Consider the following 57,671-nt stretch of genomic DNA (forward strand, 5'->3'; position numbering starts at 1 on the left):
ACGATCCGGACCGCTCCCTCACGGAACTCCGCATCGAACTTCCTTCGCTTCTCAGGCACAACTCATGATCCTCTAAGTCCATGCCTCCACGGTTTTTTTTGGGGGGGGGGAACCTCACTAGCTTGGCCTTGCCACGAAGGAAGTACGCACCCCACCCTTCTGGCACCCACCTGAAGCTGTTATAGCCGGTCGCCCTCGACAACCGCTCTTTGGTTTCCCGCGCACGCCAGAGACCATCCCGCTTGCGAATCCACGCCGACGCATACCTTGGCGAGCTCAAAGGTGCATATCCGGCCCACCTCGCGACCACGGCCTCTACCACCCAGCCGAACTATTCGCCCTCACTGACCGGGTTCACGCCGCGCCAAGCCAACCACTCTTCAAACGATTCCTTCAGACTGTCGCTAACCGCATTGGCAGGACCCGCAGCCAATCCAGCCAAAAGAGTTTCCACTGATCCACGATCTAGATGCAGGGTCAGGAAGATAGCCGGGTCGACAAGTAATGGATCAGAAGCCAACCCTACACCCTTGATGGCCGAAACCACCTGCGATGCCTCACCAGCAGTCAGATCAGGTAAGTCGATACTCCAGCAGAACGGCTGCTCGACAACATGGCGATCTTCCACCTTCAACATCCAATTAGGTACGGGCGACATCACCATCGGCCGCTTTCGCGCCTGCCAAGTAAATCGTTGCGACAACCCGCTATTCGATCCGCTCCACACCAATTGTTCGGAGAACATCGGACAGCCAGACCAGACCGTAGCCAACTACTTTGGAGTCATCTTCGAGCATTTCGACGAGGTTCGCCCAAGACTCTGAGACTTGACCGACAGTGAGCTCACTCGGTTGCTCGTACACGTTGTTCAACTCATCGGGAGGAACCGACCAAAAGTAGTCATGCCCCACATTGAGAGCACTGCCCGCCTGATCGCCCACATGGCGGAGCAGCAGGTCAAAAACCTTTCGGAGCTCGTCGATGGACACCCGGAGCGGGTCTTCAAACATCAGCAGTGACCTCCGATACCGGGAACGGAACCCTTGATTCTAGCAATCTGACCATCGAATGCTTTAATTTCTTTTTCAAGGTAGGAAATGCGGCCGTCAATGATTCACTGGCGAATCTCTGACGTAGGCGCATTCTTCAGGATTCCCTTGTTGTCGAAAGCGTCAGGATTAGCGCGGCAGGCGTCTAGCTTCGCTTGATGCTCTGCACTCCTAGCTTGAAGCGAACGAATCGACTTCTCTTGTTCAGGCGTTAGCCCTCCACCACCCTCGTTGTGAACGAGGACCGGAGTGTCTCCGGCGAGTACATGGTACGTGTGGTCGGTGTTGATGGTGAGGTTGTGGACACGAGCGGGCGCGTCCCAGAGCCGGGTGGCGGTGACCTGCACCGAGGTGCCGGTGCTGGTCTGCAGCCTTGAACCCGACACAAGCTCCTTCGCCCGGCACCCATTTGCGCTGCTCGGGGAGCCAGAAGGGGTGACCGTCGGTGGCCACGATCGGCTCACCACCGGTGACACTGATCTCGACCAGGCGTTTCTGACCCTGCCCGATGATCGTCGCCACAACCTTCCGGGCTGTGGTCTTACCCGTCTCCGGATCCGTCGCCTGCACCTGATCATCGAGCTTCAACTGCTCGATCGGACGACGGCTGCCATCCGCCATCACCACCAGCGTACCCGGCACGAAACTGTTACACCCGGTCGTCTTCGACAACCGCTCCTCAGCCTCGTGCACCCGCCGCAGATCCGCCTGCGCCTTATCCCGCTTCCGAATCCACGCCAGCAGAGGCATCAAATTGCATATTTGGATCAGCTGGCGGGTTCACGCAGGACGAGAATCACTCGATCAACCCAATCGCTGTCGTTGACGAACACCTCGACCCGCCGGGATCTTCCGGTTAGCTGCACGCGCAAACATGCGATGTCGTCAGAGTCATGCGCCTTGACTTCCATTGATGGCACATTCAGGACCCCTTCAAACTTCCGCACCAGCTCAGAAGCGGCGAATTCGGGGATATAGTCATGATAAATATCCACGCGAACCGGACCGTCGACATCAGCCTGCACTGCCACATAGAGCGAATCATCATCTAGGTGAAACGGCTCATTGGCGGCATCCCAGGAATCATGACCAGCTCGACTGGACACGTCCTCGAATACCAGCAACCCATGCTGGAAGAACGTGATGAACCCACCTCCATAGATCTCGGCGTCCAGGTTGTCGAGTTCAGTTTCCTCAGAAGTCATAACGATCGTCTCCCAACTGACGTACGATCCCGCCCTGCTGTCTCATGCAGGTCACGCACTGAGGATAGGCCGTGTGCTGCGTCCCCTTCGGCACGGCCTGCGTGGGCGGTTGGTGATCACGTACCCAGTTACCCTTCTTTGTGCCCGGCGTACTCGCGCCACAAGTGTGACATCCGTTTCGGTTGCCGGCCTCATTGACCAGGTTTTGCACACCGGGTCCGTTGATATTGCCGTTCTCCAGAGCCACGCCCTCCTTGGCGTAGGGACCGGGCCCCATAGTCAGACGGCACACGTCGGCTTCATTGGCGTTGTGGACGAACAGCGCAGCGCCCCCTGCTGCGACGTAGTACGTGTGGTCGGTGTTGATGGTGAGGTTGTGGACCCGTGCGGGCGCGTCCCAGACCCGGGTGGCGGTGACCTGCACCGAGGTGCCGGTGCTGGTCTGCAGCTGCGAACCCGACACAAGCTCCTTCGCCGGTACCCATCGGCGCTGCTCGGGGAGCCAGAAGGGGTGTTCGTCGGTGGCCACGATCGGCGCGCCACCGGCGACACTGATCTCGACCAGGCGTTTCTGGCCCTGCCCGATGATCGTCGCAACAACCTTCCGGGCCGTGGTTTTACCGGTCTCGGGATCGGTCGCCAAGACTTGATCGTCGAGTTTCAGCTGCTCGATCGGGCGACGACTGCCGTCCGCCATCACGACCAGAGTGCCCGGCACGAAGCTGTTGCACGTCGTCTTGGACAACCGCTCCTCGGCCTCTTGCACCCGCCGCAGATCAGCCTGGGCCTTGTCTCGCTTCCGGATCCACGCCAAGGTGTCCTGGAACGCGTTGACGATCTTGTCGACGATCTTCCCGCCTTTGAGGATCTTTCCCCACGGCAGCGCGGTCAGAACTTCCAGGCCGCACTGCAACAGACTGAAATCCTTGATGCAGTGGTCGACGATCCCCTTGACACCCACGATCTCCTGCAGGATGTCGCCACCCGCCTGGATCGCGATATCCATCCAGCCCCGCTTGTCCGCGGCGGCCTTCTTCGCCTCCTCGTACTCCGCCTGACTCAACCCGGCGTCTTTGACCGCTTGTTCCTTCTGGCTTCCGCCGCCGCCACCGCTGTTGAGCATCATCGACCAAGGCGAGTCGATCCAGACCCGGTAGACGAAGGTCTGCACCACCCAGTAGACGAATGAGACCAGCATCAACATGGGGAAGAAAAGGCCGAGGAAGAACATCTTCCAGGCGAATCCGATATGCGCGGTCTGTTTGGCGACCTTGACGGTCTTCCAGTAGAGGCCGCTCGGGTCGGAGTTGGTCGCCGGTGCGTTGTTGGCGTAGGCGTAGCCGTTCATCTGCTGCGGGTCGTCGGTGTCGAGCACCGGGTCCGGGGAGATGAACCGGCCGGTCTCGGGGTCGTACTGGCGTGCGCCGAGGTTGGTGAGCCCGGATTCGTCCTTCGTCCCGCCGACGAAGCCCTTGTCGTCCGGCCAGGTCTTCGGTTCCTCACCACGCGGATTGCCGAAGGCGTCTTGCCGCCGCTGACTGACCGCGAGAGTGCTCGCATTGACGCTCATGGCCGCGGTGCCCTGATGGTCCCCGAGCAGCCAGGACAACCCGCCGCCCGCACCGGAGGTCCTGACCGCGACGGCGGAGCCGCCGTGGTCGTAGTACCGGCGACCGGTCAACTCCTGGGTGGCGGGTTTGAGCACCAGCTCCATCCCGTCGAGATAGAGCGTGGTGCTTCCTGGCTCGCGTTTGATCAACCGCCCGCCGTCGGCGTCGTAAAGGTAGGTCGACGTACGGCCGTCCGCCTCGGTGACCTTCTCGGTGCGGCCGAGCGGGTCCCAGTCCAGTTTCTGTGTCGACCCGGAGATGTTCCGGGTCGTCATGTTGCCGGTCGTGTCGTAGCCGAACTCGTCCTTCGACGTCCCCTGAGGGCCGGTTTGCGTCACCGATCGCAGGGTGTGGGGCTGAGTTCCGTTCTGGCCGCCGTAGGCATACGTGCGGGTGACGTCGCCATCGAGCCGGTGGTCGACGTCGGAAGTCCGGTTACCCGCCTTGTCGTAGACATACTCGTGCCAGTACGGCGCGGCACCCCCCATGGCGGCGAGCGATGGCTGGACCGCGCAGTCCCCGCTCTTCGGAGTGAAGGCACTGGTCATGCGCTTGAGATAGTCGTAGGCGAAACACTGGGTATCGCCCACGGCCCCGGGCGGGGTGTCGGCGATCTTGGTGACGTTGCCCGAAGGGTCGTAGCCGTAGCTCCGCTTGGCGAGGTAGGTGCCGCCTTCGAGGTTGCGCTGGACGTCGACACCGGCGAGCCGCCGGGTGCCCTCCTCGTAGAACATCGAGGTGTAGACCGTCTTGGCGCCGGAGCCCATGGTGAGCCGCAGCGTCTCGCCGTACTTGGAGTAGAGGTGCTCCGGCACATAGGTGTCGATACCGAAGGTCTCGGTCGGAAGCCCCAGTTCGTTGTACCGGTGGTTGATGATCTCCGCGTCGAGTCCGCCTGCCGCGGGCTGGGTCTGAGTCGCGACCCGTCCGGTGTTCGGCTCGTAGGAAGTCCTGAAGGTATAGGTACCGGTGAGTTTTCCTTCGCCTTCCGGGATGACGACCTTGGTCATCGTCGGCCGGTTCGCCGAGTCGTACGCGCCGACCTGCTTGGTGTAGGCCTTGCCGTCGATCCACCTGGTCGACGAGTCGACGAGCCCCTTCTTCAGGCCGTCGTAGCTCCATGTCGCCGTCTTGACCTCTGCTTGGCCCGGTGCCCGTGTCTCATAGCTCGCGACCTTGCGGCCGAGCAGGTCGTACTCGGAGCGGGTCACCGCACCGCGTGAATCGGTGACGGTTTCCAGCTGGTCGAGTGCGGTGTAGGTGTAGCGGGTCGTCCCGCGGTCCGGATCGTGGTCGGCGACCCGACGGCCGAGCTGGTCGTGCTCGTAGCTCCACTGAGCGCCGTCCGGGCCGGTGACCGACGTCGTCAGGCCACGAACGTCATGGACGTACTTGGTGGAGTCGTAATCGCTGGTCGCCTGCCGCCCGTGATGCTGGCGCTTTTCGACCGCGCGGCCGTGCACGTCGCGGATCACCGTCGTCGTGGTACCGCCCTCGGGCGGAATGACCGTGACTCGATCGGCTTCGTACGACGACGAGGTCTGCCACTGCTTGACACCGAGTTTGTGGTAGGCCACCTCGGTTTCGCGCTGGAGCGCGTCGAACACGGTGCGCGTCTGGTTCGGCACCGCGTTGTCGAGTACGCCGAGGAGAGCTTTCTCGGGCTCCTTCTCGTTGTAGTAGGCGCCATTGACCTTGTGCTTGAGACCGCGGGAATCGTAGAACCAGTCAGTCAGGACGCGGCCGCCGGCGACAGCCGACAACTGGGCTTGCCGCTCGCGCAGCAGTCCGTCGTAGAGCGTGTACGAGGTCGTGTACTTGCCATCCTCCCGAAGAACTCGAGTGGTGACGACGGTCGGCCCGTCGGTCCGGTATTCGTAGTCGAACTCGCTGCTCGGCGTTCGTCCGTCCACCTTGGACCGTCCCGGGGCCCAGGTCCGGACGACACGACCGAGCGGGTCGTAGTCGATGTCGGCCCGCTCACCGCTGATGCCGACGTCGGTCGTGGTGAGAGCCCACGCAGGGTCCATGGTGGTGACCGAGGTGAAGCCGAGCGGATCCTTTTTGGTCACTGTCCGGACCCCGAATTCGGGACCGGGGCTGTAGGTCGTGGTGACCTTGTGGCCCTGAGCGTTCACCACCTCGACCGGGCGGCCCAGCGCGTCGTAGGTGGTGCCCTGCGTCAGCTGCCAGCCCGTGCCGGTCCACCTTTCGGTGGCGGTCAGGTTGCCCTTTGCCGGAATCGCCTCGAACGCCTGGCCGTCATAACTCGAGCGGACGTGGGCGACGACGTCCTTGGGCGCGCCCTCTCCTGCCGCGCAGGGCAGGGCGACGGTGCGAACGGTCGAGGGCCTGGTCAGGATCCAGGCATCCTTGTTGGCGACATAGGTCGTTCGAGAGCAGGTTTCATCGCCGGTGACGCCGGTGTCTCCGGCGTCCTCGACCTGGATGACGTTCCCGTGGTCGTCGAAAGAGTTGGTCACCTTGGTGCGCCGCCACGAACCATCACCGAGCAACGTCCGCCCCCGGACGGTGGCGATGTTGGTCATGAACGCCTTGTCCTCGCCCGCGGTCGCGGTCGGGCCGCGGAGCCATGGTTCCTTGACGGATGCCGACACGATCTTGTCGCCGTCGTAGGAGAGGCTTTCCAGGCTGAACCCGGCGAGTGCTTCGGAGTCGGTTACCTTGCCTCCCTCCGAGTCGGCGACCTCGACCGTGCGCTTCTTGCCATCCGGCAGGCGATCGCCGTCCATGCCGCGCAGGAATCGCTCGGCCGTGACGGTTTGCGTCTTTCCCGGCTCCCCGGCGATGGTGCGGACTTCACCGAAGCCACGCCATTGGGACCAGGTGCGGTGCTTCATCTCGGTGAATTCGGCATCGTCGAAGTGCCAGGCGGCGCCGCCCTGGTACTGGTACTCGGTCTTCTTCAGTTCCGAGCCGCCGGTCCGGTCGTCTTCCGTCACCGCGGTGACGACGTACTTGTGGAACCAGCCGAGTACGGCTTCATAGCCGAATTCGGGGAGCCACCAGCTGGGGAAGCACCGCATGGTGTTCGTTTCCGGGTTGGCGGGCATCGCCGAACCGGTCACACATTCGCGGTCGGAGTACTTGACCTCCGTGATGCCACCGGCTTCGTTCTGGACTCGTTCGATGCGGTAACGGGTGATCGGCGGCAGCCCGTCGTTGGCTTCCACCCGGTTCGGCATCGATCGGCCGTGGAACACCATCTCCGGCAACACGGCCGTGCCTCCGGCCAGACCGGTGTGCGTGATCCCCGCCAGCCACAACGCCGGAGACAGCCCGTCACCGGTGTCGGGGAACTGGTGCCGCAACGTCCACGCGTCCACGTCACGCCACTGCGCCGGGCCAGTGACGTCGTCGCGGCGGATCTGGGTCAGCACCTTCACCAGCCGCTTACGGCTGAAGAACGCGGGCGAGGTGCGCCCGTCGCATTTCTCGCCCGGCTTGCAGATCCGGTCGAAAGGCACATCAGGCCAGGACTTCGCGGTGTCCTTGGTCAGCTGATCGGGGTTGCACGCGAACGTGCTGGTCGGCAGACACCGTTCCGCGGTGTCGAACCACACCCGCGACGGTGCCGGGGCGAACAGCGCACCCGCCCGCAGACCGTATTCGATACGGCGGACGAAACCGGCCGCGACATAGGAGGTCTGCTTGTCCGCGGACTGGTCCCGGCCGTAGAAGTTCGTTTCACGGTCGTAGTAGTAGGTGGTCGCGTTGCCGTTGGGATCGACGACGTAGTCGAGGTTCCACCGGTACGCCTGCTGGCACCAGGAGTCACCGAAGGCGGCTTTCGCGCAGGGTTCACCCGCGTTGTTGCCGAAGACCGGAACCGTGAACGCCGAGCCGGTCTCGGGTTTGCCCTCTGTCCAGCCGGGAAGCCGGTTGAGGCCGAGGAAGTACTGGGTGCCGTTGCTGCTGGTGACCTTCCAGTGTTCACCATCGTCGTCCCCGTTGGTCGCACCGGTCAATCGTTCGATCCGCGATCCGTCATCGTTCTTGGGCCGCCACGCACCGGTCTTCTCGTCCTTGACAAGCTCGGCCGACACGCCGTTGAGATGCATGATCGCGTTGTCCGTGGCCCAGCACAGGTCACCGGTCTTCCGATCCCCCTGAATGCCACCGAGATCATCAGCGCAAGCCTTGTAACGCCGCTCGATGAACCCGCCGGCGGAAAGCTCCCACCCATCACCCGGGGCGGCGGCCTGGTTGTTGGTGGCGCTCGTCCGGCCGTCGATCGTGCCCGAGGAATACCCGAGTCCGAGCTTCGGCGCGACACCCGCGGTCGGCGGCGGGACCCGGAGCGGGACAGAGTAGGTGAAGTCACCGCTGGAGCCACCGGCCGACCATTGCCCGGCAGGCGACAACCCGGTCGCCTCGAACGACCCACCGGCACCGGAGGGGGCGGCGGTCGCGGCAAGGACCATCCTCGATGCCCCGGCCTGGTCTTTCTCCTTGCTGGGCAGGGTGATCTTCCCGGTGAGGGTGCGCGCCTTGGTGTTGTTGTCCGTCTTCAACGGCTGCCCGGAACGGCATTCCGGTTTGTCCGGTGTGGTGATGGCGCATTCAGGCAAGACGGCGAGCTTGAGGCGGGAGCCGTAGTCACCGCCGAAAGCGTTGGCGAAATCGCGATAGTCGACCTGCACCGACATCGCCTTGCCCGCGGCGCCGCCGGCATCGTCCACGGCCACGACCAAACCCGTGACCCCGGCCTTCCCGGCCAGGGCCTGGTCATAGGTCTGAACCTTGACCTTCACCGGCGCGGCTGCAGCACCTCTGGCTTCGACGGCCGGCGCCTCGACGGCGACCGACACCGGCAGCGTCCCGGCGCGCTGGAAAGCGGCGGACGGTTTCGCCGACCGTGCCGTCGCTCCATTCGAGAGTTCGACATCCGCGGATGCCGCTCCGGGCCACCTCGGCTCGGCTGGTGTCTTCGCCGCCGCGTCGACCTCGTTCGCCGGTATCGGCCGGGCCGGAACCGGCTTGCCGGGCACGGACTTCTCCTGTTGCAGCGAGGGCAACTGGACGAAGCTCGGATCAGCGGCGGCCGCAGGCAGCGCCTGCGTCGTGGTGGCGACCATGACCACTGACAACACGAAGGCGATCGCGACCGCAAAACGTCCTCTGGACAAACCTGGCTCCCGGAAAGATCAGGAAAGAAGGAATGAGTTCTGGGGGTTGCCGTTATCCCTGTGCCGGGAGCTGGCTGATCTCGCGGTCGCTCAACGCGCCGGAGTACACACGCACGTCACGGACAGCGCCGCGGAACGGGTCGACGTCCCGACCGACCCACACGCCGCCGCCGATCATCAGCTCACCGGTGCCGTTCCACCCGGTCACACCACCGAGCCGGCCGGCGAACCGGCCGTTGAGGTAAATCCGGGCTTCCTTCGTCGCGAGGTCATAAACCCCGGTCAGATGCACCCACTGCTGCGCCGACACTTCGTCCTCAGCGGGAATCCACCAGCCACCCTCACGGTCGGCCCCCAGGGAGACCAGGAAGTTCCACTTCTTGATCTCCGACCGGTACTGCAACATGAACGGTGAGAACTTGGTGTCGCGCAGGCTGACCGCGGTACGTGGAGCGCCATCAGCTTCGTCCAGGCGCACCCAAGCCGACACGGTGTACGACCGGTCGGTCCGCAAGGTGGGCCTCGGCCCGGTGACCGCGCCGGACTCGGTGCCGTAGCCCCCGGTGAACCGTGCGGCCGGATAGCCGTCGGCCTCGGTCCAGCTCGCCGTCCCGCTGAACTTCGCTTCCTGGCCGCTCAACGCTTCCTTGGTGACGGCCCCGGTTCCTTCGGCCAGGGGGTAGTGCGCACGAAGGACGGCCTGGTTCGCCAACGCCGCGGCCTCGCTCGACACCAGAACACGTTGATAGAGACGAACGTCGTCCACGGCTCCGGGGAAGTAGTCGACCGTCGCGCCGTTCCACAACGCTGCGCCGATCTCGAGATCACCGGTCCCAGCCCACGTGCTGGTGTAGGCGATCTCTCCACTCAGCGCACCGTTGACATAGATCCGCAGCTTGCCCGCGCCCTGGTCGTACACTCCGGTCAGGTGCGTCCACACGCCTGTCTGCACCGCTGTCGACGACAACGCGCGTGCGTGCGTCGCACCGCCACCATCCACATCGGAACTGAACATGGCCAGCGACCACTTGCCGTCCGGCGACGCCTGTAGCTGGAACGCGCTGGTTCGCTTCCCGTCTTCGGAGACCGCCGCGGGCCAGCCACCGACCTGGTCCAGCCGGACCCACGCCGACACCGAGAAACTCTTCGAGGTGTCGACCACAGGACCGGCGTGATGCAGGCGTTTGCCCGAACCGAGAACAGCGGACTTGCCGAGATAGCCATCCGCCGTGGTGTCGACGCCGCCCACGTCCGCCAGCGTCCGCCCGTTGCCGCTGGCGTCAGCGAGGTCGCCGTCCAGCTTCCAGTGTCCGTTCAGGTTTCCCGTGAGTGGGTCGCCGGCACGGACATAGACCGGGTACTTAATGATTGGCGAGAGGTTTCCCGCACGGTCGACCGACCGGGCGAACACCGTCTGCGGCCCGTCGGTTGTGGGAGTCCAGCGAAAGACTCCGGATCCACCCAGTTTGTCCGCAGTGACCGGGGTTTTCGGGTCGTCGTTCTCTTGATCGGTGACCGACCACAGGAAGCGCTGCACGTCGGCTGTGCCGTTGGCGGAGATCGTGAAGGCTCCGGTCTGGCCGATCCCACCTGCCTGGGTGCTACCGCCTCCGGGATAGTCCTCCGACGTGACCACCGGCACCCCAGGTGGGGTCTTGTCGACCGCGAACTCACAGTTCCCCACCCACACGGACGAACTGCCACCATCACTAGCGTACATCGACCAGTTGTAGACGCCCTCGTCAGTGATCTTCCCTGCTGGAACTGTCACTTCCGCGAACGAGCCGGACGGGACGTTCCCGATCGTGGTCCACCAGATCTCACTGCTGGCCCCGAGCTTTCCCTTGTGCAACGAGAAACGCGCGGTGAGCATGCCACCGTCCGGATCGGCTACCCGCCCGCGCAGTCGCGGCGTCGGCGTGAACACGAACGGCCGCGCGTCACCGGAAGCGCACGGGATCTGGCCGCCTTCCATGCCAAGTTCCCCCGGCTTGCCCGGAATCGAGTTGTAGACCACCTCGAGCACCGGATCCAACGCGAACCGGCGCCAGTCATTTTCCGCACCCTCGTTCGCCGCTTTGAGCAGGAAGACCATGTTGGTCCAGCCGCCGTTCGCGGCATCCCGCATTGTGCTGTCGATCGCGACCTCGGCAGCACCGTCAGTCGGGCAGTACCTGGCGTTGTTGGACTTGGTGATGCCGCCAAGGCTGGCGCCGAAGCTCGGCTGATTCGCCCAGGTCGTGCCCCAATCCAAGCCACTGGCCAGGCGCAGCTCCGTCGCCCCGCCATTACAGGACCACGAGTGGACCACTCGAGGACGGACCTTCGCACGATGGATCACCTTGCCACGCATCGCCGAAACGTCGAAATTGAAGTACGACCGCGAGACGTAACCGCTCTGATAGCCCGCCTTCAGGTCACCGAGATCGCCGTCAGTGCGGTTGAAGTTGTGCTCGTTCGGCCAGGCGCTCTGCACCACAGCGTGATTCTGCTTCCCACCGGCCCACCAGTACTCCGGATCGATGACGACCGGATACACCCTCGCCGGATCACTCAGAAACTCGGCATCAGGCCGGATGATCGTCGCGTCCCTCGTGACCTCGACATCCATAGTCGCCACCGCGGACTTACCCGGAACCGGACTCACGGCCGCGCTCGACCGAGCCGTGACCGCCGCTCCCCCGCCACTGGAGTCCCACATCTTCGACGCATCCCCACCGAACACCGTCCGCCCGGCGCTGTCGACCGCCTCGATCCCACCGGTGCTCGTCTTCCGCGGCGTCACCCCGCGCGCGTGATTACGGAAAGAAATCGCCTTCAACCGCGGGTTCGCCGCCGCTTCGGGCGTTTTCACCACCAACAGCTGGCTAAAGCCCTTCGCCGTCGCAGTCACGGTCAAATCGACCCCGGGCAACACCTCGGCGTACGTGGCGACAGAGCCGTTCAGCTTCGGAGCGGGCAGGGGTCCTTCCCATCCGATACCGATCTCGCTGCCGTTCTTGGCCGCGGTGGCCAGTAGCTCGCCCTCGCCGCCATCGGCGACGCGCACATCGACGACCGCCGCCTTCGGGCCGATGGTGCCGTCAGGGCGCGCGACCAGCGTAAGGTCGACCGGAACCCACGCGTCACCGCGCCGCACCCGTTGAGGATCGAAGCTCTCCCGGCGGGTCACCGTGCCATCCGGATTGGCGAAAACCTCGGCGTACTCGGTGGTTTCCTCAGGCACCACCACGGATTTGCCGGAATTCTCCGCCGCGGCCAACGCCGCGACCACCGCAGGCGCCTCACCCGACACCGCGCCGGGCTCCGCAGCCACCGACACCCCGGAAGCGCCAACGACGAACGTCAGCGCCAAAGCCACCGCACCCAAGGCACGCCGAGCAGAGCGCACGACTTCCTCCCCAAAGTCCCACACCGAAGCAAGAAGAACGTCCCGCTCTCAACCGGCAGGTAGGCACTCCCTCGCAATGATCGGATGAATAAGTATCAACACCGATTAGTCCAGTCAAAACAAGGTAGGAAGCGCTCTCGTAAATCATCAACATGGATCCAGGTCTGACACTGATCCAAATGGACGCTTTCATCCGCCCACGTGCACGTTCACGCCATGACAAAGACGGTCGAAATGGACATTCGGACGCGTTAGCAGACCTCGCTGTGAGTAAGACAACAATCACGCGCCATCGGATCAATGCTCCATTTGGCCTCCAACACGTCGCGTCAGACCCCCTAGCAAGGCCGGCGACCGGGTAAGAATGCGGGCATGGGGTACCACCTGCAAGCCGTCGTCGCCACCCATCCTCTGCTGAGCAAACTTGTCTGCGCCGTCGACGAAGCGCATATCGTGCAGCTCGGGCAACACCTGTCACTGCTCCCCGTGACCGATGCGTTCTTCGACGCGGTCACCATCACCGACGCACCCCGGCCCAGCGAGTTCTGGAAGATGCCCGCAGGATTCGACCGCAAGCTGGCAGGTTGTTCGAAGAACGGCCCTGTTGCCTACATCGAGGCCGAGTACTTCGGAGGGGCAGGCTCGCAGAACGCACAAGTATGGGACGGCGGGCACGTTGCCCTCGGCCCGCTCCACCTCGCCGAGAACCAGCCGGCCCCACCAGACGGCAGCCCGATCTCCCAAGCGCTCCGACGCCTCGGAGTCGACAAAGGCAACCATCACGACGAGTTCGACGCAGTCGGGCTCAACCGACATCGCGACACCGACGACTGGCTCGACCACTGCGGCTGATCACGACCACCGACCGATCACCAGCATCAGGCTCACCGCCGACCGCCCGACCACGGTGCCCTGCTCTTACCACTCCGAAAAGAGGCATCGACCAAACGACAGAACTCGGCATCCGCGAGCCCGAGACGCGCCCGAGAGTTCTGAAACAGTCCGACACCAGGCTCTTAACCAGCGGGTTCGGGGTTCGAGTCCCTGATGGCGCACAGTTCCGAATCGAAGCCCACCTGCAGGAATTCTCCGTAAAGAGGATCTTGCCGGTGGGCTTCGATCTTGGATGGGACCGGCGTGAGGCCGAATGAGGCCGTACCCGCCACCCCCTTTATTTCTTGGCCTTCTTGCCTCGGCTCCGGCTTCCTTTCCGTCGCCGGGGAAGTTTCTTGCCTGCCTGGCCTCGCAGTGAGGTCGCAGCTTTACGGGCCGCTTCCAGTACCAGCTCCGCCGTTGCTTCCGCGGCGCTATGAGCCAGGCAGGGCAGGACGCTGGTGTAGGTGTCGGCGGTGAGCACGATGCTGGAGTGCCCGAGCATGGCCTGCACGACCTTGAGGTCGTCGTTGCCCGCGGCCAGCGACAGGCTGGCCGCGCCGTGCCGCAGGTCGTGCAACCGGATCAGCGGCAATCCCGCCTCGGCGACCAGCCGGGTGAAGGTGTGGGTCACATAGCCAGGACTGAGCGGCCCGCCGCGCCGATTGGCGAACAGGAACCCGATCAGTTCGCGTTGTGGCGGTACTACGAGCGCCTCGGCTGCGACACGATCGCCGACCGGCTGAACGCGGACCTGGACAGGTACCCGCCTCCCGAGCCTCCGGGCAAGCGACGTGCACGCGGTGTTTGGGGCAGATCGAGCGTGTACGACATCCTGCGAAACCCCAAGTACACCGGCTACCAGGTCTTCAACCGTCGCGCCACGCGATCACGCCGGGGCAAGCACAACGACCCCACCAAGTGAGTCTGGTCGCCAGCGCCTGTCCATGAGCCGCTGATCCCGAAGTGGATGTACGACGCGATCAACGCGGGATGGAAGTCCAACCAGGGCTCGCGAGACGGCACCGAACCCACGAACAAGCACCCGGCCACAGCCAGGACATACCTGTTCCGCGGACGGATGTTCCACGAATGCGGAAGACGGATGTTCGGAGATCCGCGCCATGGCCGGGCGTACTACCTCTGCAGGCCGAACAACAACAACCGAGGTCGACCGGACAGGTTCGCAGACCATGAGAAGGCCCTCTACCTTCGCGAGGACTCTGTACTGGACGCGGTGGCCAAGTTCTTCGCCGACCGAGTATTCGGCCCTGACCGCCGGGCGATCCTGGAAGCCGACCTCGAAGGCGTCGACGATCACGCGGCTACGGAACGCGAGGCCGAACGGGACCGTATTCAGCGAAAGCTGGCTGAGATCACCAAACAGCAGGCATCGATCCTGAAACAGGCGCAGCAAGGCGACCCAGACGACCCCTTCACCACCGCCCTGCGAGGTAGCTACAACAACCTGGCAGGCGAAGAGAAGCGGCTCCAGGCCAAGATCACCGAACTGGACGAAGCGGACCTTGCCGCGACACCGAAGGGGATGACGGCAGAGGACCTGCCCCTGATCGACGCACTGCCCTACCTCGCGATGAACATCGCGTTGGCGCCGGGACCGTACCTTCAAGCACTGTTCGAAGCCGTCCAGCTCGCCATCATGGTCCACGACGACGGCGAACATGCGACAATCACGATCAAGCTCCCGGCAGACCAGCTGCCGGAGATCACTCACGTAGCGGAAAGGATCATCGACGTGACGCCCTCCCACGAACTCCAGCGCGAAGCCGCGCCTGAGCTTGTGGGGATGTTGTCTGTGCCCCCGGAGGCATTCTCACGCCCACGACAGCTGGCTCCGACACCGAGGTTCCGTCTGTTTCGGTGACCGGATAGGCATGTGGCGACGGCAGTGAGCATCACCGAAATGGTTCAGGTCCCACAGCAGGTTGCTCTGATCGACCAATAGACCAGGTAGGTTCATTGGCCGATCGCCCGTTGTCGGTGATCGGGAGGACCCGATCACCGACAACGATCAGCTGCCGCCCGGCAGAAGATTCACGAACTGGTCGAATCCCAGATAGCCGACGCTGAAGCCGATGACCAGACCACCCCAGAAGTCCTCGATCGAGACCAACGGCTGGGCCGCACTCTTTCTGGCGAACGCGACCACGACCGCGATCGCCGCCATGAGGGATACCGCCAGTGCGGAAAAGCTTCCCCAGGCCGTGATCGTCTCCGGTGCCGAACCGAGCGTCTTCACCAGCGTGCCCAGCGTTGCGCCGGTGACGCTTCCCCAGGCGATGGAGCCGATGGCCGCTTGAATGCTGAGCTGGAACGGGATCGTGCCGGTGTGGTCGACGCCGTCGACGGAGTAGTTGACCTGGATCTGGAAGGTATGACTCAGTGGCCGGAAGAACAAGCGGGATCTGGTGCGCAGGACGAATTGCCGTACCACTGAGTCACCGGGCTGCAGTTTCACCGGTATCTCGCCCCGGTTGTACGCGACAATCCGCCGCATGACTGCGTCGAGCTGATCGCTCGAGGCGTCCTGCGGCATCACCAGGCTCATGGCTGAGAAGGACGCGGTGCTGTTGGTGAGGTTCAGGTCGCGTTGGACGGCGACGGTACTGCGGAACAGGTCCTTGGCGACTTCGGGATCGAACTCGGTGCCGACAGCGATGGCGACGCCCGGATGTTCCGCCGGATCCGCCTCCGCTGCCGGAAGTTGTCCCAGACTTGTGAGACGGCGCCGGACGGGGGAGCCGACGCGGCGAGTTTGGCGTTCTTCGCCCGGAGGCGGTTCACGTCCAGAAGATCGACGGGCACATGGGTCTGCACCTGGTGGATGGCGATCGGTACGTCGAACGGGTTCTGTACCAGCACGAAGATGGAGAAGTCCGAGCCTGCCGTGGTCTGCTCACTGGCCGTGGACACGGTCAGACCGAGAAAACCCCGCACCGGCCCCGGCGCCGCCTCCAGCGGTTCGGGATCGGCGACTGGTGATTCGTGCTCCGAGGAGTTGACCAGCTTCGCGAGGCTGCCGGCGAAATTCTTGTCCACGATCATGACATCGAGCAGTTCCTGCTCCAGGCGTTGCCGAACTTCGGAATCGTCAGGGTTGGCCTCGGCTTCGGACAGGACCGATGCCCTCGCGGGGTCCGTGGCGAACTTCCGGCGCACCAATTCCACGAGTTCGGCCGTGGCACCTCGCGCGACCTCACGGGCGACCGTTTCGAGCATGAGCGGTTCCACATCGCACTCCGGAACAGAGATCGCCGGGAGCGATCCGCGCGTAACAGCGCGTAACAGCGCAGACCACGCGTGGCCCAGGGGTACGCCTCCCGCGGATTCGAATCGTGGCGTTCCGCCGGACGAACCGAGCTTGCCGGACGGCTGGAGGCGCGACGATGAGAGCGCCATAAATCATCCGCGGAGCGGATTGTCGTGGACAAGGTACCGGCCCGAAGATCGAGAATTCGACCGATGCCGTCGTGCGCGCGATGTCTGCCGGCATCTGTCCAACCGGCTGTGCTGAATGGACACCAGCACGTTACGCAACGCGTCGCAGATCGAGCTGAACGGCCCGACTTCGGCATCGCCACCTTGCAGATCACGCTTGTCCGAGTAGCACAAATGGTGCAATGACCTGAGTCCATGTCTCGACGAGAGCATCTTCTGCCAGGAAGACATGTGTGGCATGGTGCACCCGTGGCTGGCGCACTCTCTCCCCCTCAGTGCGCCAGCACCTGCACTGATCGGCCAGGCAGAACCTCCAGGCCAAACTCGACCTGGAGGCCACAACCCGACCCCGCATAAAGACTTAGCGCCACAAGACAATGGCGTTTCAGCGCGCCGAGTCCGGACTCCTCAGGCAGCGGCCGGGTCGAGGCCACACGGCCCTGTGAAGCAACCGAAGATGGACGTCCGGGTGCGATTGGACCAGTCTTCGTAGTGCTGGATATCGACATCCACGTCACAGCTCGCGGTCGAGAGGTCGAGCCCTCGAGCGGTGGCCAACGCGCAGATCCTGGTCTCGGTGAGAGTGCCGTTCACGAGTAGCCCCAGGCCATTCGGTGTGATGACCGGAGAAGCATCGCCGAGAAACACCGATGCCAACCAGTGCCAGGAATCACTGCCCGGTCATGGTTTTCGCCTGGGCCGCACAGACCAAGCTCCAGATCACCGCAAAGGACACTCAACTCCACGACGACGAGCAACTCGGCGGTGTAGTGGCAGGCAGATAGGTGGACTGCACGTCACAGTCACCGAACGTAGCGGCAGTGCGAGAACGGGTGAATTTCTGGCGAACTGCGACGTCCAGCCGTCCACAACGACCTATTCGAAGATCATCCCTGCTACGGTTCGGTAACTGTGAGGGGCAACTCGGCTACGTCGCGTCGCAGGACGACGTCGATGATGTGGGTGTTCGCCCTCCTGCTCTGCTTCTTGTCGTTGCACCTGGGTCCGTGCTTTTCCCATACGCACAACGGCCAACACCACGAGCAGGCCGCCGTCACCCACGATGCCGCCTCCTCGTCGCCGATCGATGACCACTGCGACCCGGCACATCATGACCACACCCCGCATCAGTCGGCGGACCCTTATTGCCGCGCGCTTCGTGTGACGACCGACGACGCCTGGACGGCGGTCCCGATCGCCGCGGCGCTGCCATCAGGAGCCGACGGCGGCCCGTCGGTCCACACTCACGGTCACGGCAACGCCGGACGTGATCCCTGCAGACCAGGCCGTGGCCTTCTCATCGAGCTCTGCGTCGCACGGACGTGATCAGCATCTGTCTCCGCTGACCACTTCCGTTGCTTTGTCGCGCCTCGCGACGACTCAGGAAAGAGACCTCGATGAGGACATCCATGTCCGCTACTGGCTCGATGCTGCCCGAAAACGCCCTGCCGGAACAACAAAGGCACGGCTCGCACGGCCGGAGCCCGGCCGGCGCGGTCGGCGGGACCCCCGTGCTCTGGATCGACGCACCGAATGCGTCGCCCGGCCGCGGTTTCTGGGCCAAACTCGAAGGATTCAACCCCGGCGGGATGAAGGACCGCCCCGCGTTGCACATGGTCGCCCGGGCCCGGGCCCGGGAGCGTGGCGACCTGGCGCCGGGCGCTCGGATCGTGGAGTCGACCAGCGGCACGCTGGGGTTCGGCCTCGCGCTCGCTGGCATCACGTACGGACATCCGGTGACCGTCGTGACCGATCCGGGCCTCGAGCCGATCATGCACCGGATGCTCGCCGCCTACGGCGCGCGGGTCGAGCTCGTCACCACTCCGCATCCGAGCGGTGGCTGGCAGCAGGCACGCCGGGACCGCGTCCGGCAGCTTCTCGCCGAAGACCCTGACGCGTATTGCCCCGACCAGTACAACAATCCCGACAACGTCGCCGCCTACGAACCGCTCGCCCTGGAGCTCGTCACCCAGCTCGACCGGGTGGACGTCCTGGTCTGTTCGGTCGGGACCGGCGGGCATTCCGCAGGGGTCTCGCGGGTGCTGCGGAGGCGCTTTCCGAAGCTGAAAGTGGTCGGCGTCGACACCATCGGTTCGACGATCTTCGGGCAACCGTCGCGGCCACGGCTGATGCGCGGACTCGGGTCGAGCATCTATCCCCGCAATGTGGACTATGGCGGCTTCGACGAGGTGCATTGGGTCGCTCCCGCCGAGGCGGTGTGGAGCTGCCGCCGTCTCGCGGCGTCGCACCACGCGACCGGCGGCTGGAGCGTCGGCGCCACCGCGCTGGTCGCCGGCTGGCTGGCCCGGACCGAACACGCTGACACGCGGATCGCGGCGATCTTCCCCGATGGACCGCATCGCTACTTCGACACCGTCTACAACGACGACTACTGCGCTCGGCACGGGCTGCTCGACCACGTCCCGGCACAGGAACCGGACGTCATCGACCGGCCCACCGACCGCGTCGTGGAGCGCTGGACACGATGCGCCCACATCGTCGCCCCGTCCGGAGTGCGGGCATGAAAGAACTGGCTTCGAAGTTCAGGTCATTCGACCGGCCTTCCCGATTGTTGATGCTCAACCAGTTCACCATCAACCTCGGCTTCTACATGCTGATGCCCTACCTGGCCGACCACCTGTCGGCCGAACTGGCGCTCGCGGGCTGGGCCGTCGGCCTCATCCTCGGCGTACGGAACTTCTCCCAGCAGGGCATGTTCCTGATCGGCGGCACGCTCGCCGACCGGCTCGGCTACAAGCCGCTCATCGTGGCCGGATGCGCGCTGCGCACCGGCGGATTCGCGGTGCTCGGCGTGGTCGACACCGTTCCCGCGCTGATCATCGCCTCGGCGGCGACCGGGTTCGCCGGCGCCCTGTTCAACCCCGCCGTACGCGCCTATCTCGCCGAAGACGCCGGTGAGGAACGCCGAGTCGAGGCGTTCGCGCTGTTCAACGTCTTCTATCAGGCCGGCATCCTGCTCGGCCCGGTGGTGGGACTCGCCCTCACCACCTTCTCCTTCCAGATCACCTGTCTCACCGCCGCCGCGGTGTTCGCGGTCCTGACGATTCTGCAGATCAGGTCGCTGCCCGCCCGGTCGAAGGCGGCCGACAGGCAAGCCTCGCGGACGTCGATCCGGCAGGACTGGAGTATCGCCTTCGGCAACCGGTCGTTCCTGCTGTTCTCGCTCGCGATGATCGGCTCGTACGTCCTGTCGTTCCAGATCTATCTCGCACTCCCCCTGGAGGCACGGCGGATCGGCGGTCCCGGTTTCGAGGGAACAGCGCTGGTCACCTTGCTGTTCGCGGTATCCGGCGGGCTGGCCATCGCGGGCCAGCTGCGGATCACGACGTGGTGCCGACGGCGGTGGGGGCACGGGCGCTGTCTCGCCATCGGCCTCCTGCTGATGGGGGCGGCCTTCGTGCCGCCCATGGCCACCTCGGGTAACACGCCGGCAGTGCTCGGCTGGATTTCGCTGCTGACGTCCGCCGCGTTGCTGGCGATCGGGACGATCGTGGTGTTCCCGTTCGAGATGGACACGATCGTCGCTCTGTCCGGCGGCAAGCTGGTCGCGACCCACTATGGGCTCTACAACACCGTGGTCGGTGTCGGCATCCTGCTCGGCAATCTCGGCACCGGTTCAGCGCTCGACGTCGCCAGGAATATCGGCGTCCCTGCGGCGCCGTGGGGCGTGCTGGCCTTGATCGGACTGGGTTGCGCGTGGTGTCTCCATGCGCTCGATCGGTCCGAACACTTGACGCCGACGGTGGCGGCGAAGGTTTAGGGTTCGCACCCCACGCCGGACTCCCGTGGCCCGCCGTGCCGTGTCCCGTTACGTCTATTCCCCTAGACGTCCGGGATCGGCGACGGCGGACCGCGGGCTGTTCTTATTCCCTGTCCTGCCCGGCCACTTGCCCGCCCGGCCCGCCGATTGTACGTGCCGATACGACGTTTTCCGTGGTGGCCGAGGTGATTAATACTTTCGTCTGATCAATATTCATAACCGTCCGCGGGCGCTGAAATAGAACGGGCGTCGACGACCTTCATGGTGGGCGTGTATCTGTTCGCCTTGGTCGCGGTCGACGGAATCATCGTGCCGGTCACGGTCAACCATTGATCGTCGCGCCACGGCGGCAATCGATCTCCGGCGAGCATCGTGTGCACCGGGAACGTGTCGGCCGCGCAACATCCCATGACGATCCGGGCCAGGTACGGCCTTCCCTTTCTGTCATGGACGATGAAGCCGGTCAGCTCGACGACCCGGCCGTTGAGGGTCCCAGCGCTGTCCCAGCCCGCGCGGGTGACCAAGTCCGAGAATCGCATTCGAACCGGGTCACCAGGCGGCAGCGGCGCGAAAGGCACCTTCCCCGTGTCATCGGCGATCGGTGCGGTCACGGTTCGGGAACCGGCTCGGTTGACCGAATCCGAACCCAGCGCCGGCGGAACGATCAGGAAGATCGCGAGGACCGGCAGAAGCATCAGCCAGGTACTGCGGGTGCGGTGTTCGTGCTCGTGTCCGGCGCCCGCCGACGCCTTGGCTCCGCGGATGTCTCTCACGATCGCGACGACGGCGAGCGCCACGGCGGTGAAGCCGGCTCCGACCAGCCAAGGCGCCATGCCCGGCTTCACGTAGCGAAGGTAGGTGCCGTCGAACGTGATCTTGATCAGCGCTCCCCCGATCAGGAGGAGCCACCCCGCCGGTGCGTTCACGCCCGCCGCCGGACGAGCCAGATCGCCACGCCGACGGCCACGAGCAGCGCCGCGCCGCCGCCGAGGACCCAGCCGAGTGCCGACGAACCCTCGGACTCCGGGGCTTGTTCGGCCGCGGTCACCGAGGAGGTGGCGGTGACCGGTGGAGTGGTCGACGATGCCACTGTGGTGGTCGTGGTCGGCGCCGGAGCGGCGACGGCGAACTTCACTGCTCCGCTCACCCGATGCCCGTCGATCGACCGCAACTTGTAGTTCAACACGAAGGAACCGTTGGACAGCGCGGGCAATGGCTGTGTCACCACTCGCTCAGCCGTCGTGGGAGCGGGCAGTGTCAGCGGCTGCGAGTCCGGCCCGGTCAGGGTGATCGCCGCCGACGAGAGATCCACTGGTTCGCTGAAGGTGAGCGTGGCCGCAGCCGGTGCCACGGTCAACGACGATCCCTCGGCCGGATCGCTGCTCTCCAGCCTCGCGGTCGCGTTCGCCGGAGCGGTCCCGAGCAGCCCGAGCGCCAACGCGGTGGCCACCACGGCAATCAGACGGCTGATCACGACTTCTCCTTGGCCGCCCGGCGGCCAGGAATTGCCCGGGAGCGACGGCGAGTTCGACGTCGTGCTCTCCAGCCTGATGCTGCATCACCTGCCGGACGGCGGCCAGGCCGCGGCGCTGCGGGAGATGCGGCGGGTGCTGCGCGCCGGCGGACGGCTCGCCCTCGCCGATTTCCGGCCGCCCCGGTCGTCACTCGGCAGGCATCTGGTCGGTTTGGCATCCGGGCCGCGGATGCTGGACGACCCCGACGGGCGTCTCCCCGGACTCGTCCGGGAAGCCGGATTCACCGTTGAGGCGCAAGGAGAACTCGGCTGTCTGGCCTACGTCACGGCGGTCCGCTGACCGTCAGCGGACCGCACTTGGCGGAACCGGCCGGTCCGCGCGGCACGTAAGCTGCGAATGTGGCACGGGACAGCGCAGGCCTTCCGGTGGCGGTGAACGCTGCCCGCAGCATCGTGCTGGCCGGCGCGGCGGCGGCGCTCGGGCTCGCCGCCCACGTTCTCGGCGGGGGCGTCGTTCCCAACATCGGGATGGCGCTGGCCATCGGTGGCGTGATCGGGTGGGCGGGCACCGCCATCGCCGACCGCAGCCGAGGACCGGTCGCCGCGATCGGGGCGCTGGCGGCCACGCAGGGCGTCCTGCACGCCGTTCTCCTGCTCCCCTCGCACCTGACCCACCGCCACATCGCCCCGGTCCTGACTGAGATCGATCCGGTCCAGCTTTTCGGCGCGCACGCGCTCGCCGTCGTGCTGCTCGGCCTCCTGCTCACCCGCGCCGATACCGCGGCGATCGCGCTGCGTGGCCTGGTGTGGCGGGCGCTCGGCTGGATTCCGGCGCCGGTCGCCACCTCCCATCCCCCGTTGCGAGCACTGGTTCTCCGTGCGGCGGAACCGAACATCATGACGGCAGTCCTGCTGCGACGCGCTCGTCCGCGGCGTGGGCCCCCTGTCTTTCGCTGAGGTTTCTTACCCACCCGTTGCTCCTGAGACGTGCGACGGCCTCACCGCACGGATGTCCCCGAACCGTTTCGGCGCGGGCATCCGTGACCTTCAGCGAAAGGCTTCACCCATGGCAGAAAGACCGAACGCCCTCGCCCGCGGCAAGCGGCTCGCCAGCACCGCGGAGGACCTCCTGCAGCGCGCTCTGGTGACCGCGGGCCTCCGGCAACCCGATTCGGCGATCGCCGCCGACGCGCAGGACTACTGGCGACGACCGGCGGGCTCCCGCTGGGCGGCCGACTCCCACTGGCGCGACGCCCCGGTCTTCCGGGACAACGACCTGTGGCACCGGATCGGCGCGGATCACCTCGCCCTGTTCGAAGCCGGCGCCCGCATGGCCGAGTTCGCCCGGCCTTGGAACCGGATCGTCGAATGGGGCTGCGGCGGCGGGGCCAACGCGGTCCACTTCGCCCCGGGTGCCAAGGAGTTCATCGGAGTCGACATCTCTCGCGATTCCCTTGCCGAATGCGGTAAGCAGGTCGCGAAAGTCTGCGAGACCCCCTTCCATCCGGTGGCCATCGAGGTCGCCGACCCGGAAGCCGCGCTCGGACAGATCGACGGCCTCTGCGACGTGTTTCTGTCCTTCTACGTCTTCGAGCTGATCCCGTCGCCGGAGTACGGCGAGCGGCTCCTGCGCATCGCCCACGGCCTTCTCGCGCCCGGTGGCCTGGCCCTGATCCAGATCAAGTACGACACCGGCAGCTGGCTCACCAAACCACGACGCCGCGCCTACCGCCGCGGACTGGCGAACATGACGACCTACCCGATCAACGAGTTCTGGGAACTCTCCGAACGCTGCGGCTTCACTCCCCAGACGGTCCGGCTGGTACCACGCAACGACCTCGACGAACGCTACGCGTACTTCTTCCTGGCCAAGGAGCCCACCGTCGTCTGAGCGCGTCCGTGGTCCGGCGTCACCGCGCCGGACCACGGGAACCGCCGACGCTCTCTTCTCCGCAGGCACCGCAGACACCGACGACGTCGACCATGTGACTGACATAGCGATATCCGTGCTCCGCAGCCACATCACCGGCCCACGTCGAGATGGAGTTCTCCGCGACTTCGACGGTGTACCCGCACGAACGGCACACCACGTGGTAGTGCGGTTCGTCCGAGCAGTACCGATACAGGGTCTCACCACCGATCCTGAGCACGTCGGCCTTGCCTGCTTCGACCATGGACTGCAAATTTCGGTAGACCGTCGACAGCCCGATCGTCTCCCCGCGCGTACGCAGCTGCGCGTAGAAGGCCTGTGCGGATCGAAAACGGCTCTCGGACTTCAGCAATGACGCCACCACAGCCTTCTGCCGCGTCGAACGCTCCTTCACCACCGACAACTGCAATCCACCTCGTTCCGGACCACACTCACGCACCACCGTGGCGACGGGCAAGACGTCAGATTCGAGTGATCGTGTACAGCTCGTGGTCCGGGTTGGTGACCGTGAGCCGGAGGCCGTACTTGGCGACTTCGTCCGCCAGCGCCGACGCGGTGATCACATGCCAAAGATCGGATGCGGTCAGCTCGGTGACGACGTTTCCTCGCTGATCGACCCGGTAGGTCATATTCCAGGTGACGGCGTCCGGACCGGCGGGTTCGGCGGCGGCGACGCCGAGGTACTCCCGGCCACCGATGCGCACCTGCGCCATGGGGGTCGCGGGGATGGCGACAGCTGTCGTAGGTGGCTGCAAGTTGAGGATCGCCCGTCCGCCGGGAGTGAGACGGTTGGCGAGCATGCCCCACAAGGCTTGGCGTTCCCTGGGATCGAAGTGGCCGAGCACGTTCATCGCGAGGACAACGGAGAGCCGGTCCGGCAGTGGCGCGACGAGCGCGTCGGCGCCGAGGACGGTGACGCGGCGGGCGAGGTCGTCGTCCTCGACGCACCGGGTGAGCAGCGCCGTCCGCAGGGCCGGATTCGGCTCGATGGCGATGATGTCGGCACCGGGCAGCGCGGCCGCGAGGACAGCGGTGCCGAGCCCGGTCCCGGCGCCGACGTCGACGACCGGCCCACCGCTGGTGTCCACACCGGACAGTGCGTCGGTGAGCACCGGGCCCAGGCCGGTCCATGCCTGCCGGAGCAGCACGGCGACGTACTCCGCGGTCCGGTGGTAGAAATCCTCGGTCATGCGGTTCCTTCCGCGAGCGGGCCGACGGCCGTGACGACCGCGGCGATCGTGGCCGCGGGGTGGTCGAAGACGTGGAAGTGGTCACCGGGCACGAACACCGCCCGGAACTCGGCGCGGGTGTATCCCGCCCAGGCGTGCACGTGCGCGGACGTCAGTTCGCCGTCGTCGACGCCGGTCAGTGCTGTGATGGGACACGCCAGCCGTTCCCTGCCCATGACCGGCCGGTAGGTCTCGTTGACGGCGTAATCGGCGCGCAGGATGGGCAGCAGGTAGTCGCCGCCGAGCGCGGCCATCGACGTCGGCCGCTCGCCTCGCAGTCGCGCGATCTCGGCGGCCAGTTCGGCGTCCGGCGCGGTGTGGAAGCTGTCGCGCCGATGCTGGTGCGGCGTCTCCTTGCCCGATACGACCAGATGCCCCGCGTTCCCCAGCGCGCACGCGGCTTCGTAGGCGATGGTCGCGCCGAGGCTGTGCCCGAAGAGGACAGTCGGCCGATCGGCCAACGCGGTCAGCCCGGGCAGGAGATCCGCGACGACACCGGACATCGTCGTCTGCGCCGGTTCGCTCCAGCGGTCCTCGCGGCCGGGGAGCTGGGCGGCGTGCAGTTCGATCCACGGCGGCAGCAGTTCCGTCCACGGCCGGAACGCGCTCGCCGCTGCGCCCGCGTGGGCGAAGCACAGTAGCCGCATCCGGGCATCGGGGTTCGGCGCGGGGCATCGCCACGCCCTGACCGCCGGCTCGGCGCGATTCATGCGTCCCCCTTCATTCGACACACAGAGTGTTCGTCCACACGGAGCAATACTGCTCCATCAGATGAAAATGATAGCCGTTTTCGTGTATGAAGGACAGCGCGTGACGGTTTCCGCCGTTTCGTTCCCACGACCGTGAAGGAGATCTGGGTGAGCGCGGTCCCGGCAGAGGCAGCAATCCCCCTCGACGACGTGATCGAGGCGGTGGCCGAAACACTCGACATCGCGTCCGCGACGGTCGGCGCGGACATCCCGCTGATGGCGTTGGGCTTGGAGTCGTTCACCGCGGTGCGGTTGCGGCGGCTGCTGCTGGACACCACCGGGGTCACCCTCGCGCTGACCGACTTCCTCGACCAGGCCACGGCCCGGTCCGTCGCCACCGCCCTCGGTGACCGGGCACGGCAGGACGATCCGGAACCGCGCGACGAGACCTTTCCGCTCACGCCCATCCAGACCGCGTACTGGGTGGGACGCGATCCGGCGTTTCCGCTCGGCGGCGTGGCCACCTTCTACTACCGGGAGTTCGAGCGCGACACACCGCCCGGCGAGGACGAGGCCGCTCTGCTGGGTGCCGCGTGGAACACCCTGGTGGAGCGTCATTCCGCGCTGCGCATGGTCGTCGACGCGGACGCCACCGGCCGGGTGCTCGCCAAGGTGCCGCCCTACCGGATCCCGGTGACGGACCTGAGGACACTGCCTGATCCCGACGCGGCGCGGGTCGCCGACGAGCTACGCGACGAGTGGTCCCACCAGACCCGGCCCACCGGCTGCTGGCCGTTGTTCGACCTCCATGTCGTACTACTGCCCGGGCAGCGCACCCGGGTGTGTGTCGGCGTGGACGTACTGGCGCTCGACCTCGCGGGCTGGATGCAGATCATGACGGAATGGGGTGCGCTGGTGGCCGACCCCGCCGCCGCGCTGCCCGAACCCGGCACCACGTTCGCCGAGTTGGCGCGCCGGCGGGCCGCGCGCCCGCCGGGCCCGGAGACCGAACGTGCCGGCCGCTACTGGGCCGACCGCACCCTGCCGCCGGGTCCCGCGCTGCCCACGGTCACGGACGTCGCCACGATCGGCGCGCACCGGTTCAGCAGGCGGGCCACCGAGCTGGACGCCGATCACTGGGCGGCGGTCAAGAAGACGGCCTCGTCGCACGGGGTCAGCCCGACGGCGTTGCTGCTGGCCGCGTACGGACTCACTCTCACTCGATGGGGTGCCATCGCGGCTTTCTGTCTCAACACCACCCTGTTCGACCGCCCGGATGATCCCGAGCTGGCGCATGTGGTCGGCGACTTCACCTCCACGGTGCTCGTGCAGATGCCCGTATGGGAACCGAAAACCGGCTTCGGCGCCTACGTGCGCGCAGTCAACGAGCAGTTCTGGTCCGATATGGACAATCGCGAGGTGGACGGCATGCAGGCCGCCCGCCGGAGTCCGGCCTCGCTCGGCGCGCCGGAGCATCCTGTGGTGTTCACCAGCGGGCTCGGCCTTTCACCCGGCGGCGACAACCCGGCCAGCTGGCTCGGCACCGAGGTGTTCGGCATCTCGCAGACGCCTCAGGTCCTGCTCGACCACATCGTCTACGAGGAGGGCGGCCGCCTTCGCGTGTGCTGGGACAGCGTCGACGGCGCCTATCCCGCGGGCCTCGTCGACGGCATGGCCGACGCGCATCTGCGTCTGCTGAGCACGCTGGCCGATCACCCGGATCGGTGGTCGGACCCGACGCTGGGCTGGATCCCCGCTTTCGCGCCGCACGCCACGTTGGACGCCGCGCCGTTCGGCGAGGCGGGCCCGCTGCTGGACGACCCTCTGCGCGCCGCCGCACGGGACATTCCGGAGGCGCCGGCGCTCTTGGCCGCCGAATCCGCGTTCAGCCACGGCGAACTCCTCCGCGCGGCCGAGGTGATCGGGCACGGGCTCACCACGGCCGGCGTCGGCCCGGGAGACCTCGTCGCGGTCTCGGCGCCCAAGGGCCCGGCCCAGATCGTGGCGATGCTCGGGGTGTCCGCGAGCGGTGCGGGCTACGTCCCGGTCGAACCGGCCTGGCCGGCCGAGCGCGTCGCCTCGGTGTGCGCGCAGGCCGGGATCGGCCACGCGCTCGTCACCGACGACGTCGAGCTGAGCTGGCCCGGCACCGTCGAGGTCCACCCCGTCGTCCTGGACGCCGCGGCCGGCACCGCCGGTCAGGCGAACCGTCCCGCGCCGGACGACCTCGCGTACGTGATCTTCACTTCCGGTTCCACGGGAAAGCCGAAGGGTGTGGCGATCGAGCACCGCGCGGCCCGCACCACGATCGACGACCTCGTCGACCGGTTCCCCCTCACCCGCGACGACCGGATGCTCGCTCTCTCGGCGTTCAGCTTCGACCTGTCCGTGCACGACGTGTTCGGCGTGCTCGGCGCCGGCGGGGCACTCGTCCTGCCGAGCGCCGACCGCCAGCGCGACCCCGGGCACTGGCTCGAGCTCATGGCCCAGCACCGCGTGACGTTGTGGAACACCGCCCCCGCGCTGCTGGAAATGCTCGTCGAATACGCCGAGATCGATCCCGGCCTCGCAGACCGCGCGCTGCGGTCGCTGCGGCTGGTCTTCCTTTCCGCCGACTGGATTCCCGTGACGCTGCCCGATCGGTTGCGCGCCCTCGCCCCGCACGTCGAGATCGTCAGCCTCGGCGGCGCGACCGAGGCGTCGATCTGGTCGATCTGCTACCCGATCGGCGACGTCGATCCGGACTGGCGCAGCATTCCCTACGGCCGCGCGCTACGCGGGCAGAGCTTCGACATCCTCGACCCGGCGGGCCTTCCGGTGCCGGTCGGTGTGCCGGGCGAACTGCACATCGGCGGCGACGGCCTGGCCCGTGGCTACATCGGCGACCCGGAGCAGACCGCGCAACGGTTCGTGCGGCATCCGGTACTGGACCGCAGGCTCTACCGGACCGGGGATCTCGGGCGGTGGCGTCACGACGGGACGATCGAATTCCTCGGCCGCGTCGACCGGCAGGTCAAGATCCGCGGCCACCGCATCGAACTCGGCGAGATCGAGTCCGTGCTCGACCGTGCGGACGGCGTCCGCAAATCCGTGGCACTGTCCGTACCCGGCCCCGACGACCGGCCGCGGCTGGTCGCCTTCCTCGTCCCGGCGGACACCGGGCGAATCCCGGACACCGCGGAACTCGCGGCACACCTGCGGACCAGGGTCCCCGAGTACATGGTGCCATCGCGGTTCACCGTGCTCGACCGGTTCCCGGTGACGGCGAACGGCAAGATCGATTACGCCGCCCTGCCCAACCCCTACCGTCGCACCGAACCCACCACCGCCACCAAACCGTCCACAGTGGACCAAGAGGAACCCGGCACCCCGCGGACCTGGCTTACCGAGGCCCTGACGCGCGCAGCAGGCCTGGGGCTCGAGGTGTCCCTGACCGTCTCCCCCGGCACACTCACCCCGGCCGACGCACTGGCCTCGGCCGCGGAATGGAGCCGCCGTACCAGGGCGGCGTCCGCGGCCCACGGCATCGACCTCGAGGAACGGCTCAGCGCGGACGGCCTCTTGAACCTCGCCCTTCCCTCGTCCACAAAGGACGCCGCGCCTACCCCGAACACCGCGGCGGCACCACCCGAACCCGAGCGACGAGAAGCAGCACCGGTGGCCGCCAGCCCCGAGCTGGAGGAAACCGTGTTGGGGGTGTTCCGGTCCCTGCTCGGCTCCGGTGTCGACGCCACGACCGCGTTCTTCGAGCTCGGTGCCACTTCCCTGACACTGGTGCTGGCGCACCGGCAGCTCGTCGCGCACGGATTCGACACGCTGACCGTGGTCGACCTGTTCGGCCACCCCTCCGTCCGCGCGCTCGCGGCGTTCCTGGCACCGCGCCAGAGCCCGTCGCCCGTCGAAGCGTCGGCACCTCCGGCACCGCGTGGACGCCGCGCCGCCCGGCAGCAGGCCGAGCAGGTCGCCCGATGATCGCGATCACCGGACTCGCCTGCCGTTTCCCCGGCGCGGTGGACGCCGCCGCGTTCTGGGACCTGCTGCTGGCAGGCCGCAGCGGCCTCACCCGGTTCGGCCCGGACGAACTGCGCGCGGCCGGAGTGCCCGAGGACCTGGCCACCGTGCCCGGGTACGTCCCGGTCGGTGGGCTCATCGACGGCCAGGACATGTTCGATCCCGAACCGTTCGGGCTCACCGACGCCGAAGCCGCGCTGATGGACCCGCAGCAACGGCTGTTCCTTCAAATGTCCTGGCAGGCCCTGGAGCAGGCGGGCCATGGCGGCGGCATCGGCGCGGGCACCGTCGGCGTCTACGCGGGCGCGTCGCAAAGCGCCTACCTGGCCAGCAATCTCGGCAGGCGCTGGGATCCGACCGGCGGCGGAGCCGATCCGGTCGGAAGTCTGCGCACGGCGATGGCCACGCACGGCGACTACCTGCCTTTGCAGGTCGCGTACCGGCTGAACCTGACCGGGCCCGCGATGTCGATCACCAGCACCTGTTCGAGCTCGCTGGTCGCGGTGCACATGGCGGCCCAGGCACTGCTGGCCGAGGAATGCGACACCGCGCTCGCGGGCGGGGCCTCGCTCATCGTGCCGCAAGGGCACGGCTATCTCCACGTGCCGGACGGGATCTACGCCGAAGACGGCGTCGTCCGGCCCTACAGCGCGGACGGCACCGGAATCGTCTACACCCAGGGCGTCGGCGCGGTCGTGCTGCGGCGGCTGGCCGACGCGCTGGCCGACGGGGACCCCGTGCTCGCGGTCCTGCACGGCTCGGCGGTCAACAACGACGGGGCGGTCAAGGCGGGATTCACCGCGCCGTCACCGCGGGGCCAGGCCAGGGTCATCGCGGAAGCGCAGACGGTCGCGGGCGTCGCGCCACGCCAGGTCGGTTACGTCGAGGGCCACGGCACCGCGACGGCGCTCGGCGACCCCATCGAAGTCTCGGCCCTGCGCACCGTGTTCGGGCCGAGCGACCAGCCGTGGTGCGGGCTTGGCTCGGTCAAGGCGAACATCGGGCACGCCAACACCGCCGCCGGGATCGCGTCGTTGATCAAGACCGTGCTCGCGCGGTCCCACGGTGTGCTGCCCCCGGCACCGCATTCGGAGCCGGTCAACCCGCGGCTCGGACTGGCGGGTTCCGCCTTCGCGCTCTCCGGTGATGCCCGGCCGTGGCCCGCGGACGCGGAGTTCGCGGGCATCAGCTCCTTCGGTATCGGCGGCACCAACTGCCACGTCGTCCTCGGCCCCGCACCGGCGCGGCCACCGTCCACACCGGACGAACGGCCGCAGATCCTAGTCGTGTCCGGGCAGACCGATGCCGCCACCCGCCAGGCGGCCCGCGATCTGAGTGAGCATCTCCCAAGCCTCAAGGACTCCGCCGACCTCGCGGACCTGGCACACACCCTGGACGAGGGCCGGACCCGGCACAGCAGGCGCATCGCCGTCGTCTGCGCGCCCGCCCGGATCGACGCCGCCGCGGCCGCACTGCGTGAAGCGCGGCCTGTACCGGCTTCCCGCCCCCGGGTGATCTTCGCGTTCCCAGGAGCGGGAAGCCAGTACCCGGGCATGGGATCGGCGCTCTACGCGAGCGAACCGGTGTTCGCCAGGACGGTCGACACCTGCGCCGAGCTGCTGCTTCCCCTGACCGGCCACGACATCCGGCACGTACTCGACGGCCGTGAACACCAGGTCCGGGACGCGGCGATCGGGCTGCCCGCGTTGTTCGCGGTCTCGCTGGCCACCGCGCGGTTGCTGGAGTCGTGGGAGGTCCGGCCGGACGTCGTGCTGGGGCACAGCCTCGGCGAGTACACCGCCGCCGTGGTGTCGGGAGGGCTCGCCCTGCCGGACGCCGCCCGGCTGGTGGCGGTGCGCTGCACCGAGGTGTCGCGTGCCGCCGGCGGCGGGGCGATGCTGTCGCTGGACCTCGCCGACGTCTCCGGCCTGCTGGCGGCACATCCGGATGTCGACCTCGCCGCGCTGAACGGGCCCGCCGGATCCGTGGTGTCCGGTCCGGCAGGCGCCATCACGGCGCTGGAAGCCGAAGCGACCGCCGCGGGAACCCGGTGCCGACGGCTGCACGTCGACACGGCACTGCATTCCCGGCTCGTCGACCCCGCGATCCCCGCCGTCCGTGCCGCGGCGGCGAAGCTCGCCGCCACCGCCCCGGAAATCCCGATGGTCAGCACGCTCACCGGTACCACGGTCACCGATGAACTCGCGACGGCCGAACACTGGGCGCGACAGCTGCGGGACCCCGTCCTGTTCTCCCCAGCCCTGCGGGTCGCGCTCGATCCGGCGCCGGCCGTGCTGGTCCAGGTCGGTCCCGGCAGCAGCCTGGTGACGCTGGCCCGCGCACACGGCGACCCGGCGCTACTCGATTCGGCCATCACGCTCGACCACGACCGCGCAGACCTCGAAGCCGAATCCGCTCGCGCCGCCGTCGCCCGCTTGTGGGCGTATGGCGGGAAAGTCAGCCTCGGCGCGCAACGTCGCGGTCAGCGTGCACGTGTCGCCGCGCCCGGGTACGCCTTCCAGCCCCGGCGGCTCTGGATCGACCCACCTGCCGGACCGGTGACGCCTGCCCGTGCTCCCGGGCTCCTCCGGCTGCCCCGGTGGCGTCAGCTTCCCCCGCTCTCCGGCACGACGCCGACGGGCCGCTTCCTGCTGGCCGCCGATTCCGCGTCACCGGTGGCCAACGCACTCGCTATGTCCACAGTGGAGGATCACGAACCCGGAACACCTATCGACGGCGTCGTCGTGCTGACCGCACCCGGGCAGGACGTGAGCGATGTCGTCCTCGCACACGCCGAGCTCGCGAGGAAGCTCAGCGGGATGACCGTGCCGAAGCTGCTGGCGGTCACTTTCGGCGCGGACCGGGTCGAAAGCCTCGACGCGGTGGCGGCCGGCGCCGCCGCGGCCCGTGCGCTCAGCCGGATCCTGGCGCAGGAACATCGCGGGATCCGCTGGCGCACGGTCGATCTTCAGCCGGACACCGACCCGGACCTCGCGGCGAAAGCGATACTGGACGAACTCGCGGATCTCGTCCGGTCGCCGGACGAACGGGGCGGGCAAATCGCCTGGCGATCCGGAGTCCGCTGGCAGCGGGACATCGAGCCCTGGCCGCTCACCCCGCCGTCCACGATCGTCCAGGGACCGCGGCGAGCCGTCGTGTCCGGTGGTCTCGGTGACGTCGGACTCGTCGTCGCTGAACGCCTCGCCCGGCGTGGCGCCGCGGTCGTGATCACCTCGCGGCGCCCGGTCGCCGACGTGCCCGACGCGGCCCGGACCCTCGACGCGCTGAAAGCCGACGGCCTCGACATCCGGACCAGGACGCTCGACGCGTCCGATGTGGACGGTTGGCGCGGCCTGCTCGCCGAACACGAGCCCGACGTGATCGTGCACGCCGCCGGAGCGGCCGCCACCACCCGCGCCGTTCCGCTTCGCGACATCACGCCGGACCAGGTCACCGCGCAGCTGCGGGGCAAGGTCGGTGGTGCACGGGCACTCCAGGCGGCCATCGACGCGCTGCCCGAGGCGTCCAGGCCCGACCTGGTGGTACTGATGTCCTCGGCCGCCACACTGGTCGGCGGGATCGGCACCGGCCCGTACGCGGCGGCCAACGCCGCGCTCGACGCGCTCGCGACCGCCAACACCGGCTGGACGAGCGTCGTCTGGGACGGCTGGAGCGTCGGGCCCGGCGGCGCGGACCGGGAAGTGGCCCTTCGCGACGCGCTCGACGCCGCGACCGGCGGCCGGGCCTTCGACCTGGTACTCGACCGGCATCTCGCCGGATCCGTGCCGCCGGTCGTCGCGGTGTCCCGCACTGATCTCACCGAACGCATGGCCGCCGCGGCGTACACCGCACCGGGTGAGCCGGGTGAGGCCGGTGTGTTCGCCGACCCACTGCAGGAGCGGATCGCACGGCTGTGGAGCGACCTCTTCGGCGTCGCGATCACCTCGCCGGAAGCGGATTTCTTCGCGCTGGGCGGCCATTCCCTGCTCGCGACCGGCATGCTCGCCGCCCTCACCCAGGACCACGGTGTCCGGCTGCGGCTGGCCGATCTGCTCGCCGCCCCGACCGTGGCCGGGCTGGCGAGCCTGCTGCGAGCGCGCGACGTCACTCCCCCATCGCCCCGGACTCCGGCTCCGGCGGCCCACGCCGAGCCCGATTCCTTTCCGCTGACCCGGGTCCAGCACGCGTACTGGATCGGCCGCGACGGCGGCTACCGCTGGGGGGACGTGCCGTGTCACTTCTTTCTCGAGTACGACTGTGCCGAGCTGGACCTGGCGCGTTACGAGGACGCGTGGAACAAGGTGATCGCCCGGCACCCGATGCTGCGTTCCATCGTGGACTCGCAGGGCCAGGCGCGGGTGCTGCGCGACCTGCCGCGGTACCGGATCCGCACCCACGATCTGCGTTCACTGTCCGAAGTGGACCGCAACCGTCGCCTTTCGGCCATCCGCGATCGCGTCAGTCTCAAACCCGGCCCCGCCGACCGCTGGCCGCTGTTCACGGTCCAAGCGGCCCTGCTGCCCGACGGCCGGACCCGCTTGTTCCTCGGCGTGGACGTGCTCATCTGCGACGCCGCGAGCTGGTGGATCGTCGATCGCGACCTGCACGCCTGCTACACCGATCCCACCCGCGTGCTCGAGCCGGTCGGGATCCACCCCGCCGACTGCGTCCAGGCGCTCGAAGCACGACGTGACGGAGCGGACGGTGCCCGCGCCGCCGAGTACTGGCGTGCCCGGCTGACGGCGATCCCCGAGGCACCGTCCATCCCCGTCGACGAGGACGCCACCGCGGGCCGCTTCGTCCGGCACGCCGCGACACTCGACACCGCGAGCTGGGAACGCTTACGGCGGCTCGCCGCCGAGCACCGCGTCACCCCCACGGCCGTCCTGCTCACCGTGTACACCGACGTGCTCGCGGCCTGGTCGGGCCGGGACGCGTTCAGTGTGATGCTCACGCTGTTCGACCGGCCGGACATCCACCCGGACGTCCCGAACGTCGTCGGCGACTTCACCTCCCTGGTCCTGCACGCGACCGAGGAGGCTGACATCGGCACCTTCGCCGAACGGGCCCGTCGCACCCAGCGGCGGCTGTTCGACGACCTCGACCACCGCGAGTTCTCGGCGCTGGACGTGCTCGCGGAGAAGTCCAGCGCCCAGGGCGAGGTCGCCGCCGTGCCCGTCGTGTTCACCAGCGCGCTCGGGCTGACCGAGGTCATCGGCGCCGGCCACGACCCGCGCTGGATCGGCCGGAAGGTCGCCGCGCTGAGCCAGACCCCGCAGACCCTGCTCGACCACCAGGTGCTCGAAGAGGGCGAGGAACTGTTGCTGCAATGGGATGTCCTCGACCCCGTGGTGCCGCCCGGGCAGGTCGCCACCGCGATCGCCGACCACGTCGCCCGGGTCAAGCGACTCGCCGACGATCCGGCGTCGTGGACCGGCGGATCGGAGGCGCCGGTGGAGGACGCCGACATCGCGTTGCTGCTGCGGGAAGGCACCCCGAACGGCCGGACGCTGTTCCTGCTGCACCCCTCCGGCGGGGACGTGCTGTGCTACACGGAGCTGTCCCGGCTGATCGACCGGGATACCACCGTCGTCGCCCTGACCGATCCCGGCCTGTCCGGTGGCGAAGCGCCGGACAGCGTGGACGCGCTGGCCGCGCTGTATCTCGGTGTGATCCGCCGCCACCAGCCCGCCGGCTCGTATCTGCTGGGTGGCTGGTCGATGGGCGGTGACCTGGCCCAGCGGGTGGCCTGTCTGCTGCACGAGATCGGCGAGCACACCGAACTGCTGGTGCTGCTGGATTCCAACGAGCCGAGTCACATCACCGATGTCCCGGGCGGTCCCGCCGAGGTCCGCCGCCGCTACCTCGCGTCGCTGGCGGGCTATCTCGACACGGAACTCGTCGCCTCCCAGGAGCCCACACAGTCCGAAGTGGACACTGTGTTGCGAGAGCACGGATTGCTTCGCGCGGGCACCAGCGCCGCCGGACGCGTCGAGGTGTTCGCGCGGCATCTGCGGGGGCTGGCCGCCTACCGGCCACCGCGGCTCGGCGACCCGGGAACCCGCACCCTGATCGTCAAGGCGGGGCAGCGATCTCCGGTCAACTCCGGTATCGGCATGGGCGTCGACGACGTCCCCGGTGATCCTGCCGACCTCGGCTGGACGCCCCTCCTCACCCGGCCGCCCACTACGTCCACAGTGGACGCGCACCACTACGCCCTGCTGCGCGGCGAATCGGTCGCCGCGATCGCGGCGCTGATCAACGACGAACTCTCCCGCCTCGAAAGGCCGACCTCGTGACCCGCGTTTCCCGCCGCCTCGCCCTCCTGGTCGCGGCCACCCTGACGGCCACCGCCTGCACTTCGGGCAACGCCACCCCGGCCTCGGGGGATCTCCTGCGCTACGCGGCGGTCGGCTCGGCGGCTACCGCGAGCAACGACCCGCACGGCGGGCTCGGCAACGAATCCGACGCGCTGCGGTTCGCCCTGCTCTACGACGTGCTCACCGTCGCGGGCCCCGACGGCACCACGGCGCCCCGGTTGGCCACCGCTTGGGAACCGGACGCCTCGCTGACCAGGTGGAAGATCACCCTGCGCGCGGACGCCACGTTCAGCGACGGCCGGAAAGTGAGCGCCGCAGACGCCTTGTACTCGCTGCGCCGGATGCAGGCCAAGGCGGCCGAGAACTACGGCCGGATGGCGATGTTCGACCTGGACGTCTCCCGCGCGATCGACGCGTCGACGCTGGAGCTGCGCACGCGGACGGCGTTCGCGGCGGTGCCGGAAGCCCTGCAGTCGGCGACCTTCGTGGTGCCCGAAGGCACGACGGACTTCAGCACGCCCGCGCCGGGGTCCGGGCCGTACCGGATGACCGGTGGTGACCCCGCCAACGCCGTCCTCGAACGCAACGACGGCTGGTGGGGAACGAAACCGCCGACGAAGCGGATCGAGATCCGCGCGCTGGCCGACCCGCAGGCCCGCGCGGACGCGGTCCGTTCGGGGCAAGCCGACGTCGCGGGCAGTGTCAGCCCGGCCGCGGCCGCGCAGGCCGAACGCGCCGGCACGCAGGTGGTCCGCCGTCCCGCGGTCACCACCTACCCCGTGGTGATGCGGCTCGACCGGGCGCCGTTCGACAAGCCCCAGGTGCGCGAAGCCGTCAAGCTCGCCACCGACCGGCAGCAACTCACCGACACCGTGTTCGGCGCGTACGGCAAGATCGGCAACGACCTGCTCACCCCTGCCGATCCCAGCAGCCCTCAGCTCCCCCAACGGGTTCGCGATCTCGATCGGGCCCGCGCGCTGATGGCCGAAGCCGGGTACCAGGGCGGTGTGGACGTCACTTTGCACACCACGACCGCGTACCCCGGGATGGACTCCACCGCGACGCTGCTCGCCCAGCAGCTCGCGCCGATCGGCCTCAAGGTCACCGTGAAGGTCGATCCGCCGGAGAGTTTCTGGACGAAGACCTACGCGCAGGCCGACTTCTACGTCAGCTACCTCGGCGGGATCGGCTTCCTCGACGTGTCCCGCATCGCGCTGCGCGCGGCCTCGCCCACCAACGAGACCGCGTGGAACCGCCCTGACTGGGAACGCGACCTCGACGCCGCGCTCGCCGACCCCGACACCACGCGCCGCACTCAGTCTTTCGGTGTCCTGCAGGGGAAGCTTCGGGACGAGGGCGGCTACCTCGTCTGGGGAGTCGGGGACGGGCTCGACCTGTCCCGTCCCGGCGTCGGCGGCTTGCCGACCGGGCCCGGGTTCGCGCGGCTGTTCATCGACCAGGTCCGGATCACCGCGTGAGTGCTCGTTCGTCGTTGGCCCGCACGGGGAGCCTCGTGCTGGTGCGGGCCGCCGCGACCGCCGTCGTGGTCTCGGCCGTGGTGTTCGCCGCGGTCAATGCCCTGCCTTCGGACGCGGCCGAGACCCGGACCGGGAACCGCGCGGACGCGGAAACCCTGCGGCAGCTGCGGGAAACCCTCGGACTGGACGCACCGCTGTGGCAGCGCTGGGGACAGTGGACCGCGGCGATCCTGCGCGGTGATTGGGGACGTTCGCTCGTCACCGACCGGCCGGTCGCCGATTTGCTGCTGCCCCGGCTCGAAGCCACGGCCGTGCTCACGGCGGCGGCGGTGCTGCTCGCGCTGCCGCTCATGTTCGCGCTCGGCTGGGCCATCGGCGGCAGCAGGCCCGGATGGGCACGGCGGTGGGCCGCCCTGAGCACGACCGTCTCGTCGATCCCGCAGGTCGCCGTGGTCGCTGGTCTCGTCCTCGTCCTCAGCGCACTGCTCGGGTGGCTGCCTCCGGTGTCACTGCTGCTGCCCGGCGGGTCGCCGCTGGACCGGCCGGACCTGCTGGTGCTGCCGTCGCTCGCGCTCGCCCTGCCGGCCGCGGCCTGGGGCGGCGGACTGCTCGGTGGCGCCGTCGCGGACGCCTGCGCGGCACCCCACGTCCGTGACGCCGTGGCGCGGGGTGTCACCGGCCTGCGGCTGCATGTCCGGCACGTGCTGCCGTTCGTGCTGTCCCCCGCGATCCGCGCGGCCGCGACGCTGACCGCCGGCACCGTCACCGCGGCGGCCGTCGTCGAAACCATGCTCGGTTACCAGGGGCTGGGCGAATTGCTGGTCACCGCGGTCGCCGGCCGGGATACGCCGGTCGTCGCGGCGGTCGGGTTGATCGGCGCGCTGATCGTCGTCGTGGGCACCGCTCTGGCGGACCTCGCGGCCACGGCCGCCGATGTCCGGCGGGAACGGCGATGAAGACCGGCTGGTTCACCGCGGCGGCGCTCGCGGTCGTCACGCTCGCCGGAGGCCTGCTGGCGCCACGGGATCCGGCGGCCGTCTCGGGTGCGCCGTTCACGCCGCCCGCGCTCGGCCACGTGCTGGGCACTGACGTGCTGGGCCGGGACGTACTGTCACGGTCGCTGGCGGGCGGGGCCGGTCTGGTGCTGCTAGCGGCCGCGGCGGGGGCGCTCACCTGCTTGGTGGGTGTCGCCGGTGGACTGGTCGCGGGCTGGAATGACGGCCTGCCGGGGAGGCTGATCACCGGACTCGCCGATGTCCTCGTGGCGCTGCCACTGCTGCTGGTCGCGCTCGTGCTCGCGGTGGCCGTGCCCGGTCCGGTCGCGGTCGTCGTGGCCACGGTGTGCGGCGGAGCGCCGCTGACGACGCAAATCGTCCGCGACACCACCCGCCGGACCCGTGCGGCGGGCTGGGCCGACGCCGCCCGCTGCCGGGGCGAGCACACCGCGGTGCTGCTGGTGCGGGAAATGGCTCCGGCCATGGCCGGGCTGATCGTGGCCGAGGCGGGCCTGCGGTTCGTGCTCGGGCTGCAACTGGCCTGCACGATGACACTGCTCGGGTTCGGTGCCCAGCCGCCAGAGCCGGACTGGGCGCTGATGCTGCGCGAAAACCTGCCAGGGGCCGCGGACAACCCCGCCGCCGTGGCCACGCCGGCGCTCCTGCTCGCGGCGCTGGCCTGCCTGGTCACGTGGGCGCTGCGAGCACGCCGCCGGGAACCGGTGATGGCATGACCCCCGCGGAGCTGACCGTGCGCGGCCTGACCGTCCACAACGGACTCGGCCATACCGTGCTCGACGACGTCAGCCTGGACGTACCCGCGAACACCGTGGTGGCCGTGACCGGCCCGTCCGGCAGCGGGAAGACGACCCTGCTGCGGACGATCCTCGACGTCCTGCCGCCCGGGCTGCGCAGGGTGGACGGCGAAATCACGTGGGCCGGGTCACCGGTGCCACCCGGCCGCTCGTCGGCCGCTTGGCGACGCCGGGCCACCGGCCTTCTCGGCCAGGACCCGGCGGGCACCATGAATCCTCTGTGGACGGTTGAGCGCCTGGTGTCCGAATCGGGTGGGAGCCAAGTCGACGAGGCGCTGCTCACCGCCGGACTGGACCCCGCCACGGTCCGGAGGAAACGGCCGCATCAGCTCTCCGGCGGGCAGGCTCAGCGAGTCGCCCTCGCCCGGGCGATCGCCGGTCGTCCCCCGCTTCTGCTGCTCGACGAACCGACCAGCGCGCTGGACACGGACGCCGTCCGCCGCGTCGCCGACGTGGTCCGCCGACGCCGCGACGAAGGTATCGGCGCCACCCTGGTCATCTCGCACGACCGTGAGTTCGTGGCCGCGCTGGCTGATCGCGTGGTCGACCTCGGCTCGCCGCCGCTCGTCCTGCCTTCGTCGCCCGCACGACCGCCGACCACCGAAGCAGTCCTCACGGTGTCCGCAGTGGGCATCGAGCGACCCGTATCTCTGGTCCGTGACGCGACGTTCACTGTGCACGGTGGCGAACTGGTCGCGCTCGTCGGCGCGTCGGGTAGCGGGAAGACGACGTTGTTGCGGGCGCTGGCGGGACTTCACGATGTCCACACCGGACAGATCATCCTGGACGGCCGTCCGCTGCCGTCGCTTCGGACCCGAGACAGGGACCAGCTGCGCGCGATCCAGTACCTGGCTCAAGATCCGCTCGACGCCCTCAACCCCGCACACCGGGCGGTCACCGCGATCGCCCGCCCCGCCCGGGTCCTGCGCGGATTCTCCCGTCACCAGGCCCGTTCGGCGGCGGAGGAGCTCCTGACCGCCGTCGGGCTCGACCCCGCGACCGGACGACGACGTCCCGGCGCGCTGTCCGGCGGCCAGCGGCAACGTGTCGTCCTCGCCCGCGCGCTCGCCACCCGGCCGCGGCTGCTGCTCGCCGACGAACCGACGTCGGCACTCGACGACGAGACCGCCGAGACCGTGCTCGGGCTGCTGGCCCATCACCGAGCCGACGGTATGGCCGTCCTGGCCGCCACCCACGACCCCCGCGTCGTCCGCCACGCGGACCGAGTCCTGCGGCTGCACGACAGCCTGCTCGCCGAAACCGCGGTGAACCCGCGCGACGAAGGAGGAATCACCCTGTGCCCGAACCGCTGACCAGGCCCGACATCACACTCTTCGCCACGGCGGCGGCGAAGCTGCGCGCCCACCCGTGGATCGGCCATGCCGAGCCCACGGACTCGGGCGTACGGATCCATCCCGCCGCGCATTTGCTCGCGACGACGCCGGCGCCGGGCGCGCTCGTCACCGAGTACCTCGAGCACTGGAGCGAGGTCTACCAGCTGACCTATGGCGCCGCTCCCCGCGATGTCCCCGGGGACCTCGACCTCAGCGGCTGGCGGGCTTCCGACACCGGCGAACCGCTGCCCACCGTCCATATGCGACAGTGGGTGGAGCGCACCGTCGACCTCATCGCGGGCCTGCGGCCGGAGTGGATACTGGAGCTGGGTTGCGGCACCGGCATGCTCCTGCACCGGCTCGCTCCCCACGTCCGGGGCTATGTCGGCACCGACGTCGTCGCCGATTCCGTCCGCCCGCTCCCCTCCGTACCGGGCACCGTGAAGACCGTGCGCGCGGCCGCCCACGAAACGGACGCTCCCGTGGTGTCCTCCGCGATGACCACCGCCGGCTTCCCCGTCGCGGGGCCCGACTGCGTGGTGCTCAACTCCGTGACCCAGTGCTTCCCCGACACCGGCTATCTGGACGCGGTAGTGCGCGCGGCCGTGCGCACGGTGGCCCCGGGCGGGTATGTGGTGATCGGCGACAACCGGCACGCGGGGCTGCACACCGATTTCAGCACGTGGGTCGAACAGCGGCGCGGCGCCGGTCCCGAACTCGGCGACCGTGCCGCGGCCAGGGCCGCGAGGGACGAGGAACTGCTGTTCGACCCCGTCGCGCTGGCGCGGATCGCCACCAAGGCCGGTGCCGACGCCGGGCGCGAGATCCGGATCGCGACATTTCCCAAGCTCCTCGACGCGGATTCCGAGCTGACCCGCTACCGCTTCGACTGCGTTCTCGCGGTCGATCCGGGCTTCCCGTCGACCGATCCCCGCCCACTGCGCTGGTCGGACGTCGCGGACCGGCTGGACACCGTGCTCGACGGCTCCGGCGTCCGGATCCCGGACATCCCCAACGGCGCGCTCCCCGACGCGCCGGGATCGTCGATCACCGCCGCCCGGTTGGCCACGCTGGTGGCCCGGAACGACGCGCGCGTGACGCTGGCCGCCCACGATCCCCGGCTGCTCGAGGTGGTGTCCCCCGCCTCGGCGGCTTGGCGCCCGGCCGCCGAAGTCGCCGCCCTGCCCGGCGGGAACACCCACGAACCCTTGCGGCGCTTCACCCTGCAGCGGATGCGTGCCACGGCCCGCGCCTGTTTGCGCGACCTGCCCGGCGCCCACGGTGTCACCGTCGAGGTCGACCCCGCTCCGCACCCGGCGAGCACGTCGTGATCGCCGCGGAACCCTGCCACCGGGCCGGTCTGGCCGCCATCGACGGCGTCGACCTCGCGGCCCTGCCCGAGGCGATGCATGGGCTGGACGACGCGGCGACGGACACCATGGCGGCCACGCTCCGCCGGGCGGGGCTGTTCCGGCCTGGCGTCAGCCACCGCCCCGAGCAGGTCCTCCAGCGGCTGCGGGTCGCCGAACGGCACCGCTGGATCGTCCGCGGCTGGCTGCGCGCCCTGATCGGCCACGGGAAGCTGCGCGCGTCGGACGACGGCACCGTGCTGCGTGACCTCGCCCCGGCGCCCGCGCATCCCGCGCCACTGGCCGAGTTCTGCGCACGGCTGGGTTATCCGGCCGAGGTGAGCGGGTTCTTCGACGCCGCCGCGGCGCGGCTACCCGAGCTGCTACGCGACGAAGTCACCCTGCAGTCCGTGCTGTTCGGGACCGACAGCACGGCGACCGCGGACGGCGTCTACCGCGAGAACGTGATCAACGGCTACCTCAACGCGGCCCTCGTGGAAGTCCTCCGTACGGAATCGCCCGCGGCGCCGCGCATCGTGGAACTCGGCGCGGGTGTCGGGGCCACCGCGATCCCTGTCCTGAGTGGACTGACCGGCGGCCTCGACTACCTGTTCACCGACGTGTCCCGTTATTTCCTCGACAGCGCCGAAAAGATCCTGGCGCACGACGAGCGGGTGCGGTTCGGCGAACTCGACATCAACGACCCCGGCACGCACTTGGTCGAGCCGGAATCCTGTGACGCCGTGATCGCGGCGAACGTCCTGCACAACGCCGTCGACGTCCGTGCCGTTCTCACCACGGTGCGGTCCTGGCTGCGGCCCGGCGGGCTGCTGCTCGTCGTCGAGTCCTGTGGCGACCTCCTCCAGGCCGCGGTCTCCATGCAGTTCCTGATGTCCCCGGCCGCCGGTCGTCCCGCCGCAGGCTCGGCGGATCTGCGCGCCGGGAGCGACCGGATCTTCCTCACCCGCGACGAATGGCTCGGCGAATTCCGCCACGCGGGCCTGCGGCCACTGCTGGACCTGCCCCGTCACGACCACCCGCTCAGCACACTCGGCCAGTCGCTGCTGGCCGCCACCCCTTCGGAACCTGGAGCACTCTCATGACCACCACCCTTGACCACCGGGAGCCCCTGGCCGAGATCTGGGGCAAGCTGCTCGGGCTCGACCCCGCCGAGGTCCCGCACGACGCGGGTTTCCTCACCCTCGGCGGCGATTCCGTGCTCGCCGTGCGCATGTCCGCGCAGGTCCGCAAGCAGCTCGGCGTCGTGCTCGCGCTGTCCGACATCCGTGTCGAGATCACTCTCACCGAGCTCGCCGAGCTGATCGCCCGCCGCGCCACCGGCGGTGGCCGGGCCCTGCCCGTGGAGGTCGCCAAGCGCGCAGACCCGGACGAGCCGTTCCCCTTGCTTCCCCTGCAGCAGGGGTACTTCGTCGGCCAGCAGGACGGCTGGGAACTGTCCTACCCGTCCGCACACCACTACGTCGACATCGGACTGTCCGAAGTGGATCCCGACGACGCACCGGAAGCACTGCAGGACGCGCTGCGTCGGCTGGTCGTGCACCAGCCGACGCTGCGGGCCCGCGTGCTGCCCGACGGACGGCAGCGGATCCTTCCCGCGGACGATCCGGCGACGGTGCCCGGCCTCGTCGTCGCCGACCTTCGCGGCGTCCCGGCCGATGACGTCGCACGCTCACTGGCCTCCCTGCGGCACGAGATGAGCACGAACGGTCCCAATCCCGGCGAAGGCCCGGGCATCGACATCCGGCTGACACTGCTCGACGACGGCAACGCGCGGCTGCACTGCGCGGTGAGCCTGCTCATCATCGACGGCTGGTCGTCCAATGTGTTCTATCGCGACCTGTTCGCACTGGTCGCCGACTGGAACGCCACCCTCGCACCGCTGGAGGTCGACTACGGCGACTATGTGACGTCGGTACGGCGACTGCCCGGCACCGCGGCGTGGGAGGCCGACCGCGACTGGTGGTTCGACCGGCTCCCCGGCTTCGGGCAGCCGCCCGCCCTGCCGCTGCGTCTCGACCCCGCCGAAGCGCGTCCCGATCTCATGGCCACGACACAGGAAACCCTGGACGCGCCGACCTGGGCCGCCGTGCGAGCACAGTGCGCCGCGCACGGCGTCACCCCCTCCGCGGCCGTGTTCACCGCCTACGCGTGCGTTCTCGCCCGTGCCGCCGGGCATCGCGTCATGCTGCTGAACTCCTTGCAGCTCAACCGGTTGCCACTGCATCAGGACGTGCACCGCATCATCGGCGCGTTCGCCTCGACCATGCTGATCCCCGTCGAGCTGGACGCTTCGGCTTCCTTCGCTGACCTCGCGCTGGCATGCCAGCGTCAGTTCGGCGACGCCGCCGCGCACAACCTCGTCAGCGGTGTCGAGGTGTCCCGTGAGCTGGGCAGGCACCGCGGAACACACCGGCCGGTGGCGCCCGTGGTCTTCCAAAGCACCCTCGGCATGGACGCGGCGATGGGCCAGCGGCTGCCCGGGGACGCCGGGCCGCTCGGGGTGATCGACATGCACGACCACCACCAGCAGCTGCGCACCCCGCAGGTCGCGCTCGAAGTCCGGCTGTTCGAACTCGACGACACCATGACCGCGGTGTTCTCCTACGTCGAGGAGATCTTCGAACCCGGCCTCATCACCGGCATGTTCGCCGAACTGCTCGACCACGTCCGGACGCTCGCCGAGCCGGGCACCTGGGACTTGCCCGTCCCGCTGCCCGGCCGGGAACATCCCGATCCGGCTCCGGACACCCTGGTATTGGGCCGGTATGCGCGATCCGACACGGCGGAGGCCGAGGAATCCGGCCCCGCGCGTGACGACGTGGAACGCCGGATCGCCGCGCTGTGGCAGGAAATCCTCGACGTCGCGGAAGTCGACCGGGCCGGGAACTTCTTCACGATGGGCGGGGACTCGCTGCTCGCCGTGCGCGCACTGGCCCGCGTCGCCCGCGAGACCGGCACCGCGGTGAGCGTCCGTGACTTCCTCACCTCACCGACCATCGCGAGTGTGGCCGCCCGGATCCGCGCCGCACGGCCACATTCGACGTGAACCGGCCGCTAGGCCTGTTCCGCGCCGGCCAGTCCGGCGCGGAACAGGCCCTGCTCCAGCCAGACCGCCGCGCGCACTCCGTCGGCGGCGGCCTGGCTGACCAGCGTCAACGCGTCCGGCAGCGCGGGCAGCCTCGCCAGGTCTCCCGCCGCGGACACCCCGGGCACCGTGGTGGCCTGGAACTCGTCGACCCGGACACAGCCGTCCTCGAAGATCTCGCAGCCGAGGTCGGCGGCGAACGGCGCGCCCTGGCGCGTCGGGGCTCGGTGGAACAGTGCCTCGCGGCGCACGACCTCGCCCCCCGCCAGATGGACCTCCACCGCGTCCAGCTCACCGGCGACCCGCTCGACGCGGTCCGTCCGCACCGGGATCCCCGCCTTGTCCAAGCGGGCCAGCGCTTCGGCGGGCAGCTCGTGCGCGCCGTCGGTCAGCACCACGACGTCCTTGCCGAACCGGTCGGCGACGTACAGCCCGAGCATCACCTGCGGCACGTCACGGCCGAGTACGGCGAGGGTCTTGCCGGTGGTCTCGTAACCGTGGCAGAACGGGCAGTGGAACACGCACTTGCCGAACCGCTCGGCCAGTCCCGGGATGTCCCAGGGCTCGTCCACCTGCCCGGTGGCGAGCACGAGCCGCCGTGCCCGCTCGACGCGGCCGTCCGCCAGCTCCACGCGGAAATCGTCCAGTTCCCCGGAAACCGCCGTCACCCGCGCGGTTTCCAGCCGGACCGCTTCGTAGCCGGACAGTTCTTCCCGGCCGGCACGCAGCAGCTCCGCCGGGGAGAACCCGTCCCGGCTCAGGAACATGTGCACGCCGTCGGAGGGAGCGTTCCGCGGCTGCCCCGCGTCGAGCACCAGCGTCGAACGTCTTTGCCTGCCCAGCACTTGCGCGGCACTCAACCCCGCGGCCCCGCCGCCGATCACGATGACATCGAACACGGTCACACTCCCTCAACCCAGGTCCTGATAATGACTATCACTATCAGAAATAGCCTGGGTGGTCGACGCCCCCACTCAGAAAGGTCCTGGCAATGACCATCGCGATCCTCGGCGGCTACGGCGCCGTCGGCGCCACCGCGGCCCGCCGGCTCGTCGCCCACGGCGACAACCCGATCCGCATCGGCGGCCGAAATCTTCGCTCCGCGTCCGCGTTGTGCGAAGAACTCGGCGAAAACGCTTCAGCGCACGCCGTCGATCTGACCGACAGCCGTTCCCTGGCCACCTTTTGCGCCGGAGCCACCGTCGTCCTCAACTGCGCCGGGCCCTCGTACCGTGTCCTCGACACCGTTGCACTCGCCGCCCGTGCCGCGGGCGCCCACTACGTCGACGTCGCCGGAGACCTGCCGTTGTTCCGCCGGCTCGGTGCGCTGCCGCCGTCCGATCGCCTCGCCGTCATCTCGGCAGGCGTCATGCCCGGCCTGACCGCGATCCTGCCCCGGGGGCTACTCGGCGACAATCCCGCACGCACCGGCATCGACCTGCACGTCGGCGGCCCCGTCCGGATCACGCCGGTCTCGGCACAGGACATCCTGCTGGCCACCGGCCCCGACTTCGGCACGCCGCTGGCGTCATGGCGTGACGGCGAAGTCGTCCGCGGCTCCGTGAGTCCACAATGGAATATCAACCTCACCCACTTCGGCCCCGCTGTGCACGCCCTGCCCTATCTGACCACTGAATCCGCGGACTTCGCGCGACACCACGGCATCGGCGAGCTCCGGACCTACTCGGTGTACGTGTCCGAACGAATCCCGACCACACTGGCCACCGCCTGGGCCGAATCTCCCGACGACCCCACCACCTGGGCCGGAGAGCTCGCCAAGGCCGCGACCGAAGACCTCTCCGAACACCCACCCCGCTACACGATCCTCGTGCGACGCCGCGACCTCGACCAACGGAAACCGCCGGCTTGGCGGCTGCTCCAGACCACCGACCCGTACCGCTTGAGCGGTGTCGTCGCCGCGCTCACCGTCCAAGCCGTCCTCGCGAGCAAGGCGACCAGTCTCCACCCGGCATGGCGATTCCTCGACCCGCAGGAGACCTGGACCGCCTTGGCCGCCGATCCGCTCTGTCACACCGAAACGCACGGACCGGCTTGTCCGGCGCCGCAGCTCAGGGCTTGACCATCAGGACTTTCCTCCGGAGGACAAGGTCGCGGGCACGGGTTTGTCGGTCTCGTCGTAGAAGTCGCCGATCAGTTCCTCGAGCAGGTCCTCGAGCGCGGCGATGCCGACCACGCGATCCTCGCTGTCGGCGACCAGCGCGAGCTGAGCACGGTCGGCGCGCATCGCGGTGACCGCGAGCGCGACGGGCAAGTCCGCGCGGAGGGTGAGGGCGTCCGCCATCAGGTCGCGAGCAGTCGCCTCGCGGCCCGCGGCGGTGGCGCGCACGGCTTCGCGGATGTGCACCAGGCCGACGTACCGGCCGCGCAGGTCGGTCACCGGGAAACGGGAGCGCCCGGATTCCCGGCTGAGGCGCTCGATCGCTCGCACACTGCTGTGCTCGCTGACGGCCAGCGTCTCTCCGATCGGCACCATCACCTGTGCCACGGTGGTGTTCTGCAGTTGCAGCATCCGAGTCAGCATCCGCTGCTGAGCCTCGGGGATCAGGCCGTGCTCACCGGACTGGCGGACCAGCAGGCGCAGGTCGTCCGGGCGATGAGCCTGGGCGAGTTCATCCTTCGGCTGGACCTTTCCCCAGCGCAGCACCGTGTTGGTCACCCCGTTGAGTCCACTCAGGACCCAGCGGACCGAGTGCGCGAACGCCCGGAACGGCAGCGCCAGCAGCACCGCGGACTGCTCGGGGTGGGCGATCGCCCAGGACTTCGGAGCCATCTCACCGACCACCATGTGCAGGAACACCACCAGCACCAGGCTGATCGTGAACGCGATCGCGTACGACACACCCGACGGCAGACCGGTCAGGCCCAGCAGCGGATCGAGCAGGTCAGCGACGGCGGGTTTGGCCAGTGCGCCCAAACCCAAGGTGCACAAGGTGATACCCAGCTGCGCACCGGCCAGCATCAGGGACAGCTCGCGCATTCCCGCCAGCGCCGCGCGAGCGGCACGGCTGCCTTCCGCGCGTTGTTCGAGCCGGTGCCGTTTCGCGGCGATGAGCGCGAACTCGGCGGCCACGAAGAACGCGTTCGCCACGAGCAACAGCAGTGAGATCAGCAACGACCACGTGGTACTCATCGCGCTTCCTCCCGGCTCGCGACGGGAACGCTGAGCAGGACGCTCGCGGGGACGTTGCGCGTGACCCCGGCGACCCGCAGCCGCACACCGTCGATCTCGATTTCGTCGCCCGTCCGCGCGATCCGGCCAAGCCGGCTCATCAGCAGTCCGGAGACGGTGTCGTAATCGTCGCCCTCGGGCAGTTCGACCCCGGTGACGTCCGCGACCTCGTCGAGGCGTATCCGGCCGGGCATCCGCCATTCCCCGTCACCCGCGGCTTCGATGCCTTCTTCCACCAGGTCGTCCTCGTCGAGGATGTCACCGACGAGTTCCTCGGCCAGATCCTCCAGCGACACCACGCCGGCGAAGCCGCCGAATTCGTCGACCACACAGGCCAGCTGGCGATGCTCGGCGCGGAGACGCTCCAGGACCGAAGGCAACGGCAGCGACGACGGCACGACCAGCGCGGGCGAGGCGATCTCCCCGACCGGGGTGCTCGCACGCTTGTCCGGTGCCACGGCCAGGACCTCGGCCAAGCCGGCCACACCCCGCAGGTCGTCCAGGTCCTCGCCGTACACCGGGAACCGGGAATGTCCGGTGTCCAGCATTTCCACGACGCGCACGGCCGGTTCCCCGGCTTGGATCGCGTGCACCGAGACGCGCGGGGTCATGGCCTGTTCCGCGACCAGGTCCCGGAACCCGAGTCCGTGTTCGAGCAAGGTGGACAGTTCGGCGTTCAGATGTCCCTGGCCGCTCGCTTCGGCGATGATCTGGCGGAGATCCTCCGGCGTGGCGCCCTGCGGCAGCTCTTCCACCGGTTCGATCCCGATCGTGCGCAGCAGCCGGTTCGCCGCCGCGTCGAACAGCCGGATCACGGGGCCGATGATCTTCAGATACATCAGCGTCGACGCGGCCAGCGCCTTCGCCAGCTGTTCGGGGCGGGCGATCGCGAAGTTCTTCGGCAGCAGCTCGCCCAGCACCATCTGCACCACGGTGGCGAAGATCAACGCCAGGGCCATCGATACCGACACCGTGGCGGCCTGCGGCAACCCGGTCAGGCCGAGCAAACCGGTCAATCCCGTTCCCAGCAAGGGTTCCGCGACGTAGCCGGCGAGCAGGGCGGTCACGGTGATCCCGAATTGCGCGCCGGAGAGCATGAACGACAACCGCTGCGTCACCGTGACCGCACGCGCGGCGGCCTTGTCGCCGCTCTCCGCCATCTGCCGCAACCGGCCCCGGTCCACCGCCATGTACGCGAATTCCTGGGCCACGAAATAGCCCGTGGCGACCGTGAGCAGCACGATCGCCAGTAAACCGGTGAAGATCAACACGGCACACCCGCCGCGGACCTGAGGGAAATGTTCGGCCGGGTCGTCTCACCCGGCCGCGTACTGCAACTGTCTATGTCGGAGCCGTCCAAATCGGCATCATCAGGCATACTTCACACTAGCACGTGCGACTGTATGGTTGCGCTGTCCCGGAGGAGGTGGCGTCATGACCGAAGGCCTGTTGAAGATCGGCGAACTCGCCACCCGGGCGGGGGTCAGCACTCGGACCGTGGACTACTACACCGGTTTGGGACTGATCGCCCCCGCCGAACGCAGCACGGGCAACTTCCGACTGTACAACGCGACCGACGTCGACCGTATTCAGCTGGTACAACGCCTGGAGCTCCAGGGAGTTCCCTTGGACGAGATCGCGGCCGCGCTCACCGGCCGGCAGGCCGACGTCGGCGCGATCCTCGCCCTCGTCGACGTTGATCTGCGAGCCCTCCACGCCGCCGCCGAGAGCGCCTCCCCCGAAATGCAGGGCCTACTCGCGACGATCGCCGCCCGGGTCCACTCGCTGATCACCATCGCCCTGCAGATCCCGCCGGACCTGTTGCTGCCCTGACGGCCGCCCACCACACCCTCGACACTGACATGATGGCCGCGAAACTTCCCGGCGAAGCCATCACGACGCGCATGCAGACGAGGGAGTCGCGGTGACGATCTTCGGTACCGACCTGCCGGTCTCGCTCTGGGCCGGCGCCGCGCTCGTCCTCGGAGCCGGACTCAGCGTGCTTGCCGCGCCAAGGCTGGCCGCGCGAACCGGGTGGCACAAGAACGCACTTTTGGCCGCGCTCTTGCTGCTCACCGGTTCGTTGGCGGTTTCCCTCACGCCGGGGACCGAGTCACATCGCGGGGACTTCCATCGCTGCCTGCCAGGCGAATCCCCTTACCTGGTGCACGGAACACTGCATTCGACCGGTGGGCTCGTCGGTGTCGTCACCAGCCTGCTCGCGTTGCTGCCTGCCACCTGTTTCGCGGTGTTGGCCACGAGACGTGTCCGGGCGACCGCTATCGCGGCCTTCGTGATTCCGATGATCGTCGAGAGCGCCCAGACGATGATTCCCGGCAGGCATTGCAGCGCCCCCGATCTGACCTTGAAGATCGCCGGTGGCCTCCTCGGGGTCGGGATCGGCTACCTCCTGCTGCACCGCAGGGACCGCCACGGATCCGAGAGCCCGCGGTCCGGCCGTCCGACTTGGCTGCACCCACCCATCTGACGTCGTGTCATTCCTTCGTCGCCGAGGCGGCCCGTTCCCAGGCCGACTTGCGCAGCAGCCGCAGCCCGTTGAGGCCGACGATGACTGTGGACCCTTCATGCCCGGCCACGCCGAGCGGCAGGGGCAGATGGCCCACCAGATCCCACACCACCAGAACCCCGATGAAGGCCGAAGCTATGACCAGGTTCGCGACGACGAGACGCCGGGCGCGACGGGCAAGACTGATCACGGCGGGGATGGCGGCGAGTTCGTCCCGGGTGACGACCGCGTCGGCGGTATCGAGCGCGAGGTCGGATCCTCCCCGGCCCATCGCGACGCCGGTGTGGGCCGCGGCCAGCGCGGGAGCGTCGTTGACGCCGTCACCGACCACCATCACCTTGGCGCCCCGCGCTTCCAGTTCGCGCACCGCGGCCACCTTGTCCTGGGGCAGCAGGCCCGCCCGGACGTCGGTGATGCCGACCTCGCCCGCGAGGCGATCGGCCGCGCGCCGGTTGTCACCCGTGAGCAGCACCGGCTCGGAACCGGTCAGCGCCGTCAGCCGGTTCATCGTCGCGGCCGCCGCGGGCCGCACCCGATCGGATAGCCCTAGGACACCCGCCGGGAGGCCGTCGACGAGGACCACGACGGCCGTGTTCCCGGCTTCCTCCAGCTCGGCCACGATGACGCGAGCCTGGTCGTGATCGTCGTCGAGCAGCCGCAGCGGACTGCCGACCTCGATCCCGCGGCCATCCACGCGAGCCGACACGCCACGTCCCGGCGCCGAGGTGAAGTCCCCGGCCGGACGCAGCGCGATCCCGGCGTCGCGAGCCGCCGCCACGACAGCCCGGCCCAACGGGTGTTCGGAGGGATGTTCCGCGGCCGCGGCCAATGCGAGCAGTTCGGTGCCGGTGATTCCGGCGCCGGGCAGAGCGCGGATCTCGGCCACCCGCGGCGTGCCTTCGGTGAGCGTGCCGGTCTTGTCAAAGGCCACCCGGGTGATCGCGCCGAGCCGTTCGAGCACGACGGCGGACTTGACCAGCACGCCATGCCGCCCGGCGTTCGCGATCGCCGACAGCAGCGGCGGCATCGTCGCGAGCACCACCGCGCACGGCGACGCCACGATCATGAACGTCATCGCCCGCAGCAACGTCGGCTCGAGCGCGGCACCGAACAGCAACGGGATCACGAACAGCGCCACCGTGGCGGCGACCATGCCGATCGAGTACCGCTGCTCGATCTTCTCGATGAACAACTGCGTGCGCGCCTTGGTGGCACTGGCCTCCGCGACCATCGCGACGATCCGCGCGATCACCGTGTCCTCGGCGGGCCGCGTGATCCGCACCCGCAGCACACCGGCGCCGTTGAGGGTGCCGGCGAACACCTCGTCCCCGACCCTCTTGTCGACCGGCAACGGCTCGCCGGTGATGCTCGCCTGATCGACGTCGCCGGCGCCCTCGACGACCTCCCCGTCACCACCGATCCGCTCACCCGGCCGCACGACGATCAGATCGCCCACCCGCAGCACCGCGGTGTCCACGATCTCCTCGCCCACGCCGGTGAGCCGGGCCGCCCGCTCGGGGGCGAGGTCGAGCAGCCCACGAACCGAGTCCTCGGTGCGTTTGGTGGCGATCGCCTCCAACGCCCCGGAGATGGCGAAGATGACGATCAACAGCCCACCATCGAAAACCTGACCGATCGCCGCGGCACCGATCGCCGCGAGGACCATCAACAGGTCCACGTCGAGCTTGCGCTCCCACAACGCCCGCAAGCCCGCCCAGCCCGGCTCCCAGCCACCGGTGACATAGCAGGCCAGATACAAGCCCCACCACAGCCAAGACGGCCCGTCGGCGACCTGGACCAGCGATCCCACCAGGAACAGAACCGTCGCGGCGGACGCCCACCGCACTTCCGGCAGCACCCACATCCCTGCCCACCGCCGCCGGGGCACGGGCTGATCGGCAAGGCTCGCGCGCTCACGCACATCCGCAGTCACGCAGATAGCATATATACGCAGTCACGCAGATACGCAAAAAGCTGGGCAGCCAGGTATGCTCGCCGCATGCACACGTCACTGCCGGACTTCGACATGCCCAACGAAGAGCAGGTACACCTGGCCGCCGAGTCCTTCCGCCTGCTGGCCGACCCGACCCGGATCAAGGTCCTCTGGGCGCTACTGCAGGGCGAATCCTCGGTCGCCTGCCTCGCCGAACTCGCCGGCGCCGCCCCCACCGCGGTCAGCCAGCACCTGGCGAAACTCCGGCTCGCCGGCCTGGTCAAAGGCCGCCGCGAAGGCACCTTCGTCTATTACTCCGCCGCGAACGAGCACGTCGGCAGGCTGCTCAAGCAGGCCCTCTTCCACGCCGACCACATCGACGGTGAGCAACCCGGCAGCAAGCCGCGGGCAGCCGCACACTGACACCCTGCACCAGGGGCGGCGTCGATGACAGCCAAGGAAGTCCGGGTCCCCGATCTGGTGGGACTGTCCGTTCCCGACGCCCGCGCGGCGACACACCGGCTGGGGCTCGTCCTCGCGTCCAAAGATCTCGACGGACCGTCGCTGGGAGCGTTGACGTGGCCGGGAACATGGATTGTCGTAGGGCAGGAACCCAATGGCGGCACCATGATCGCGCGCGGAGAGTACGTGCGAATCGAGTTCCGGCGATTACCCGACGGCGGCGACGCGGATGACCGGGAACCACGAGATCCGCTCCCTCGACCACAGGAGCTCAAAGAGGCCGCCGAACCGGCGCATGAGCCCGCGCCACAGGAACGGGCTGCCGACGATCAGCGTGTTCCCGGTGTCCGCTCTTCGGCCGGGCGCCGGAGGTCGGGTTCGAGATAGATGACGCGCGCGATCGGCACCGCGGTCCGCACGCGCTGTTCGGCGGCGTCGATGGCGCGGGCGACATCCGCACCGCTGACCACTGCCGGCACTGCGATCTTCGCGGCCACCAACAACTCCTCGGGTCCCAGGTGCAGGGTCCGCAGATGGATGACGGAGTCGACGCCGTCGCCGGGCAGCGCGGTCTCGATCGCGGTCCGGTGTTCGCGGCTCGCGCTTTCACCGATGAGCAAGGACTTCATCTCCACGGCGAGGATCGCGGCGATCGCGACGAGCAGCAAGCCGATCATCGCGGTACCGGCGGCGTCCCAGCGGCCTTCGCCGGTGATCAGGGTCATCGAGACACCGACCAGCGCGAACACGAGGCCGAGCAGGGCGCCCAGGTCCTCGAGCAGGATGACCGGCAGTTCCGGGGCTTTCGCGGTGCGGATGAACCGCGCCCACGAGCGCTTCCCGCGGATCCGGTTCGACTCGAGCACAGCGGTGCGCAGCGCGTAGCCCTCCATGGCCATGGCGACAAGCAGGACCGCGATCGGGACCCACTGCCAGCTCTCGATCGGGTGCGGGTCGGCCCACTTGTGCCACGCCTCGTACAGGGCGAACAAGCCACCGAGGCTGAACAGCACGATCGACACGATGAACCCGTACACGTAGCGCTCACGTCCGTAGCCGAACGGATGCTCCGGTGTCGCCGCCCGCTTCGCGCGCTTGCCGCCCAGCAGCAGCAACGCCTGGTTGCTGGTGTCGGCCAGCGAGTGCACGGATTCCGCGAGCATCGACGAGGACTGAGTGAGCAGGAACGCGACGAACTTCGTCACCGCGATCCCCAGATTGGCGAACATCGCCGTGACAACCGCCCGTGTACTTCCCTCTGCAGCCACGCGAGCACCTTAGCGAGGCTCCTGCGGTGCCCGGGCACCGGCGCGTCCGGACGGTTGGCCCCTCTCCTGCCGTGACACCGGCCTCGGGTCACCCGATAGGTTCGCTCTTCGTTGTCGGTCGGCGTGTCGGTGAGGAGTAACGCGGGTGAGTGTGCGGGAACGGTTGCGCGAGGTCGTCGAGGCACCGTTGTTCCAGCGGGTGGTCATCGGCGTGATCATCGTCAACGCGATCACGCTGGGGTGTGAGACGTCGCCGACGCTGGTGGCCGAATACGGCTCGATCCTGCACGTGGTGGACCGGGCCGTGCTGGTCATCTTCCTGCTCGAGCTGATCCTGCGGATCTACGCGCACGGCTGGCGGTTCTTCACTGATCCGTGGAACTGGTTCGACACGGTGATCGTCGCGATCGCGCTGCTCCCGACCTCGGGCGCGTTCTCCGTGCTGCGCGCGTTGCGGATTCTGCGGGCGTTGCGGCTGATCTCGGTGGTGCCGAGCATGCGGCGGGTGGTCTCGGCGTTGCTGGGCGCTCTGCCGGGGATGGTGTCGATCGCGGCGTTGCTGGTCCTGGTGCTGTACGTGTCGGCGGTGATGGCGACCAAGCTGTTCAGCGGTGTGTCCCCGGAGTACTTCGGGGATCTCGGCGATTCCCTGTTCACGCTGTTCCAGGTGATGACCGGGGAAGCCTGGTCGGAGGTGGCCCGCACGGTGATGAGCCAGCGACCGGTGGCGTGGATCTTCTTCGTCGCCTACATCGTCATCACCAGCTTCACCGTCTTGAACCTGTTCATCGCCGTGGCAGTCAGCGCGATGGAAGCCCAGACCTCCCGCCGCACCGACAAACAAGACGACGACGAAGCCGCCACCCTTGCCGCCGTACTCGCCGAACTCCGGGAACTACGCGCCCTGCACGACGCCGCCGCACGACGCGACGAGGAAATCCCCGAACGCGACACTGCGCGACCAGCCGTTTCCACGCTGTGAGAAGTCTGGGGGTTTTGTCCGGAACCATGCGCCGTACAGTTACGTTGCCATGGACGTGGACGACGATCCTGACCTAGCCGCTGCTCCGATATCGCGGGCGCTGATCGGCCCGTAAACCCTTGCTTCGCTTGGTGATGCGCCGCCTCTCGCGGCCGCACCGGCCGTGCCATGCCCCAGAGTCACCACTGTCAGTAGTTGATCGGTAACAAACGATTGAAGGAGAAGAATCTCGGATGGTGTTCAAGAAGATGCTGCAGAAGATCGGCGTCGGAGGCGTTTCGGTCGACACGGTGCTGAACGACCCGCGATGCCGGCCCGGTGCCCCGCTGACCGGTGAGGTGCGGCTGGTCGGCGGCGAGGCCGACGCCGAGATCGAGCACATCGCGCTGTCGCTGGCCACCCAGGTCCACAACGGCCGAGGCGGCCGGTCACAGACAGAGTTCCACCGGGTCGTCGTCGCGGGCGCGACAAGGTTGACCGCGAAAGAACAGCGCACCATCCCCTTCACCATCCCGCTCCCCTGGGAAACCCCCGTGACCGAGGTGTCCGGTCAACCTCTGCCCGGCATGGAACTGGGGCTGCGGACCGAGGTATCGATCGCCAAAGCGGTCGACAAGGGCGACCTGGACCCGGTGATCGTCGAACCGCTTCCGTCGCAAGACGCGGTACTGGAAGGCTTCGGCCAGCTCGGCTTCACCTTCAAATCCGCCATCGTGCAGCAAGGGCAGGCCTACGGGGTGCGCCAAGAGCTGCCGTTCTTCCAGCAGCTCGACTTCTACCCCTCAGGACAGTTCGCCGGCCGGGTCCAGGTGGTCACCCTGACACTGGTCACCACGCCCGCCGAGGTCACAGTGCTGCTGGACGCCGACCAGCACGCGGGTGCGTTCGGCGCCGGTGGCCAGGGGCGGTTCCAGGCCGGGCATGAGGAGGCTGCGGGGCAAGACTGGGCGGCACGCATCCACGAGTGGCTCGCCCAAGTCGTGGAGGCCCGGCAAGCCCACATGATGCAGGCCGGATACGGCCAGCCGGGCTACGGCCAGCCGGGATATGGGGAGCCCGGATATGGGCATCGTGAGCGGCGCGGCCCCGGCATGGGCGGCGTGGTGGCCGGAGTCGCCGGCGGTGTCGTGGGCGGCATGCTGCTCGGCGAAATGCTCGACGGCGACGACGAAGACGGCGGAGACGACGAAGGCTGACCGGCCCGGAACATCGACTGGGGCGAGACCGGAAGCCGGGTCCCGCCCCAGTCGACGTGCAGTACTGGTGAGGCTTATTTCGCGCGCATGCCCCGTGATCACGAACCGCTCGGCTAACCCCGGTCACTCACGAAGGGATCTGTCACCCGGATGAGCACGATCATCAAGTCCGTCGAGGTCGAAGCCGATGTGACCACCGTGTACGACCGGTGGACCCGGCTCTCCGACCTCCCGCGCTTCGTACCAGGCGTGAAACGGGTCGAGCAGCACGATGACGTCCACACCCGCTGGATGATCAGGATCGGTGGCCTGGAACGAACTTTCGAAGCCACCATCACCGAGCAGCGAGCCGACAGCCGGATCGCCTGGGAAAGCCGGACCGGACCGTCTCATACCGGCTCCGTCACCGTGCACCGCGTCGACGACGCCCACACGCGGATCACCATAGAGCTGACAGTCGCACCCACGGGGTTCGTGGAGAAGGGCGCCGACAAACTCGGCTTCCTCGATCGTCACGTCGAAGTCGCCTTGGACAGCTTCAAGACCACCATCGAAAACCGCTGAATCGTGAACTGACCCCGCCGACAGCTCGTCGCGGGCGAAATGGCTCGGTCTCATAGGTGTTACCTGGCTAGGCTTGAGCCATGGGGGTGCCGGTGTGGTCGGGTTTGTGCGTGGTGCTACTGGCCCATGGGCCGCCATCCGCCGCCGTGCCCGCGGTGGTGCTGCTGGTGGCCTGCGCATCAGCGCTTCCCGCAACAGCCCGGAGGGCTGCGATGTCTCGATCACGGATACCGTCGCCACGCGGCCCTCATGACTGATCAACACCGGTTGGCACCCAAGCAGTGTTCTTCGTATCGTAAGT

At 68.3% G+C, this 57,671-nt stretch carries 44 protein-coding genes; 25 read left to right on the top strand and 19 right to left on the bottom strand.

All coding sequences use genetic code 11. The features are described from left to right. Window positions 1-331 precede the first annotated feature (331 nt). The 6 genes from AC0685_RS38010 to AC0685_RS38035 all read right to left on the bottom strand — a co-directional run bounded on the left by AC0685_RS38010 (window position 332) and on the right by AC0685_RS38035 (window position 12,405). Window positions 332-637 carry a hypothetical protein gene (locus tag AC0685_RS38010; RefSeq protein WP_478229914.1) on the bottom strand — a complete coding sequence of 102 codons (306 nt, stop codon included), beginning with the start codon at window positions 635-637 and terminating at the stop codon, window positions 332-334. A 70-nt stretch (window positions 638-707) separates the two neighbouring features. After that, window positions 708-1,010 carry a hypothetical protein gene (locus AC0685_RS38015; RefSeq protein ID WP_478229915.1) on the bottom strand — a complete coding sequence of 101 codons (303 nt, stop codon included), beginning with the start codon at window positions 1,008-1,010 and terminating at the stop codon, window positions 708-710. A gap of 104 nt (window positions 1,011-1,114) precedes the next feature. Then, window positions 1,115-1,627 carry a polymorphic toxin-type HINT domain-containing protein gene (locus AC0685_RS38020; protein ID WP_478229916.1) on the bottom strand — a complete coding sequence of 171 codons (513 nt, stop codon included), beginning with the start codon at window positions 1,625-1,627 and terminating at the stop codon, window positions 1,115-1,117. Window positions 1,628-1,816: 189 nt separating this feature from the next. Continuing rightward, window positions 1,817-2,254: a hypothetical protein gene (locus tag AC0685_RS38025; RefSeq protein ID WP_478229917.1), complete on the bottom strand. Its 438-nt coding sequence runs from the start codon at window positions 2,252-2,254 to the stop codon at window positions 1,817-1,819. Then, the gene (locus tag AC0685_RS38030) at window positions 2,244-8,978 is read right to left on the bottom strand and encodes a polymorphic toxin-type HINT domain-containing protein (protein ID WP_478229918.1); all 6,735 of its coding nucleotides are present in this window, start codon (window positions 8,976-8,978) and stop codon (window positions 2,244-2,246) included. Before AC0685_RS38030 ends, AC0685_RS38025 begins: the two co-directional genes overlap by 11 nt. Before the next feature lie 88 nt (window positions 8,979-9,066). Beyond that, the gene (locus AC0685_RS38035) at window positions 9,067-12,405 is read right to left on the bottom strand and encodes a LamG-like jellyroll fold domain-containing protein (protein ID WP_478229919.1); all 3,339 of its coding nucleotides are present in this window, start codon (window positions 12,403-12,405) and stop codon (window positions 9,067-9,069) included. A 372-nt stretch (window positions 12,406-12,777) separates the two neighbouring features. Between AC0685_RS38035 and AC0685_RS38040 the strand changes: the two genes are divergently transcribed. Continuing rightward, window positions 12,778-13,257 (top strand): hypothetical protein, encoded by a 480-nt coding sequence (locus tag AC0685_RS38040; protein ID WP_478229920.1) that lies wholly within the window; start codon window positions 12,778-12,780, stop codon window positions 13,255-13,257. A 319-nt stretch (window positions 13,258-13,576) separates the two neighbouring features. On the opposite strand, the gene AC0685_RS38045 is transcribed toward AC0685_RS38040, so the two are convergent. Next, a complete protein-coding gene (locus tag AC0685_RS38045; protein ID WP_478229921.1) occupies window positions 13,577-13,912 on the bottom strand; it encodes a tyrosine-type recombinase/integrase in 336 nt (111 codons plus the stop codon). Between AC0685_RS38045 and AC0685_RS38050 the strand changes: the two genes are divergently transcribed. Both AC0685_RS38050 and AC0685_RS38055 read left to right on the top strand, forming a co-directional pair. Next, the gene (locus tag AC0685_RS38050; protein ID WP_478229922.1) at window positions 13,904-14,203 is read left to right on the top strand and encodes a recombinase family protein; all 300 of its coding nucleotides are present in this window, start codon (window positions 13,904-13,906) and stop codon (window positions 14,201-14,203) included. The two genes, AC0685_RS38045 and AC0685_RS38050, sit on opposite strands and share 9 nt — an antisense overlap. A 45-nt stretch (window positions 14,204-14,248) precedes the next feature. Next, window positions 14,249-15,163: a recombinase zinc ribbon domain-containing protein gene (locus AC0685_RS38055; RefSeq protein ID WP_478229923.1), complete on the top strand. Its 915-nt coding sequence runs from the start codon at window positions 14,249-14,251 to the stop codon at window positions 15,161-15,163. Between the two features lie 147 nt (window positions 15,164-15,310). Here the strand turns inward: AC0685_RS38055 and AC0685_RS38060 are convergent, their stop codons facing one another. Then, window positions 15,311-15,847: a hypothetical protein gene (locus AC0685_RS38060; RefSeq protein ID WP_478229924.1), complete on the bottom strand. Its 537-nt coding sequence runs from the start codon at window positions 15,845-15,847 to the stop codon at window positions 15,311-15,313. A 32-nt stretch (window positions 15,848-15,879) separates the two neighbouring features. Beyond that, window positions 15,880-16,518 (bottom strand): hypothetical protein, encoded by a 639-nt coding sequence (locus AC0685_RS38065; RefSeq protein ID WP_478229925.1) that lies wholly within the window; start codon window positions 16,516-16,518, stop codon window positions 15,880-15,882. A gap of 1,646 nt (window positions 16,519-18,164) precedes the next feature. Between AC0685_RS38065 and AC0685_RS38070 the strand changes: the two genes are divergently transcribed. After that, on the top strand, window positions 18,165-19,262 hold the full coding sequence (locus AC0685_RS38070; RefSeq protein ID WP_478229978.1) for a PLP-dependent cysteine synthase family protein: 1,098 nt from the start codon (window positions 18,165-18,167) through the stop codon (window positions 19,260-19,262). Beyond that, window positions 19,259-20,518: an MDR family MFS transporter gene (locus AC0685_RS38075; RefSeq protein WP_478229926.1), complete on the top strand. Its 1,260-nt coding sequence runs from the start codon at window positions 19,259-19,261 to the stop codon at window positions 20,516-20,518. The genes AC0685_RS38070 and AC0685_RS38075 overlap by 4 nt, the downstream gene beginning before the upstream one ends. Before the next feature lie 206 nt (window positions 20,519-20,724). Here the strand turns inward: AC0685_RS38075 and AC0685_RS38080 are convergent, their stop codons facing one another. Continuing rightward, a complete protein-coding gene (locus tag AC0685_RS38080) occupies window positions 20,725-21,444 on the bottom strand; it encodes a TIGR03943 family putative permease subunit (RefSeq protein WP_478229927.1) in 720 nt (239 codons plus the stop codon). Continuing rightward, the gene (locus tag AC0685_RS38085; protein ID WP_478229928.1) at window positions 21,441-21,992 is read right to left on the bottom strand and encodes a copper resistance CopC family protein; all 552 of its coding nucleotides are present in this window, start codon (window positions 21,990-21,992) and stop codon (window positions 21,441-21,443) included. Before AC0685_RS38085 ends, AC0685_RS38080 begins: the two co-directional genes overlap by 4 nt. Before the next feature lie 31 nt (window positions 21,993-22,023). Here AC0685_RS38085 and AC0685_RS38090 point away from each other — a divergent pair, with 31 nt between their 5' ends. The 3 genes from AC0685_RS38090 to AC0685_RS38100 all read left to right on the top strand — a co-directional run bounded on the left by AC0685_RS38090 (window position 22,024) and on the right by AC0685_RS38100 (window position 23,883). Continuing rightward, the gene (locus AC0685_RS38090) at window positions 22,024-22,332 is read left to right on the top strand and encodes a class I SAM-dependent methyltransferase (RefSeq protein ID WP_478229929.1); all 309 of its coding nucleotides are present in this window, start codon (window positions 22,024-22,026) and stop codon (window positions 22,330-22,332) included. Window positions 22,333-22,391: 59 nt separating this feature from the next. Further along, on the top strand, window positions 22,392-22,949 hold the full coding sequence (locus tag AC0685_RS38095) for a hypothetical protein (RefSeq protein ID WP_478229930.1): 558 nt from the start codon (window positions 22,392-22,394) through the stop codon (window positions 22,947-22,949). A gap of 109 nt (window positions 22,950-23,058) precedes the next feature. Then, complete coding sequence (locus AC0685_RS38100; RefSeq protein WP_478229931.1) at window positions 23,059-23,883, top strand: class I SAM-dependent methyltransferase; 825 nt, start codon at window positions 23,059-23,061, stop codon at window positions 23,881-23,883. Between the two features lie 19 nt (window positions 23,884-23,902). On the opposite strand, the gene AC0685_RS38105 is transcribed toward AC0685_RS38100, so the two are convergent. The 3 genes from AC0685_RS38105 to AC0685_RS38115 all read right to left on the bottom strand — a co-directional run bounded on the left by AC0685_RS38105 (window position 23,903) and on the right by AC0685_RS38115 (window position 25,861). Continuing rightward, window positions 23,903-24,319 (bottom strand): Fur family transcriptional regulator, encoded by a 417-nt coding sequence (locus AC0685_RS38105; RefSeq protein WP_478229979.1) that lies wholly within the window; start codon window positions 24,317-24,319, stop codon window positions 23,903-23,905. A 64-nt stretch (window positions 24,320-24,383) separates the two neighbouring features. Further along, on the bottom strand, window positions 24,384-25,112 hold the full coding sequence (locus tag AC0685_RS38110) for a class I SAM-dependent methyltransferase (RefSeq protein WP_478229932.1): 729 nt from the start codon (window positions 25,110-25,112) through the stop codon (window positions 24,384-24,386). Next, window positions 25,109-25,861, bottom strand: coding sequence for a thioesterase II family protein (locus AC0685_RS38115; protein ID WP_478229933.1), 753 nt, complete (start codon window positions 25,859-25,861; stop codon window positions 25,109-25,111). The genes AC0685_RS38110 and AC0685_RS38115 overlap by 4 nt, the downstream gene beginning before the upstream one ends. A gap of 147 nt (window positions 25,862-26,008) precedes the next feature. Here AC0685_RS38115 and AC0685_RS38120 point away from each other — a divergent pair, with 147 nt between their 5' ends. The 9 genes from AC0685_RS38120 to AC0685_RS38160 are packed head-to-tail and all read left to right on the top strand — an operon-like array spanning window position 26,009 to window position 45,209. Continuing rightward, window positions 26,009-29,812 carry an amino acid adenylation domain-containing protein gene (locus AC0685_RS38120; RefSeq protein ID WP_478229934.1) on the top strand — a complete coding sequence of 1,268 codons (3,804 nt, stop codon included), beginning with the start codon at window positions 26,009-26,011 and terminating at the stop codon, window positions 29,810-29,812. Then, complete coding sequence (locus tag AC0685_RS38125; RefSeq protein WP_478229935.1) at window positions 29,809-36,150, top strand: SDR family NAD(P)-dependent oxidoreductase; 6,342 nt, start codon at window positions 29,809-29,811, stop codon at window positions 36,148-36,150. Before AC0685_RS38120 ends, AC0685_RS38125 begins: the two co-directional genes overlap by 4 nt. Beyond that, window positions 36,147-37,649: an ABC transporter substrate-binding protein gene (locus AC0685_RS38130; protein ID WP_478229936.1), complete on the top strand. Its 1,503-nt coding sequence runs from the start codon at window positions 36,147-36,149 to the stop codon at window positions 37,647-37,649. The genes AC0685_RS38125 and AC0685_RS38130 overlap by 4 nt, the downstream gene beginning before the upstream one ends. Then, complete coding sequence (locus AC0685_RS38135; protein ID WP_478229937.1) at window positions 37,646-38,605, top strand: ABC transporter permease subunit; 960 nt, start codon at window positions 37,646-37,648, stop codon at window positions 38,603-38,605. Before AC0685_RS38130 ends, AC0685_RS38135 begins: the two co-directional genes overlap by 4 nt. Continuing rightward, complete coding sequence (locus AC0685_RS38140) at window positions 38,602-39,378, top strand: ABC transporter permease subunit (RefSeq protein ID WP_478229938.1); 777 nt, start codon at window positions 38,602-38,604, stop codon at window positions 39,376-39,378. Before AC0685_RS38135 ends, AC0685_RS38140 begins: the two co-directional genes overlap by 4 nt. Beyond that, window positions 39,375-40,772, top strand: a complete 1,398-nt coding sequence (locus AC0685_RS38145) for an ABC transporter ATP-binding protein (RefSeq protein ID WP_478229939.1) — start codon at window positions 39,375-39,377, stop codon at window positions 40,770-40,772. Before AC0685_RS38140 ends, AC0685_RS38145 begins: the two co-directional genes overlap by 4 nt. After that, window positions 40,757-42,124, top strand: coding sequence for a class I SAM-dependent methyltransferase (locus AC0685_RS38150; RefSeq protein WP_478229940.1), 1,368 nt, complete (start codon window positions 40,757-40,759; stop codon window positions 42,122-42,124). The genes AC0685_RS38145 and AC0685_RS38150 overlap by 16 nt, the downstream gene beginning before the upstream one ends. Continuing rightward, the gene (locus tag AC0685_RS38155) at window positions 42,121-43,245 is read left to right on the top strand and encodes a class I SAM-dependent methyltransferase (RefSeq protein WP_478229941.1); all 1,125 of its coding nucleotides are present in this window, start codon (window positions 42,121-42,123) and stop codon (window positions 43,243-43,245) included. Before AC0685_RS38150 ends, AC0685_RS38155 begins: the two co-directional genes overlap by 4 nt. Then, window positions 43,242-45,209 (top strand): condensation domain-containing protein, encoded by a 1,968-nt coding sequence (locus AC0685_RS38160; RefSeq protein WP_478229942.1) that lies wholly within the window; start codon window positions 43,242-43,244, stop codon window positions 45,207-45,209. The genes AC0685_RS38155 and AC0685_RS38160 overlap by 4 nt, the downstream gene beginning before the upstream one ends. Window positions 45,210-45,217: 8 nt before the next feature. Here AC0685_RS38160 and AC0685_RS38165 read toward each other — a convergent pair whose 3' ends face one another. Continuing rightward, entirely contained in the window at window positions 45,218-46,147 is a 930-nt protein-coding gene (locus AC0685_RS38165) for an NAD(P)/FAD-dependent oxidoreductase (RefSeq protein WP_478229943.1), read from the bottom strand. Between the two features lie 92 nt (window positions 46,148-46,239). On the opposite strand from AC0685_RS38165, the gene AC0685_RS38170 reads away from it, so the two are divergent. Further along, window positions 46,240-47,328 carry a saccharopine dehydrogenase NADP-binding domain-containing protein gene (locus tag AC0685_RS38170; RefSeq protein WP_478229944.1) on the top strand — a complete coding sequence of 363 codons (1,089 nt, stop codon included), beginning with the start codon at window positions 46,240-46,242 and terminating at the stop codon, window positions 47,326-47,328. A gap of 3 nt (window positions 47,329-47,331) precedes the next feature. On the opposite strand, the gene AC0685_RS38175 is transcribed toward AC0685_RS38170, so the two are convergent. After that, window positions 47,332-48,399, bottom strand: coding sequence for a hemolysin family protein (locus AC0685_RS38175; protein WP_478229945.1), 1,068 nt, complete (start codon window positions 48,397-48,399; stop codon window positions 47,332-47,334). After that, the gene (locus tag AC0685_RS38180) at window positions 48,396-49,709 is read right to left on the bottom strand and encodes a hemolysin family protein (RefSeq protein ID WP_478229946.1); all 1,314 of its coding nucleotides are present in this window, start codon (window positions 49,707-49,709) and stop codon (window positions 48,396-48,398) included. The genes AC0685_RS38175 and AC0685_RS38180 overlap by 4 nt, the downstream gene beginning before the upstream one ends. A gap of 163 nt (window positions 49,710-49,872) precedes the next feature. Here AC0685_RS38180 and AC0685_RS38185 point away from each other — a divergent pair, with 163 nt between their 5' ends. Together AC0685_RS38185 and AC0685_RS38190 are read left to right on the top strand one after the other, a co-directional pair. Further along, on the top strand, window positions 49,873-50,271 hold the full coding sequence (locus AC0685_RS38185; RefSeq protein WP_478229947.1) for a MerR family transcriptional regulator: 399 nt from the start codon (window positions 49,873-49,875) through the stop codon (window positions 50,269-50,271). Window positions 50,272-50,362: 91 nt separating this feature from the next. Then, window positions 50,363-50,926 carry a VanZ family protein gene (locus AC0685_RS38190; protein WP_478229948.1) on the top strand — a complete coding sequence of 188 codons (564 nt, stop codon included), beginning with the start codon at window positions 50,363-50,365 and terminating at the stop codon, window positions 50,924-50,926. Window positions 50,927-50,933: 7 nt separating this feature from the next. Here the strand turns inward: AC0685_RS38190 and AC0685_RS38195 are convergent, their stop codons facing one another. Next, window positions 50,934-52,829 carry a heavy metal translocating P-type ATPase gene (locus tag AC0685_RS38195; RefSeq protein ID WP_478229980.1) on the bottom strand — a complete coding sequence of 632 codons (1,896 nt, stop codon included), beginning with the start codon at window positions 52,827-52,829 and terminating at the stop codon, window positions 50,934-50,936. 135 nt (window positions 52,830-52,964) lie between these two features. Between AC0685_RS38195 and AC0685_RS38200 the strand changes: the two genes are divergently transcribed. Both AC0685_RS38200 and AC0685_RS38205 read left to right on the top strand, forming a co-directional pair. After that, window positions 52,965-53,321, top strand: coding sequence for an ArsR/SmtB family transcription factor (locus tag AC0685_RS38200; RefSeq protein ID WP_478229949.1), 357 nt, complete (start codon window positions 52,965-52,967; stop codon window positions 53,319-53,321). 24 nt (window positions 53,322-53,345) lie between these two features. Next, complete coding sequence (locus tag AC0685_RS38205; RefSeq protein WP_478229950.1) at window positions 53,346-53,747, top strand: PASTA domain-containing protein; 402 nt, start codon at window positions 53,346-53,348, stop codon at window positions 53,745-53,747. On the opposite strand, the gene AC0685_RS38210 is transcribed toward AC0685_RS38205, so the two are convergent. Continuing rightward, a complete protein-coding gene (locus AC0685_RS38210; RefSeq protein ID WP_478229951.1) occupies window positions 53,690-54,628 on the bottom strand; it encodes a cation diffusion facilitator family transporter in 939 nt (312 codons plus the stop codon). The two genes, AC0685_RS38205 and AC0685_RS38210, sit on opposite strands and share 58 nt — an antisense overlap. 145 nt (window positions 54,629-54,773) lie before the next feature. Here AC0685_RS38210 and AC0685_RS38215 point away from each other — a divergent pair, with 145 nt between their 5' ends. The 3 genes from AC0685_RS38215 to AC0685_RS38225 all read left to right on the top strand — a co-directional run bounded on the left by AC0685_RS38215 (window position 54,774) and on the right by AC0685_RS38225 (window position 57,370). After that, entirely contained in the window at window positions 54,774-55,610 is an 837-nt protein-coding gene (locus AC0685_RS38215) for an ion transporter (RefSeq protein WP_478229952.1), read from the top strand. A 233-nt stretch (window positions 55,611-55,843) separates the two neighbouring features. After that, complete coding sequence (locus tag AC0685_RS38220) at window positions 55,844-56,806, top strand: sporulation protein (protein WP_478229953.1); 963 nt, start codon at window positions 55,844-55,846, stop codon at window positions 56,804-56,806. Window positions 56,807-56,956: 150 nt separating this feature from the next. Next, window positions 56,957-57,370, top strand: a complete 414-nt coding sequence (locus tag AC0685_RS38225) for an SRPBCC family protein (RefSeq protein ID WP_478229954.1) — start codon at window positions 56,957-56,959, stop codon at window positions 57,368-57,370. The last annotated feature ends 301 nt before the right edge of the window (window positions 57,371-57,671 follow it).

The organism is Amycolatopsis sp. NPDC043889 (assembly GCF_056435645.1).

What these genes read in the sequence shown, in the direction of transcription:
- AC0685_RS38020 (WP_478229916.1), bottom strand. Translation starts at nt 1,627, where the DNA reads ATGATCAGGTGCAGGCGACGGATCCGGAGACGGGTAAGACCACAGCCC.
- AC0685_RS38225 (WP_478229954.1), top strand. Translation starts at nt 56,957, where the DNA reads ATGAGCACGATCATCAAGTCCGTCGAGGTCGAAGCCGATGTGACCACC.
- AC0685_RS38220 (WP_478229953.1), top strand. Translation starts at nt 55,844, where the DNA reads ATGGTGTTCAAGAAGATGCTGCAGAAGATCGGCGTCGGAGGCGTTTCG.
- AC0685_RS38110 (WP_478229932.1), bottom strand. Translation starts at nt 25,112, where the DNA reads ATGACCGAGGATTTCTACCACCGGACCGCGGAGTACGTCGCCGTGCTG.
- AC0685_RS38185 (WP_478229947.1), top strand. Translation starts at nt 49,873, where the DNA reads ATGACCGAAGGCCTGTTGAAGATCGGCGAACTCGCCACCCGGGCGGGG.
- AC0685_RS38200 (WP_478229949.1), top strand. Translation starts at nt 52,965, where the DNA reads ATGCACACGTCACTGCCGGACTTCGACATGCCCAACGAAGAGCAGGTA.
- AC0685_RS38145 (WP_478229939.1), top strand. Translation starts at nt 39,375, where the DNA reads ATGACCCCCGCGGAGCTGACCGTGCGCGGCCTGACCGTCCACAACGGA.
- AC0685_RS38070 (WP_478229978.1), top strand. Translation starts at nt 18,165, where the DNA reads ATGCTGCCCGAAAACGCCCTGCCGGAACAACAAAGGCACGGCTCGCAC.
- AC0685_RS38065 (WP_478229925.1), bottom strand. Translation starts at nt 16,518, where the DNA reads ATGCTCGAAACGGTCGCCCGTGAGGTCGCGCGAGGTGCCACGGCCGAA.
- AC0685_RS38075 (WP_478229926.1), top strand. Translation starts at nt 19,259, where the DNA reads ATGAAAGAACTGGCTTCGAAGTTCAGGTCATTCGACCGGCCTTCCCGA.
- AC0685_RS38040 (WP_478229920.1), top strand. Translation starts at nt 12,778, where the DNA reads ATGGGGTACCACCTGCAAGCCGTCGTCGCCACCCATCCTCTGCTGAGC.
- AC0685_RS38160 (WP_478229942.1), top strand. Translation starts at nt 43,242, where the DNA reads ATGACCACCACCCTTGACCACCGGGAGCCCCTGGCCGAGATCTGGGGC.
- AC0685_RS38055 (WP_478229923.1), top strand. Translation starts at nt 14,249, where the DNA reads ATGTACGACGCGATCAACGCGGGATGGAAGTCCAACCAGGGCTCGCGA.
- AC0685_RS38025 (WP_478229917.1), bottom strand. Translation starts at nt 2,254, where the DNA reads ATGACTTCTGAGGAAACTGAACTCGACAACCTGGACGCCGAGATCTAT.
- AC0685_RS38205 (WP_478229950.1), top strand. Translation starts at nt 53,346, where the DNA reads ATGACAGCCAAGGAAGTCCGGGTCCCCGATCTGGTGGGACTGTCCGTT.
- AC0685_RS38060 (WP_478229924.1), bottom strand. Translation starts at nt 15,847, where the DNA reads ATGAGCCTGGTGATGCCGCAGGACGCCTCGAGCGATCAGCTCGACGCA.
- AC0685_RS38115 (WP_478229933.1), bottom strand. Translation starts at nt 25,861, where the DNA reads ATGAATCGCGCCGAGCCGGCGGTCAGGGCGTGGCGATGCCCCGCGCCG.
- AC0685_RS38125 (WP_478229935.1), top strand. Translation starts at nt 29,809, where the DNA reads ATGATCGCGATCACCGGACTCGCCTGCCGTTTCCCCGGCGCGGTGGAC.
- AC0685_RS38170 (WP_478229944.1), top strand. Translation starts at nt 46,240, where the DNA reads ATGACCATCGCGATCCTCGGCGGCTACGGCGCCGTCGGCGCCACCGCG.
- AC0685_RS38195 (WP_478229980.1), bottom strand. Translation starts at nt 52,829, where the DNA reads ATGTGGGTGCTGCCGGAAGTGCGGTGGGCGTCCGCCGCGACGGTTCTG.
- AC0685_RS38100 (WP_478229931.1), top strand. Translation starts at nt 23,059, where the DNA reads ATGGCAGAAAGACCGAACGCCCTCGCCCGCGGCAAGCGGCTCGCCAGC.
- AC0685_RS38015 (WP_478229915.1), bottom strand. Translation starts at nt 1,010, where the DNA reads ATGTTTGAAGACCCGCTCCGGGTGTCCATCGACGAGCTCCGAAAGGTT.
- AC0685_RS38140 (WP_478229938.1), top strand. Translation starts at nt 38,602, where the DNA reads ATGAAGACCGGCTGGTTCACCGCGGCGGCGCTCGCGGTCGTCACGCTC.
- AC0685_RS38175 (WP_478229945.1), bottom strand. Translation starts at nt 48,399, where the DNA reads ATGAGTACCACGTGGTCGTTGCTGATCTCACTGCTGTTGCTCGTGGCG.
- AC0685_RS38010 (WP_478229914.1), bottom strand. Translation starts at nt 637, where the DNA reads ATGTTGAAGGTGGAAGATCGCCATGTTGTCGAGCAGCCGTTCTGCTGG.